33 protein-coding genes and 1 tRNA gene (1 of these 34 only partly in view) are annotated in these 41885 nt (G+C 64.8%); 12 read left to right on the top strand and 22 right to left on the bottom strand.

Going from position 1 to position 41885, the window contains the following annotated elements; genetic code table 11:
• The 7 genes from LRX75_RS23445 to LRX75_RS19305 form a co-directional block, all read right to left on the bottom strand.
• Window positions 1-139 (bottom strand): helix-turn-helix domain-containing protein (locus LRX75_RS23445; protein WP_420851161.1); only part of this gene is annotated, 139 nt, incomplete at its 3' end.
• Between the two features lie 141 nt (window positions 140-280).
• Entirely contained in the window at window positions 281-574 is a 294-nt protein-coding gene (locus LRX75_RS19330; protein ID WP_231816280.1) for a type II toxin-antitoxin system RelE/ParE family toxin, read from the bottom strand.
• A gap of 51 nt (window positions 575-625) precedes the next feature.
• Window positions 626-2446, bottom strand: a complete 1821-nt coding sequence (gene edd, locus LRX75_RS19325) for a phosphogluconate dehydratase (protein WP_231816279.1) — start codon at window positions 2444-2446, stop codon at window positions 626-628.
• 122 nt (window positions 2447-2568) lie between these two features.
• Window positions 2569-3267 (bottom strand): 6-phosphogluconolactonase, encoded by a 699-nt coding sequence (pgl, locus tag LRX75_RS19320; RefSeq protein WP_231816278.1) that lies wholly within the window; start codon window positions 3265-3267, stop codon window positions 2569-2571.
• 3 nt (window positions 3268-3270) lie between these two features.
• On the bottom strand, window positions 3271-4746 hold the full coding sequence (gene zwf / locus LRX75_RS19315) for a glucose-6-phosphate dehydrogenase (protein WP_231816277.1): 1476 nt from the start codon (window positions 4744-4746) through the stop codon (window positions 3271-3273).
• Window positions 4747-4838: 92 nt separating this feature from the next.
• Complete coding sequence (locus LRX75_RS19310) at window positions 4839-6137, bottom strand: NAD(P)/FAD-dependent oxidoreductase (RefSeq protein ID WP_231816276.1); 1299 nt, start codon at window positions 6135-6137, stop codon at window positions 4839-4841.
• A gap of 8 nt (window positions 6138-6145) precedes the next feature.
• Window positions 6146-7582: a glutamine synthetase family protein gene (locus tag LRX75_RS19305; RefSeq protein ID WP_113149125.1), complete on the bottom strand. Its 1437-nt coding sequence runs from the start codon at window positions 7580-7582 to the stop codon at window positions 6146-6148.
• 135 nt (window positions 7583-7717) lie between these two features.
• Here LRX75_RS19305 and LRX75_RS19300 point away from each other — a divergent pair, with 135 nt between their 5' ends.
• The 3 genes from LRX75_RS19300 (at window position 7718) to LRX75_RS19290 (ending at window position 12252) form a co-directional block, all read left to right on the top strand.
• Window positions 7718-8902, top strand: coding sequence for a BaiN/RdsA family NAD(P)/FAD-dependent oxidoreductase (locus tag LRX75_RS19300; RefSeq protein ID WP_231816275.1), 1185 nt, complete (start codon window positions 7718-7720; stop codon window positions 8900-8902).
• A gap of 198 nt (window positions 8903-9100) precedes the next feature.
• Window positions 9101-9253, top strand: coding sequence for a hypothetical protein (locus LRX75_RS19295; RefSeq protein WP_231816274.1), 153 nt, complete (start codon window positions 9101-9103; stop codon window positions 9251-9253).
• Between the two features lie 473 nt (window positions 9254-9726).
• Window positions 9727-12252: a methyl-accepting chemotaxis protein gene (locus LRX75_RS19290; protein WP_231816273.1), complete on the top strand. Its 2526-nt coding sequence runs from the start codon at window positions 9727-9729 to the stop codon at window positions 12250-12252.
• 32 nt (window positions 12253-12284) lie between these two features.
• Here LRX75_RS19290 and LRX75_RS19285 read toward each other — a convergent pair whose 3' ends face one another.
• Window positions 12285-13370 carry a helix-turn-helix transcriptional regulator gene (locus LRX75_RS19285; RefSeq protein ID WP_231816272.1) on the bottom strand — a complete coding sequence of 362 codons (1086 nt, stop codon included), beginning with the start codon at window positions 13368-13370 and terminating at the stop codon, window positions 12285-12287.
• Between the two features lie 188 nt (window positions 13371-13558).
• Here LRX75_RS19285 and LRX75_RS19280 point away from each other — a divergent pair, with 188 nt between their 5' ends.
• Window positions 13559-13870 (top strand): hypothetical protein, encoded by a 312-nt coding sequence (locus LRX75_RS19280; protein WP_231816271.1) that lies wholly within the window; start codon window positions 13559-13561, stop codon window positions 13868-13870.
• 461 nt (window positions 13871-14331) lie between these two features.
• Here the strand turns inward: LRX75_RS19280 and LRX75_RS19275 are convergent, their stop codons facing one another.
• The 5 genes from LRX75_RS19275 to LRX75_RS19255 form a co-directional block, all read right to left on the bottom strand.
• The gene (locus LRX75_RS19275; protein ID WP_231816270.1) at window positions 14332-15150 is read right to left on the bottom strand and encodes an ABC transporter permease; all 819 of its coding nucleotides are present in this window, start codon (window positions 15148-15150) and stop codon (window positions 14332-14334) included.
• Between the two features lies 1 nt (window position 15151).
• Window positions 15152-16063 carry an ABC transporter permease subunit gene (locus LRX75_RS19270; protein ID WP_231816269.1) on the bottom strand — a complete coding sequence of 304 codons (912 nt, stop codon included), beginning with the start codon at window positions 16061-16063 and terminating at the stop codon, window positions 15152-15154.
• Window positions 16064-16068: 5 nt separating this feature from the next.
• Window positions 16069-17211, bottom strand: a complete 1143-nt coding sequence (locus LRX75_RS19265) for an ABC transporter ATP-binding protein (protein ID WP_231816268.1) — start codon at window positions 17209-17211, stop codon at window positions 16069-16071.
• A gap of 111 nt (window positions 17212-17322) precedes the next feature.
• Complete coding sequence (locus LRX75_RS19260) at window positions 17323-18417, bottom strand: polyamine ABC transporter substrate-binding protein (RefSeq protein WP_231816267.1); 1095 nt, start codon at window positions 18415-18417, stop codon at window positions 17323-17325.
• 146 nt (window positions 18418-18563) lie between these two features.
• Window positions 18564-19973 (bottom strand): helix-turn-helix domain-containing protein, encoded by a 1410-nt coding sequence (locus LRX75_RS19255; RefSeq protein ID WP_231816266.1) that lies wholly within the window; start codon window positions 19971-19973, stop codon window positions 18564-18566.
• A gap of 215 nt (window positions 19974-20188) precedes the next feature.
• On the opposite strand from LRX75_RS19255, the gene LRX75_RS19250 reads away from it, so the two are divergent.
• From LRX75_RS19250 to LRX75_RS19240, 3 genes are all read left to right on the top strand, one after another.
• Window positions 20189-20437, top strand: a complete 249-nt coding sequence (locus LRX75_RS19250) for a hypothetical protein (protein ID WP_231816265.1) — start codon at window positions 20189-20191, stop codon at window positions 20435-20437.
• Window positions 20438-20508: 71 nt separating this feature from the next.
• Window positions 20509-20748, top strand: a complete 240-nt coding sequence (locus LRX75_RS19245; RefSeq protein WP_062595051.1) for an SMc00767 family acetate metabolism repressor — start codon at window positions 20509-20511, stop codon at window positions 20746-20748.
• Window positions 20749-20947: 199 nt separating this feature from the next.
• The gene (locus LRX75_RS19240) at window positions 20948-22900 is read left to right on the top strand and encodes an acetoacetate--CoA ligase (protein ID WP_231816289.1); all 1953 of its coding nucleotides are present in this window, start codon (window positions 20948-20950) and stop codon (window positions 22898-22900) included.
• Between the two features lie 310 nt (window positions 22901-23210).
• Here the strand turns inward: LRX75_RS19240 and LRX75_RS19235 are convergent, their stop codons facing one another.
• Window positions 23211-27260, bottom strand: a complete 4050-nt coding sequence (locus LRX75_RS19235) for a sensor histidine kinase (protein WP_231816264.1) — start codon at window positions 27258-27260, stop codon at window positions 23211-23213.
• Window positions 27261-27517: 257 nt separating this feature from the next.
• Here LRX75_RS19235 and LRX75_RS19230 point away from each other — a divergent pair, with 257 nt between their 5' ends.
• Window positions 27518-27955, top strand: coding sequence for a phasin (locus tag LRX75_RS19230; RefSeq protein ID WP_231816263.1), 438 nt, complete (start codon window positions 27518-27520; stop codon window positions 27953-27955).
• A 136-nt stretch (window positions 27956-28091) separates the two neighbouring features.
• Window positions 28092-28168 (top strand) — tRNA-His (locus tag LRX75_RS19225).
• A 295-nt stretch (window positions 28169-28463) separates the two neighbouring features.
• Here LRX75_RS19225 and LRX75_RS19220 read toward each other — a convergent pair.
• Both LRX75_RS19220 and LRX75_RS19215 read right to left on the bottom strand, forming a co-directional pair.
• Complete coding sequence (locus LRX75_RS19220) at window positions 28464-30434, bottom strand: methyl-accepting chemotaxis protein (RefSeq protein WP_231816262.1); 1971 nt, start codon at window positions 30432-30434, stop codon at window positions 28464-28466.
• A gap of 355 nt (window positions 30435-30789) precedes the next feature.
• Window positions 30790-31155 carry a hypothetical protein gene (locus tag LRX75_RS19215; RefSeq protein ID WP_231816261.1) on the bottom strand — a complete coding sequence of 122 codons (366 nt, stop codon included), beginning with the start codon at window positions 31153-31155 and terminating at the stop codon, window positions 30790-30792.
• 368 nt (window positions 31156-31523) lie between these two features.
• On the opposite strand from LRX75_RS19215, the gene LRX75_RS19210 reads away from it, so the two are divergent.
• Together LRX75_RS19210 and solA are read left to right on the top strand one after the other, a co-directional pair.
• Window positions 31524-32756, top strand: a complete 1233-nt coding sequence (locus tag LRX75_RS19210; RefSeq protein ID WP_231816260.1) for a hypothetical protein — start codon at window positions 31524-31526, stop codon at window positions 32754-32756.
• Window positions 32757-32850: 94 nt separating this feature from the next.
• Complete coding sequence (gene solA, locus LRX75_RS19205; protein ID WP_231816259.1) at window positions 32851-34035, top strand: N-methyl-L-tryptophan oxidase; 1185 nt, start codon at window positions 32851-32853, stop codon at window positions 34033-34035.
• 51 nt (window positions 34036-34086) lie between these two features.
• On the opposite strand, the gene LRX75_RS19200 is transcribed toward solA, so the two are convergent.
• From LRX75_RS19200 to hutI, 5 genes are all read right to left on the bottom strand, one after another.
• Entirely contained in the window at window positions 34087-34641 is a 555-nt protein-coding gene (locus LRX75_RS19200) for a HutD/Ves family protein (protein ID WP_231816258.1), read from the bottom strand.
• Between the two features lie 62 nt (window positions 34642-34703).
• Window positions 34704-36377 carry a urocanate hydratase gene (gene hutU, locus LRX75_RS19195; RefSeq protein ID WP_231816257.1) on the bottom strand — a complete coding sequence of 558 codons (1674 nt, stop codon included), beginning with the start codon at window positions 36375-36377 and terminating at the stop codon, window positions 34704-34706.
• A gap of 12 nt (window positions 36378-36389) precedes the next feature.
• On the bottom strand, window positions 36390-37193 hold the full coding sequence (hutG, locus tag LRX75_RS19190; protein ID WP_231816256.1) for an N-formylglutamate deformylase: 804 nt from the start codon (window positions 37191-37193) through the stop codon (window positions 36390-36392).
• 1 nt (window position 37194) lies between these two features.
• Window positions 37195-38730, bottom strand: coding sequence for a histidine ammonia-lyase (gene hutH, locus LRX75_RS19185; protein ID WP_231816255.1), 1536 nt, complete (start codon window positions 38728-38730; stop codon window positions 37195-37197).
• A gap of 39 nt (window positions 38731-38769) precedes the next feature.
• Window positions 38770-40011, bottom strand: coding sequence for an imidazolonepropionase (hutI, locus tag LRX75_RS19180; RefSeq protein ID WP_231816288.1), 1242 nt, complete (start codon window positions 40009-40011; stop codon window positions 38770-38772).
• A gap of 144 nt (window positions 40012-40155) precedes the next feature.
• Here hutI and LRX75_RS19175 point away from each other — a divergent pair, with 144 nt between their 5' ends.
• Window positions 40156-41526 (top strand): formimidoylglutamate deiminase, encoded by a 1371-nt coding sequence (locus LRX75_RS19175; RefSeq protein ID WP_231816287.1) that lies wholly within the window; start codon window positions 40156-40158, stop codon window positions 41524-41526.
• 297 nt (window positions 41527-41823) lie between these two features.
• Here LRX75_RS19175 and LRX75_RS19170 read toward each other — a convergent pair whose 3' ends face one another.
• Window positions 41824-41885 carry the 3' end of a LysR family transcriptional regulator gene (locus LRX75_RS19170; RefSeq protein WP_231816254.1) on the bottom strand. It continues 820 nt past the right edge of the window, so the window shows 62 of its 882 coding nt (coding positions 821-882); its start codon lies beyond the right edge, outside the window; the stop codon is at window positions 41824-41826.

The following is a 41885-nucleotide window of genomic DNA, read 5'->3' as shown; positions in this document are numbered from 1 at the left end:
CCGCCCGCAACTTCTGCCCAAGCCGCACCGCACTCGCAGCCGACACATCGAACCGTCGCGCAACAGATCGAACCGATTCACCCTGCACGACAGCCGCCGCAATCCGGCTGCGCAAATCCAACGAAAGTGACTTCGGCATTGCTGAAAGCCTCCCGCTAAAATCCATACGGAATCAGAAAACAACACAAAATGCCAGCCCCCGATTCCGTTACCCGCAGACAGACTCTAGCAAATGTTTCATCCCTCATGGGTCGAGTCCCTTGACCAGATCGCGATAGCGCTACGTCGCGAGGTCCAGATCTGTCTGGCCTGTCTTCTGCGGCTTTTTCTGGAAACGATGTAGCACGTAAACCGCATCGGCAAACCGAGCGACATAGATGACACGGAAAGCACCGGATTCATCCCTCACACGGATTTCCTGGACGCCCTTGCCGATGGATGGCATGGGCTTCCAGTGGGAGGGCGGTTGGGCGTTCTGCACCTTTTCAAGTTGATAGCCAGCTTCACGCCCGACCGCTTCCGGGAAGGCCCGCAGATCTCGGAGACTGTTGCCGCAAAACGTGAGAACCTTCATTCGTCAAATATACAAGGCACCGTATATTCGCGAAAGCTGCATCAGTGCAAATCAATGAAAAAACACGCTCGCCCCGTGTTCGGCAGCCCCCGTCATCGCCCGGAATGGTGCGAACAGTTCGCGGCCCATGCCGAATTCGTTGCCGGACAGGTCGGCTTCTGCCGGTTCGCGCGCATCCAATTCTGCGTCCGACACAAGCACGTTGATCTCGCCGGTCGTGGCATCCAGCCGGATGATATCACCTTCGCGGATCTTGGAGATCGGGCCGCCGTCCTTGGCCTCTGGGGTCATGTGGATGGCGGAGGGGACTTTGCCGGATGCGCCGGACATGCGCCCGTCGGTGATGAGGGCGACCATCTGGCCGCGATCCTGCAGGATGCCGAGCACGGTCGTCAGCTTGTGCAGTTCCGGCATGCCGTTCGCCTTGGGGCCCTGGAAGCGCACGACGGCGACGAAATTGCCCTCGAGCTTGCCCTCCTTGAAGGCGTCGTTGAGGCTTGCCTGATCGTGGAAGATCTTTGCCGGCGCCTCGATGATGTGGCGCTCCGGCTTGACGGCCGAGATCTTGATGACGGCCTTGCCGAGATTGCCGGTGAGCATCTTGAGGCCGCCCGTCGTCTGGAAGGGCTTGTCGATGGTGGCGAGCACCTTCGGGTCGTGGCTGACATCGGGCGCGCGCTCGCGGGCAACCGTGCCGTTCTCGCCGAGCTTCACGTCGATCGCATAGGCCTGGAGCCCATGGCCGAAGACGGTGCGCACGTCCTCGTGGATCATGCCGGTCTTCAAGAGCTGGCCGATGAGATAGCCGATCCCGCCGGCGGCGTGGAAATGGTTCACGTCCGCAAGGCCGTTGGGGTAGACACGGGCCAGCAGCGGGATGATGTCGGAAAGCTCCGAAATATCCTGCCAGGTGAGCATGATGCCGGCGGCGCGCGCCATGGCGACGAGATGCATCGTGTGGTTGGTCGAGCCGCCCGTCGCATGCAGGCCGATGACGCCGTTGACGATGGAGCGCTCGTCGATCATTTCGCCGGCGGGGGTGAATTCATTGCCGAGCGCGGTGATCGCCAGCGCCCGCTTGGTCGCCTCACGCGTCAGCGCGTCGCGCAGCGGCGTGCCGGGATTGATGAAGGACGCACCGGGCATGTGAAAGCCCATGATCTCCATCACCATCTGGTTGGAATTGGCCGTGCCGTAGAAGGTGCAGGTGCCGGGACCGTGATAGGACTTGGACTCGGCGTCCAGCAGTTCGTCGCGGCCGATCTTGCCTTCGGCGTAGAGCTGGCGCACGCGGGCCTTCTCGTCGTTCGGCAGGCCGGTCGTCATCGGGCCGGCGGGAATGAAGACGGCGGGGAGGTGGCCGAAGGTCATGGCCGCGATCATCAGGCCGGGCACGATCTTGTCGCAGACGCCGAGATAGACCGTGCTGTCGAACATATTGTGCGAGAGGCCTATGCCGGCTGCCATGGCGATGAGATCCCGCGAAAACAGCGACAGTTCCATGCCGGGCTGGCCCTGGGTTACGCCATCGCACATGGCGGGCACGCCGCCGGCCACCTGGGCGATGCCACCGGCTTGCGCCGCCGCTTCGCGGATCATCGCCGGGTAGGTTTCGAACGGCTGATGCGCCGACAGCATGTCGTTGTAGGAGGTGATGATCCCGAGATTGGGCACGGTGTCTCCCGACAGCGCGACCTTCTCGGAGGGGGAACAGACGGCGAAGCCATGCGCGAGATTGCCGCAGCCGAGCACGGAGCGGTGCACGCCTTTGGCGGCGGCGTTGCGCACGCGGTGGAGATAGAGTTCGCGTGAGGGCTTGGAGCGCTCGACGATGCGGGCGGTGATGGCTGCGATGCGGGGATCGACGGTCATGGCCTATCCTTCCGGGGCCTGTCCGGCCCCTGTCTCAGATGTGGATCATCGGTGTCGGCGCGAATGAGCGCCGGGTGTGTCAAGTCGCGCGCGACGGGCCGGTGACCGGGAGGGCACGCCCGTTACGGCGCCCAGTAAATCGCGACCGGCGAGGCGGCGCGGCGCAGGATGGCGCGGATCGGCATATCCGTTTCCGGACCGTCCCCTTGCGCCGTCTCCAGCACCGTCTTCTTGGCGTTACCCTCAATATGCAGCACCAGAAGCCGTGCATCCTCGAGGCTCGTAAACGTGAAGGTCAGTCGTGGCTCGCCGGCCCCCTCCGCCTGCATGGTCATCACGCCGCGCGGTGTCTGCGGGTCGAGCGCTTCGGCAAGGCGCGATCCGCCGGGGAAGAACGAGGCCGTGTGCCCGTCGCCGCCCATGCCCAGCACCACGACGTCGAAAGGCCGGCCGATCCGGGCCGTTTCCTTTGTCGCGGCGGCGGCCGACTCCTCGGCCGTGGCCGTGGGGTAGTAGAGCGGCTGGAAGGCGGCAGCGGAGGCCGCGCCCGTCAGAAGGTTGTCGCGCACCAGCTTTTCGTTGGAACGATCGCTGTCGGGCTCGACGAACCGCTCGTCCACCAGCGTCACCGAGACCTTGGTCCAGTCGAGCGGCGTGTTCGAAAGCGCCTTGAAGAAGGCCTTGGGCGTCGACCCGCCGGACACTGCGATGGAGGCCGAATCCTCTCTGGCAATGCCGGCGGAGAGAGCGTCGGCAACGGCCGTCGCCAGGTTTTCGGCAAGCTCTGCCGAGGTCTCGAAGGAATGAAGCGCAGACGTCATGGCTCAGACCACTTCGTGCCAGGTGCGGCCGTCACGCTCGATGAGCGCGATCGCCTGACTCGGACCCCAGGTGCCGGCCGTGTAGGACTGCGGCTTCTGGCCCACTTCGTCCCAGGCCTTGAGGATCGGATCCACCCAGCGCCAGGCCGCTTCCACCTCGTCGCGGCGCATGAACAGGGTCTGGTTGTTGCGGATCACGTCGAGCAGCAGGCGCTCGTAGGCGTCGGCGCTGCGGGCGTTGAAGGATTCGGCAAAGGTCATGTCCAGCGACACGTTGCGCAGGCGCATGCCGCCCGGGCCCGGATCCTTGATCATCAGCGACTGCTTGACGCCCTCGTCCGGCTGCAGGCGGATGATCAGCTGGTTGGCCTCCACGCGGCCGGCCGCATCGTCGAAGATCGAGTGCGGGATCGGCTTGAAGGAAATGACGATCTCCGACATGCGGGTCGCCATGCGCTTGCCGGTGCGGATGTAGAAGGGCACGCCGGCCCAGCGCCAGTTGTTGATCTCGGCCTTGATGCCGACGAAGGTTTCGGTGTTGGACACGCCGCCCTCGAGCTCCTCGAGATAGCCCTTGACCGCGCCGCCGGCGGAAGCGCCGGCCTTGTACTGGCCGCGCACCGTCATCTTCTCGACATTGGCCGCGGTGATCGGCTTCAGCGCGCGCAGAACCTTCAGCTTCTCGTCGCGCACGGCTTCCGCGTTCATCGATGGCGGAACCTCCATGGCGACGAGGCAAAGCAGCTGCAGGATGTGGTTCTGCACCATGTCGCGCAGCGCACCGGCCGTGTCGTAGTAGCCCGCGCGGCTCTCAAGCCCGACGGCTTCGGCCACTGTGATCTGAATGTGGTCGATATAGGACGAATTCCACAGCGGCTCGTACAGCGTATTGGCAAAGCGCAGCGCCATCAGGTTCTGCACGGTTTCCTTGCCGAGGTAGTGGTCGATGCGGAAGATCTGTTCTTCCTTGAACACCTTGCCGATCGTGTCGTTCAGCTCCAGCGCGGAGGCGAGGTCGCGGCCGATCGGCTTTTCCACCACGATGCGGGTGGTCTTTGTGATCAGCTTGTGGTCGCGGATCTTCTCGGAAATCGCGCCGAAAATGCCGGGGGCGACGGCGAGGTAGAAGGCGCGCACGCGGTCCTTGGCCTCGTCCAGCAGCGCCTTCAGCTTGTCCCAGCCCTGGTCGGTCTTGGCATCGACGGAAATGTAGAAAAGGCGGTCGGTGAAGGTCTTGACCTCGGCCTCGTCGTACTCGCCGGCCTTCAGGTGTTCCTTCAGCGCCGCGCGGCCGAACTGGCGGTAGTCCTCGTGCGTCATCGCGGTGCGCGAGGCGCCGATGATGCGGGTCGGGTCGGTCAGCTGGCCATCGAGCTGGCGGTGATAAAGGGCAGGAAGAAGCTTCCGCTCGGCAAGATCGCCGGTGCCGCCGAAGACGACATAGTCAAAGGGTTCGACGGGAATGATCTGGCTGCTCATGGGATATCGATCTCTCTCGGGTCGGGCGTTTTATAATCTAATCGATTTAAAGGCGCTAGTGCTGCGTTGCAAAAAATGCGCCGGGGGGAGGGTCACAGCTTGTCGCGCAAAGCATACCAAGTGAGCGCGAGGAACAAAAGCGGCGATCGGAAACGCCGTCCGCCGGGAAAGGCGGGGATGCGCAGCGCCTTCAGAAGGTCGAGATCGGTGCTGCGTCCGAGCACGAGATCGGCATAGAGCTTTCCGCAATGATTGGATAGCATGACGCCATGGCCGGAGAACCCGCCGATGCTGGTCACGCCGGGCATGACCTCGCGCACGAAGGGCTGGCGCGGCATGGTGATGCCGACGGATCCCCCCCAGGCATGGGTCATTCGCACCGCGGCAAGGTCCGGATAGATCTCCGCGATCTGCCGACGGATGTGTGTGGATATGTCGCGCGGATTGTCGGCCGTATAGGCCTCGCGTCCGCCGAAGAGCAGACGCCCGTCACGCGACCGGCGAAAGTAGCGCACCACGAAACGGCTGTCGGCAACGCTCTCGCCGCCGGGCAGCACGGGCGAGGCGTCGCCCAACGGTTCGGTGGCCCCGATGAAGGAGCGGATCGGCATGACATGCGACGCGGTCACCGGCTCCAGCCTGCCGATATGGGCGTTGCAGGCGATCAGCGCCCGGTCGGCGCGGATCGTGCCGCGCGCGGTTTCCACGAGCACCTTGCCCTGGGACAGCCGGATGTCCGTCGCCTGGGTGTTCTCGAACAGCTGCGCGCCGGCAGCCTGCGCGGCGCGGGCAAGCCCCACCAGCAGCTTCATTGGCTGGATATGGCCGGTACCGCTATCGCGGATGCCGAGCACGTAGTGCCGGGAACCGAGCCGCTCCGCCGTCTCCGCTGCATCCATCATCTGCAGATGCGGATAGCCGTAATCGCGTGCCATGCTTTCGACATAGGCCCGGTACGCCCTCTCGGAGGAAGCCTTGTGCGTCACAGAGAGGTGCCCCGGCTGGTACTCCATGTCGATGGCGTGGCGTGCGGCAAAGTCGAGGAGACCGCGCTTTGCGTCCTCCGCCATGTCGAAGAGCGCTTTGGCCCGCTCCCGGCCGTACTGCTTTTCAAGCTCGTCCACCTCGGCCCGCTGGCCGGTGCCCAACTGCCCGCCATTGCGCCCGGACGCGCCGTCGCCGAAGCGGCAGGCGTCGATCAGCACGACCCGCACTCCGCCGGCGGCAAGGTTACAGGCCGCCTGGAGACCGGTGAAGCCGCCGCCGATCACGGCGACATCGGCCGTCATGTCGCCATCAAGCGCCGGATAGGCCGGCCGCTCGCCCACGGCATCCTCGTACCACGAGATGCCGGGCGAGATCGGGCTCTGCCCCTGTGCCGCGGAGGTCATGGCGGGGCTCACACGTTGAGAAGCAGATATTCCCGCTCCCAGGGGCTGATCACCTGCATGAAGGTCTCGAACTCGCCGCGCTTCACGCCGGCATAGATGGCGATGAACTCGGCCGAGAACACGTCGTGGAAGGCGGGTTCGGCTTCCAGCGCCGCAACGGCTTCCAGAAGTCCGCGCGGCAGCTCGATCGCCTTGGTGTTGACGCTGTCGTCGGCCGGTGCCGTCGGCTCCAGTGCCTGCGTCAGGCCGAGATAGCCGCAGCCGAGCGAGGCCGCGAGCGCCAGATAGGGGTTGGCGTCCGAACTCGGCAGCCGGTTTTCCACGCGCCGCGCGGCCGGTTCGGAATCCGGCACACGAAACGCCGTTGTCCGGTTGTCGTAGCCCCAGGCATTGTTGACCGGTGCCGACATATCCGGCGTCAGCCGGCGATAGGAGTTCACGTAGGGCGCCATCATCGACAGCGCCTTCGGGATATAGTGCTGCATGCCGCCGATGAAGTGGAAGAACTCCTTGGAGGGCGAGCCGTCCGCGTTGGAAAACAGGTTGCGGCCGGTGTTCACTTCCACGATCGACTGGTGGATGTGCATGGCCGAGCCCGCCTGGCTCTGCATGGGCTTCGCCATGAAGGTCGCATAGATCCCGTGCTTCAGCGCGGCTTCGCGGATCGTGCGCTTGAACAGGAACACCTGGTCGGCCAGCTCGATCGGATCGCCATGCCGCAGGTTGATCTCCAACTGCGCCGGACCTTCCTCGTGGATCAGTGTATCGATCTCGAGACCCTGTTTTTCGGAGAAGTGGTAGATGTCGTCGATCAGCTCGTCGAACTCGTTGACGCCGGCGATCGAATAGGCCTGCCCACCCTGGATCGAGCGGCCCGAACGGCCCTTCGGCGGATGCAGCGGATAATCGGGATCGTCGTTCTTGGCGACGAGGTAGAATTCGATCTCGGGCGCGACGACCGGCTTCCAGCCCTTCAGCCTGTAGAGTTCCAGCACGTGTTTCAGCACGTTGCGCGGCGTATAGGGCACGTTTTCGCCCTTGGATCCGGCGATGTCGCAGATCACCTGCGCGGTCGGGTCTGTCTCCCAGGGAACGATGGAGAGCGTGGAGAGATCCGGCACGAGCTTGATGTCGCTGTCGCGGCTGTCATAGCGGAAGTCGCCCGTCTCCTCCGGGTACTCGCCCGAAATCGTGTGCCGGTAGATGGCGGAGGGCAAGGCGAGGGAGGTGTTGGAGGTGAATTTCGAAGAGGGCATCATCTTGCCGCGGGGAACGCCCGCAATGTCGGGGGTGATGCACTCCACGTCTTCGATGCCCCGAACCTTCAGCCAGTCGGCGGCTTCCTTCCAGGTCTTCACCCCGCGCGGCGCCTGAAGGGCGGACGGGATCTTGTTGCTTTTGGCGGATTTCGTCGTCGTGTTCGCGATCGTTTTCTTCGCAGGCATAAATCACCGGGGTTCTTTCGGATATTGCTTATCATAGACGGTGTTTGACGATTGGCCAGCTTGCCAGACGCGAAAATGCTGGCGATCCGATGCCGTTGACGTTATCGGGGCCTTTCTGACCAGAGGAGACGCGACGTGGCAAAGAGCTTCGACGTGGTGATCATCGGCGCGGGTGCGGCGGGAATGATGTGCGCGGCGGAAGCCGGCCGCCGGGGCCGCAGCGTGCTCGTGCTCGATCATGCGAAAGCGCCGGGCGAAAAGATCCGCATCTCCGGCGGTGGTCGCTGCAATTTCACCAACCTCCACACGGCGCCTGCCAACTTCCTCTCGCAGAACCCGCATTTCGCCAAATCCGCACTCGCCCGCTACACGCCGCGCGATTTCGTCGCCCTCGTCGAGCGGTACGGTATCGCCTGGCACGAGAAGACGCTGGGCCAGCTCTTCTGCGACGATACCGCCCGCGACATCGTCCGCATGCTGCTGGAGGAGATGAAGGCGGTCGGCGTCGTGCTCCGGCTGGGAACCGAGATTTCGGGCGTCGACGCTTCGGCCACCGGCTTTCGCGTCGCGCTCGCCGAGGAGACCATCGACGCCCGCACGCTGGTGATCGCGACCGGCGGCAAGTCGATCCCGAAGATGGGCGCCACCGGCTTTGCCTACCGCATCGCCGAGCAGTTCGGCCTGGGACTGGTCGAAACGCGTCCGGGTCTCGTGCCGCTGACGGTGGCCGATGCGGCGAAAGAGAGCCTCGGCGCCCTTGCGGGCCTCGCTGTCGATGTGCGCGCCGGCTGCGGCAAAACGACGTTCGACGAGGCCATGCTCTTCACCCACCGGGGCCTGAGCGGTCCGGCGATCCTGCAGATCTCGTCCTACTGGCGCGAGGGCGAGGAGATCCGGGTGGCTTTCGAGCCGGGTGTCGATCTCGGCGCCCTGCTGAAGGCGGCCCGCCGCACACAGGGCCGGCAGGCCGTGCAGACCGTGCTCGGCGAGCACCTGCCCAAGCGCCTTGCCCAGCATCTGGCCATCGAGGCGGCGCTCCTCGATCGCTCGCTGGCCGACCTCTCCGACAAGGCGATCGACCGGCTGGTGGGGCTCGTGTCCGGCTGGTCGCTGAAGCCCGCGGGATCGGAAGGCTACCGCACGGCGGAGGTGACGCTCGGCGGCGTGGATACCCGCCATCTCGATTCCCGCACCATGATGGCGAAGGCCGTGCCGGGCCTGTTCTTCATCGGGGAATGCGTTGATGTGACCGGCTGGCTCGGCGGCTATAATTTCCAGTGGGCCTGGGCCTCCGGCTTCTCCTGCGGGCAGGCTGTCTGACCCGCGCCACGCGCGGTGATGCCGAAAGCGTGAAGGCGCTTCAGGCCTTGTTAACGAAACTGTCCGACCCTACCTGTCGAATGGGAACGGATGGTCCCCCGGCTGCACGGTTCTCGCATTTTTAACGGGTGCGACAGAATGTGGCTGGTGGATCGTCTCAACCGGGTCTATTCTCTTCGGACGGAAGGACATGATATCATGAACCAGCATAGCCGACGCAATGCCCGTGCCATCGCCATCGCAAAGGCCGATGATAGCCGCACCCGGAAAATCCTGGCGCTGACCTACACCGCAGCCGCCTTCCTGACGGCCGCTGCCGTTATCGGCCTCTCGACCCTCGGATCGTTCTGAGCGGTCGCAGACCGGCACATGCGCTTCCGGCTGCATCGAAGGCTGCAGCCCGATACCTTGCGCGAATGACAGCGCGCACTTCGGCCGCTCGTCCCAAGGACGCGGCTTGCCCGCCGGCCACCCATCTCTCCCCTGCAAGCGCCCTTCAGGGCCGTTTCTCGCCACCGTGCCGACCGTCATGATGGTCGCAGAATGACGCGCACCTGTTCTGCCATGTTCAGATGGCAGGCGCATGACGATGTCTCCCGCCGCTTACACGAAATTAACGCCTCTCGTCCAAGCTGCAACCATTGAGGAGCAGGCTTGGACGACGCGCCCGGAGGGCTGCGGCGTCTTGCAATGATTGCGAAGCGGCTGGCGGTCTCCCCGCATTCTCTTCAGACCATGATGACGGCCTGACATGAAGCGCACCGAAGCGGCCGATGACGGCTCGGGGGGAGGCGGATGTAGGCCCTGCAAGCCAGGACGCGCCCATGTTCATCGACAAGATCCTTGCCCGCTTCAAGATCCAGACGAAGGTCCTCTTCTTCATTCTGCCCTTTGTCGTCAGCATCTGCGCCGTGGGCCTGACGGGGCTCTATGCATCCGGCCTGCTGCAGGGGCGCATGGAAATCTCCAACAGCGTGCTCCAGTCGCTGTCCGGCTTCCGCGACGTCTATGCCGGCATGAATGCCTTTCTGACCGACGCGAGCGAAAAGACGCGCGACGACGTCGTTCTCAAGATCACCAGCCAGGAAGCCGTGCTCAACGCGACGCGCGCCCAGATGGAAAACAGCGAGGGCGCCAGCCAGCTCGACAGCGCCATCGCCGGCACCGCGAAGATCCGCGAGCGCGTCGGAGAACTCTGGAAGCTGCACGAGGCGGAGGTCGCGCTGCGCACCTCCATCACCAAGAGCATCCGTCTTCTCCTCTCCACACAGGGCAAGCTCATCGAGGAGGCGACGTCCGTCGAACAGCGCGTGCGCGACGACGAGACCAAGGCGAAATCGCTCCTGCGCGAAGCCGAGCGTCTGACCGCCTCCAGCGATATCCTCACGGGCCTCACCTCCGATTTCGCCCGCGCGCCGACACCCGAAGCCAAGATCGCAGTGGCGCGCGACGGCCAGGCCGCGCTGGATCATGTTCTCGCCCAGATCGGCACGGCCCTGCCGGCCAGCCAGAAGGCCGTGGCCGACACGTTCAAGGCGACGATCGGCGAGATCCGCACGCTGGCCAACAATGGCGACCTCAGCGACGAGAACGCCAAGGCGATCGGCCGGCTGGTCGCGCGCTTCCGCCAGGCGAGCATCCAGTTCCAGACGGCGGCAACCGCGACGATGCGCAATGCGACGGCGACCTTCGGCAAGCTCGATGCGCCCCTGATCAAGGCCAACAAGATCCTCGAAAACGCACGCGCCATCGTGAACGCCGTCTCCGGAATCCGGCTTGCCGCCAGCAGCTTCCTCGAAACCTCCCAGCAGACGGACCAGGCGCGGCTTGCCCGCGAGGTCAACGTGCTTAATCAGGAGGTCCTGAATATCGCCTACACGGCGCCCGAAATGCCGTTCTTCTCGGGCCTTGCGGCCACCGTCCAGCCGGTCGCCGGCAAGATCAAGTCGGACAGCATGTCGCTGATCGGCGTCAGCGCGGGTCGGCATAAGGAGTTCGCCGACGCCGCAGCCGATATCGACCAGATCTGGCAACAGCTCGTCGGCTTTGCCGAGGAACAGAAGACCAATGCGGCGATCGAGCGCGAAAAGGCCAACCAGGTCTCCGTCTTCGCGACGGGCGGCGGTGTCGTCATCGCTCTTCTCGCCGGTCTCGCACTGGTTCTCACGCTGAAGGGTCCGATCGGCCAGATCACGGCCGCCATGCGCCGGCTGGCCGAAGGCGCGCTCGACACGCGCATCGACGGCGACGCCCGGAAGGACGAGATCGGCGACATGGCCCGCGCGCTCGGCGTCTTCAAGGAGAACGCCTTGTCGAAGGTGCGCATCGAGGCGGAAAGCGAGGAACAGCGGCTGCAGGCCGATGCCGAGCGCAGCCGCAACGATGCGGAGAAGCGATCGATGGACAGCCAGATCGATTTCGCGGTGAGCCAGCTCGCCGCCGGCCTCGGGCGGCTTGCCCAGGGGGATCTGTCGCAGCAGATCGAAACGCCGTTCAACGGCCGCCTCGAACAGCTGCGTGTGGATTTCAACGGCTCGCTCATTCGCCTGCAGGACACGCTCCTGCAGATCCGCAACAATGCCGTGCTGATCCAGCGCAGCGGCAACGATATGCACGCTTCGGCCGACAGCCTGTCGCGCCGCACCGAGGCGCAGGCCGCCTCGCTCGAGGAAACCGCCGCCGCCGTCGATCAGATCACGGTCACGGTGCGCTCCTCGGCCGAGCGCGCGCACGAAGCCAACGTCGCCGTGTCGCACACCAAGAAGAGCGCGGACGGCTCGGGCGTCGTCGTCACCAATGCCATCTCGGCCATGAGCCGCATCGAGGAGGCTTCGCGCCAGATCGAGCAGATCATCGAGGTCATCGACGAGATCGCCTTCCAGACCAACCTTCTCGCGCTCAATGCCGGCATCGAGGCGGCGCGGGCTGGCGAGGCGGGCAAGGGCTTTGCCGTGGTCGCGCAGGAGGTGCGCGAACTCGCCCAGCGCTCGGCCGGTGCCGCCCGCGAGATCAAGGGCCTGATCAACAAGTCCACGCTCGAGGTGACCGCCGGTTCGCAGGCGGTGAAGGAGACCGGCGCGGTGCTCGCCTCCATCAGCCAGCAGATCGTCGCAGTCAGCCAGCACGTCGACATGATCGCCACCGCCAGCCGCGACCAGGCCTCCGCGCTTCACGAGGTCAACGGCTCCGTCAACCAGATGGACCAGATGACCCAGCAGAACGCCACCATGGTCGACGAAGCCACGACGGCGAGCCGCGCCCTGGCAGAGCAGGCCGACACGCTCATGCAACTGGTCGAACAGTTCCGCCTGGAGCCCGCGGCCGGTCAGCGCATGGGCCGGGCTGCTTGAAGCATTGCAGCCACCGAGGGCGCGCTGCAGGCTCAGTCGGGAGCGCCAATGGTCTGTATGCTGCTTAAGGCAGACACAAAATCGCGCTGACTTCTCATTCCGCTTTTTGCCAGAATGGATTTTACGTGAGTGCGTATGGTCTCCACGCTCAGTTCTGCCGCGTCCGCTATTTCAGCAATCACAAAACCACGCGCGAGTTTCTCGGCAATGTGGGATTCTGCCGGGGAAAGGTCGAACATGCCCTGGATGAGTTGGGCGGTTGGTGTCTGGTTCTGGCCCACGGGCGTAATGAGCAGAAAATAGGCGGCACGCAGGAAGATTTCGCGAGCGACGCCGACGATCGGGACGAAATGCAGAATGGCCGGCGGTGTCTGATCCGTGGCCCGAAGGGGATAGGATCGCCCCGACTTTCCATCGCGATTGCGGCCGATAGAACGGTAGAATTGCTCCGCTGTCGCGTTGGCGAAACATAGCCTATCGGCTGCCCCGATTTGTATGCCCGAAGCAAATCTCTCGAAGAGCGAATTGGTACCGAGAAGTCGCCCGTCCGACCGAATCGTCGCTGCCGGAATGCTGGCGATTTTCAGCGCCTGGAGTGCGGCGTCGATCTTCGCGAATTCAAGGCGATTGGCGAGCACGGCAGCCCGGGATAAATGCGGACGAAGCAAATCGAGAAATTGCAATTCGGTCCGCGAGACGGGCCCGGCATCCCTGCGTTTGTCGATCGATATGCCGATCGTCACGCCACCAGGGCTCTTCACTGTCGTTCCAGCAGCATAGCCGAATCCACGAGGCCAAAGAAAGTCTCGATAGATAGATTGCCGGCTCATCCACGCTTCGTCGAGATGATCCGCGTCGCTCATGAAGCCACTGTGCGGGATGTTCACGAGAGCCTCTGTCCGCGGATTGTTGAAAGCCCATCCCTCATTGAAAAATGCGGTGTAGAGATCCAGCACCCCGTCAGAGGCAATCCATGGAAGCTTGGCGTCGCTGACATTGGCAAGCAATGCCCCCTCGGCACCGATCGCACATGAGATCCTGTCGAGAAGCGCCGGCCATGTCTCCGGGAGAAAGGCGGCCTGATAGATATCGTCCTCGAAAGACTTGGGATCCAGCATGGCACACAGGTCCGAACACGTTCATCCAAAGTTTTGCATCGCAGGATGAACTTGGCAACAGCGGCGTCGCTGCCGGCTGTCGAAATGTTCCCATGGATCCCCTCAACTCACCCATATGGGTGAGGACGCCTTGCGCATCCTATGGTGCCTGTTCTCCGGCCCGATAGGTGGTCGTTTGGAGATGTTACATGAACAAGGCAATCATTCTTCTGGCATTGGTGTTTGCAGGATCGCCTGCGTCTGCTGCGGAGGAAAGGGCGGCGACAAAGGCGGAGATCGAAAAGATTGCGGTGGGAAAAACGGTCAACGGCCGCATGACGTACGGTAAGGACGGAAGCTACGCCTACGCCGGTGGAGGCAAAGGCAAATACACGATCTCTGCCGGCAAGATCTGCGTGAAGTTCACCGGCGGCGGCAGCCGCTGCGACCGTATCGTGACCGACGGCAAGACATACACGCTCATCAATCAGAAGGGGGAGCGTTATCCCTATGGGCGCTGACAGCCAGCCTGTATCGCGTTCGATCTAATGTCAGAGCGGCAGTGGCCAGTTTGCCATAGAGCCGGTCATTACCCGCGCCGTTAATGCATGTCGTCTGACAGTGTGCGGCGGTTAAGAATATGGCATGCGTCACATCAAAGACTTGAAGCCCGTCGCGTAAATCTCTTTTCAAGCGACGGGCCTTCAACGAACCCTTGAGGAGAAGCAATGCGAACGATGACGAGAAGACGATCGCACGGGTTCGCCGAGACGATGCCGAGGGCGACAGCGTGGGCTTGCCCCCGATCGTCGGAGCGCTAACGGAAGCTGGGCTCGAAGGATGCGCGGTCGAACATCGGTGGGCGACTGCGATCTGTTGACCTGCAATCCATGTCGCGCTTGTTCCAGACGGGGAAAAAAGGGTGTCGGCCTGCATCGGCAGTCATCGCGCACATACCGAATATTGTCCATGCCATCAAAACTCACCCCGCAGCAAACGCCGCCCGCTCGTCCCGTTCCCGCTGGATCTGCTGGCGTCGGGAGACCAGGGAGACGATGACGACGCCGGTGGCGACGATGCCGATGAGGATGGTGCAGGCGGCGTTGATCTCGGGCGTGACGCCGAGGCGCACCTGGCTGTAGATCTTCATCGGCAGGGTGGTCGCGCCGGGGCCCGAGGTGAAGCTGGAGATGACGAGGTCATCCAGCGAGAGCGTGAAGGCGAGCACCCAGCCGGAGAAGACGGCCGGCGCAATCACCGGCAGCGTCACCTGAAAGAAGGTCGCTGTGGGCGTTGCGCCGAGGTCGAGCGCGGCCTCCTCGATCGACCGGTCGAAGCTTGCCAGCCGCGACTGGATGACGACCGCGACGAAGCACATGGTGAAGGTGATATGGGCGATCGTCAGCGTCCAGAAGCCGCGATCGAAGCCGATGGCGACGAAGAGCAGCAGCATCGACAGGCCGGTGATCACCTCGGGCATGACGAGCGGCGCATAGATCATGCCGGAAAACAGCACCCGGCCGTGAAAGCGCTGGTATCGCGTCATGGCGAGCGCCGCGAGCGTGCCGAGCACGGTGGCGATCGTGGCCGAGAGCAGGCCGACGCGCACCGTCACCCAGGCGGCATCCATCAAGGCCTCGTTGCGGAAGAGCTGCCCGTACCACTGGGTCGAGAAGCCGGCCCAGACGGTCACGAGCTTGGAGGCGTTGAAGGAGAAAATGACGAGCAGCACGATCGGCAGGTAGAGAAAGGCGAAGCCGATGACGATCGAGGCGATGTTGAAGCGGGACCAGCGGTTCATTCTATCGGCCCTCGCGATCGAGGCGCGACTGCGCGTTCTGGAAGAACATGATCGGCACGACGAGGATCATCAGCAGGATCGCGGCGACGGCCGAGGAGACGGGCCAGTCCCGGTTGGCGTTGAACTCGTTCCAGAGCGTCTTGCCGATCATCAGCGTTTCCGAACCACCGAGGAGATCGGGAATGACGAACTCGCCGACGGCAGGAATGAAGACCAGCAGGCAGCCGGCGATGACGCCCGGCAGCGACAGCGGAAAGGTGATGCGCCAGAAGGCCGAGATCGGCGTGCAGCCGAGGTCCTGCGCGGCTTCCGTCAGGCTGTGATCCATCTTCTCCAGTGCCGAATAGAGCGGCAGCACCATGAAGGGCAGGTAGGAATAGACGATGCCGATATAGATCGCGGTGTTGGTGTTGAGGATGATCAGCGGCTCGCTGATGAGGCCAGTGGACAGGAGAAGCTGGTTCAGCAGGCCTTCCGGCTTCAGAATGGCGATCCAGGCATAGACGCGGATAAGGAAGCTCGTCCAGAAGGGCAGAATCACCAGCATCAGGAGCGTCGGCCGCAGTGTCGTGGGCGCCTTCGCCATGCTGTAGGCGATGGGGTAGGCGATGAGCAGCGTCAGCGCGGTCGAGATCAGCGCGATGGTGAGGCTGGAGAGATAGGCGTTCGTGTAGAGCGCGTCTTCGGTCAGCCAGACATAGTTGTCGAAGGAGAACGTGCGAACATTGTCGATGAAGCCCGAAATGCCGTCCGCCCAGGCGAAGACGGGAAGATAGGGCGGCATGGCGACGGCGGTTTCCGACAGCGAGATCCGCAGCACGATGACGAAGGGAATGAGGAAGAAGACCAGCAGCCACGCATAGGGGATGATGATCACGAGACGGTTGACGATGGCGGGGAGCAGCCTGTTCATCGGCGTCAATCCTTCAGCACGACGCCGGCATCCCGGTCGAACGAGATCCAGACCTTCTGGTCGTAGCCGAGCGGGTCCTCGACGGCGCGCACCGCATTCAGCGATGATGCCTTGACGACTTTGCCGCTGTTCAGCTTGACGTGATAGACGGTCATGTCGCCGAGATAGGCGATATCCCAGAGCTCGCCCTCCGCCGCGTTGACGGGGCTTCCGGCCGGCATCTGCCGCCCGACGCGGATCTTTTCCGGGCGGATGGCAAAGCCGGCTTTTGCGCCCTCGCTCGGATGCTCGCTGCTGGCCGCCTCGATCGCGAAACCCGCATCTGCCTCGATGCGGATCTCGGAGGCCTGCGCCCGCGAGACCGTACCGTCGAAGATGTTCACGTCGCCGATGAAGTCGGCCACGAAGCGGGAGTTGGGCGCCTCGTAGATCTCGGCGGGCGTCGCCACCTGGATGACCTTGCCATGCGCCATCACGGCGATGCGGTCGGCCATGGTCATCGCCTCTTCCTGGTCGTGCGTCACGACCACGAAGGTGAGGCCCAGATCCTGTTGCAGGTCCATCAGCTCGAACTGGGTCTCCTCGCGCAGCTTCTTGTCGAGCGCGCCGAGCGGTTCGTCGAGCAGCAGCACCTTCGGCTGCTTGGCAAGCGACCGGGCCAGCGCCACGCGCTGCCGCTGACCGCCGGAAAGCTGATGCGGTTTGCGCTTGGCGAACGGTTCCATCTTCACGAGCTTCAGCATCTGCGTCACCCGCTCGGCAATCGCCGGTTTCGGCATGCCGTCCTGCTTCAGCCCGAAGGCGATGTTGGCCTCCACCGTCATATGCGGAAACAGGGCATAGGACTGGAACATCATGTTGACGGGGCGGCGATAGGGCGGGATGCCCTCAAGGTTCTGCCCGTCGAGAATGATCTCGCCCGAGGTCGGCTGTTCGAAACCCGCGAGCATCCGCAACAGCGTCGATTTTCCGCAGCCGGACGCGCCGAGCAGCGCATGGAACTCGCGTGTGTAGATATCGAGCGAGAGATCGTCCACCGCGACGAAATCGCCGAAGCGCTTGGTGACGTTGCGAAAGGAGATGAAGGGCTTGGACGAGGGATCCGTCCAGGGGGAAAAGGAGCGGCGAATGCTGCCAAGAGACTTCATGGTGATGCCTGGGTTCAAGAGGGCGTCAAGCGGCGGGGCATGAGGTTTCATCTGTCCCGGCCGTCAAAAAAATGCCCGGTTTTTTCAAACCGGGCAAAGTCACTGGCGACATTACTGGCCTGTCGTGATCTTGGTCCACAACCGGGTCACGAGGCGTTGCTCCTTGGGCCCGAGCGGCGCGATGGTGAACAGCTTTGCCATCACGTCTTCCGGCGGATAGATCGCCGGGTCGTCGATCACATCCTTGTCGATGAAGGCCTGCGACGCCTTGTTGCCATTGGCGTAGTAGACGTAGTTCGTCGCCTTGGCGACGATCTCCGGCTTCATCATGAAGTTGATGAATTCGTGCGCCTCCGCCACATGCTTCGCATCGGCCGGGATGCCGAAGACGTCGAATGTCAGCTGTGCGCCCTGATCCGGGATCGAGAAATTGACCTCGACGCCGGCTTTCGCCTCCGCAGCGCGGTCGCGCGCCTGGAAAACGTCGCCGGAATAGCCGATCGCCGCGCAGATATCGCCGTTTGCCAGCGCGTTGATGTATTCCGACGAATGGAATTTCCGCACATAGGGCCGAATGGCGAGCAGGACCTCCTCGGCCTTGTCGAGATCGTCCTTGGCGGTGCTTCTCGGGTCAAGTCCCAGATAAACGAGGACGGAGGGAATGACGTCGGTCGGGCTGTCGAGCATGTAGATGCCGCAATCCTTCAGCTTGGCGGCATTTTCCGGCTTGAACAGCGCGTCCCAGTTGGGCTTCGCGTCGGTGCCGAGCGCGGCCTTGACCTTCTCGACATTATAGCCGATCCCGGTCGTGCCCCACATGTAGTCGACGCTGTATTCGTTGCCGGGATCGAACACCGCGACGCCCTTGGTGATCACGTCCCACATGTTGGAGAGATTGGGAAGCTTGGACTTGTCGAGCTTCTGGTAGACGCCGGCGGCGATCTGACGCTGGAGAAAATACGCGGACGGAACGACCACGTCGTACCCGCTGCCGCCGGCCAGGAGCTTGGTCTCGAGAACCTCGTTGGAATCGTAGACGTCGTAGACGACCTTGATGCCGGTTTCCTTGGTGAATTGCTCGAGGATGCTGGCATCGATGTAGTCGGACCAGTTGTAGACATTGACGACGCGCTCCTGCGCGCTCGCAAACCCCGCGGATCCGGCCAGGATGAGGCCGGTAACCAGGCTGACGATCTTCAACGACATGCTATTCCCCTTTTATTGTTCGCAACCTGGGTCGCGCTAACGAAAGGTTAAGCAGCTTTCCGTCGAAGCTCAAGGCCTTTCGCACCCGCGAAGGGCGCCCGCGCCGGACATCCACGGGAACCGCCGCCGACAGCCTCCGTCATTGGCTACTGGAAGTCGAAAACGCTCAGTCCGGCGACCATTTCATCGAGCCCGAGGGGGCGGGTCACCGGCGGTTCGGCGCGCGCAAGGCAGCCCTGCCGTTCGCAGAGACGGCAGGCCGTACCTGCGGCCAGCGGCGGCGCGGGCACGGCGGCATAGACCGTCTCGCCCGCCTGTCCGGCCTCGCAGCCGAGCAGAAGCGCGGTGCGCCGCACGCGTTCGGCAAAGCCCGAGCGCGGCCCGTCCGTCGTGCGGGCGACGAGGAGAAAGCTGGCGCCACCGGGCATTTCCGCGCGCTCCACCAGGATCTGCCCCGGCTGGGCGAAGGTCGCGTGCAGGCTCAGCTTCACGCATCCGCCGCCGAAGGTCCGATGCGGAAAACCCGTCGCGCCGCGTGCGCGCAGCCGGTTTCCGGCATGGTCGATTTCCAGAAGGAAGAAGGGCGGTCCGAGCGCGCCGCCGCGTTGCAACGTCACCATGCGGCTGGCCGCCTGCTCGAAGCTCACCCGCATGCGCACCCGTACGAGATCGATATCGAACTGCACGCGCCGACAGATGTCGAGAAAGGTGCCGTAAGGCATCATCAGCGCCAGTGCGGCATAACGGGCCAGCTCGAACCGGGCGATGCGCCGCGCCTCGCCGGAGGTAAGCGGCAGGGCCGAAAGCTCTTCGGCCAGCGCCTCGGGCATGGCGAAATGCGCAGCCTCCATGGCGATTTCGCAGAGCTGGTCCTCGGACGACAGGCGCTCGGACAGGAAGAGGCGCAGCGAATGCCGATCGAACCGGCGCCGCAGATCCGGCATGACGTGGATCGGCAGGGTGCGCACCGCCAGCCCGTGGTCGCGGCGCAGCCAGTCCTTCAGCGCCGTCTGCAGGTCGTCTCCGGGTGCCAGCCGCTGGTGGAACGCTTCGGCGGCGGCATCGAGCCGCGCAAAATGATAGGGCCGGGTCTCGAAGATCTCGCGCACCTCGTCCATCGGCAGGCGGGCGCCGCTGAGGGCTGCGGCCTGATCCTGACCGGACAGCAGGCTCGTCAGATCCTTCAGCCGGGAACCCTGCTCCTTGTAGGCCCGGTAGAGCTTGATCAGTCCCATCGCCGCATTCGGCGCCGCGTCCGCGATCTCGATCAGCTCCTGGTCGCCCGGCAGCTCTCCCGACAGCAGCGGATCGGCGAACACGGCGCGCAGCTCGCCCAGACTGTCGGAGGCCTGCCCGCGCAGTTCCGCAAGGTCGATCTGATAGACGGCGGCCAGCTTCAGGAGCAGCTGCACCGTCAGCGGGCGCTGGTTGCGTTCGATCAGGTTGAGATAGGACGGCGAGATGCCCAGTGCCTCCGCCATGGCCGTCTGCGTCAGCGACAGCCCGTTGCGGATACGGCGGACACGCGGTCCGGCAAAGATCTTGTTCTCGCTCATGACAAAATTTACACCGCGCACGATGTTTCTGGCTGTGACTATTTTTACAATATTACAGGTCCGTGATGTAAAAGACAAGACAGCATAACCTCTTTCACCTCCACAATACCATGAAACTATTGGCGAAAAATTACGCTGTCCGGTACATGTCCCTGCAGGGATCACGGGAATGCCAACAGGCCTTACCCCCGTGGTCGATGCGAGAGGAGGATCTCATGACGAAATTTGACACGACGATATCATCCGCTTTGGTTCAAGGCTTTGACAAGATCGTGGGACGGATTCCGGTGGACGATGTGGCGCGCCTTCGTGGCTCCGTCGCCGATCGCTCGACACTGGCAAGGAACGGCGCGAACCGCCTCTGGAAGCAACTCCGTGAAGACGCCTCCTTCACGGCCCCGGAAGCCCTGTCCGGCAATCCGGCATGCCAGGTGGTTCGCGCCCGCCTTCACCGCGGCGGCTAGATGTCGGAAGCCCCGCACCATTCTCGATTTACAGCATTCCAATTCACGATCTCCAGGAAAGGACGACCACAATGACGATCCAGACCCGCGTCAAGGAACGCGCAGACGAACAGGCTTCCAGCATGACCACCGACCAGCAGGCCGCGATCCGCATGGTCGCCAACGACCTGCACCGCCTGAACCACACCATCATGAAGGCCGTCGAGGCAGGCGTTTCGGTCGAGCTCGTCCGCTCCGCCCGCCATCACGCCGGCGAAGGCAACTGGGGGGACCTGATGATCCCTGTCATCGTTACCCAGGGCCGTGGCTGATCCCCGCCCCCGGCTGTGATCGAAGGCCCGGCAAGACCTCTGCCGGGCCTTCGTCATGCCGTCCGGTCCTCTCGCACGTTCGGGTGCGAGCGGCAGGAAGCGGCCGGCGGCGGCGTGAAATCGGCAGGGCTGCACCAAGGTCCGTTTACCCCGCGCGACGACGTGTTATAGATCGGGTGCCGCGTATGAGGGAGACATGATGCAATCCGACCAGCCGCTCTGGACACCGTCGCAAGCCTCCATCGATGCGCAACCGCTGACGGCCCTCATGGCACTCTGCAGCCAGCGGCACCGCGTGCACTTTGCCGATGTCGATGCGTTTCACGCATGGTCGGTCGCCGACCGCGCCGCTTTCTGGAGCGACCTGTGGGACTTTTGCGGCATCGTGGGCGACAAGGGCGCGCGCGCACTGGTCGATGACGGTCATATGACCGAGGCCCGCTTCTTCCCCGATGCCAGCCTCAACTTCGCCGAAAACCTCCTGCGGAAAACCGGCGGCGGCGATGCCATCGTCTTCCGCGGCGAAGACAAGGTCTCGTCCCGCCTCTCTTGGGATGCGCTGTCCGCACTCGTGTCGCGCCTGCAGCAGGCGCTGTCCGCGCTCGGGATCGGGGAGGGCGACCGGGTCGCCGCCATGATGCCGAATCTGCCGGAGACCGTGGCCCTGATGCTGGCGACGGCCTCGCTCGGCGCCATCTGGTCGTCCTGCTCTCCCGATTTCGGCGAGCAGGGGGTGCTCGACCGTTTCGGCCAGATTTCCCCGAAACTCTTCGTCGCCTGCGACGGCTACTGGTACAATGGCAAGCGTCAGGACGTGGCGGAGAAGGTCAAGGCCGTGTCCGGGCGGCTCGGGATTCCCGTGCTCGTCATTCCCTATGCGGGAGAGGCCGATGCGCTGGCCTCCGCGCTTCCCGATGGCCGCACGCTGCCCGATTTCATCGCGCCGTTCGAGGCGCGGGCGCTGTCATTTCGCCGGCTACCGTTTTCCCATCCGCTGTATATCCTGTTTTCCTCGGGCACCACGGGCGTGCCGAAATGCATCGTGCATTCGGCCGGGGGAACGCTGGTCCAGCACCTGAAGGAGCATGCCCTGCATTGCGGGCTGAGGGACGGCGACCGGCTGTTCTACTTCACCACCTGCGGATGGATGATGTGGAACTGGCTCGCCACCGGCCTCGCCTCAGGCGTCACGCTGTGCCTTTACGACGGCTCGCCCTTCTATCCCGATGGCACGGTCCTGTTCGATTTCGCGCAGGCCGAACGCTTTACCGTGTTCGGCACGTCGGCGAAATATATCGACGCCGTCAGAAAGTCCGGGCTGACGCCGAAGGAGACGCACGATCTTTCGACCCTCCGCGTCATCACATCGACCGGCTCGCCTTTGTCGCCGGAAGGCTTCACCTTCGTCTACGAGGGCATCAAGTCCGATATCCAGCTCGCCTCCATTTCGGGCGGCACCGATATCGTCTCGTGCTTCGTGCTCGGCAATCCGCTGAAGCCCGTCTGGCGCGGCGAGATCCAGGGGCCGGGGCTGGCGCTCGCCATGGATGTCTGGGACGACGAGGGCCGCCCGATCAAGAGCGAGAAGGGTGAGCTGGTCTGCACCAAGGCGTTTCCGAGCATGCCGATCCTGTTCTGGAACGACCCGGACGGCGCGCGCTACCGTGCCGCCTATTTCGAGCGCTTCGACAATGTCTGGTGCCACGGCGATTTTGCGGAATGGACCGCGCATGGCGGCTTCGTCATCCACGGCCGTTCGGATGCGACGCTCAACCCCGGCGGCGTCCGCATCGGCACGGCGGAGATCTATAACCAGGTCGAGCAGATGGAGGAGGTCACGGAAGCCCTCTGCATCGGGCAGGACTGGGACGACGACGTGCGCGTCGTTCTGTTCGTGCGCCTTGCCGGCGGCGTCTCGCTCGATGACGATCTGGCCAAGGCGATCCGTGCGCGCATCCGCACCGGCGCCTCCCCCCGCCACGTTCCCGCAAAGATCATCGCCGTCGCCGACATTCCGCGCACGAAGTCCGGCAAGATCGTCGAGCTTGCCGTTCGCGACGTGGTGCATGGACGGCCGGTGAAGAACAAGGAAGCGCTGGCCAATCCGGAAGCGCTGGATCTCTATGCCGATCTTGAGGATCTCAAGGCCTGATATCCCGGCCTCGATGACGGAGATCGTCAGCCGTGGCTCGATCGAATTTCACACTGCGTCAGTGCATTCTTTCGTCCGAAAGCCTGCCGTAGAGGTTGCATCGCGACTTTCAACGACAAGATTGCAGGGAGCGGTTGTTAAGTCTTCCTTATCGTCCGCAGCGGCATGATCGGGCTCTCGCAGGTCCATGACGGGCCTTGCGCCGGCCAAGCCGGAGCTGCGACATGATGTCGATTGTATGTGTTCGAAAGCATTTACCTTGAGGCAGCCCATGGCTGCCTCCCTTTCGAGCCCCGGCATTCGCGACCAGTCAGTTGGCCAGAACCCGTTGCGACGGGAAGGTGATTTCCACCAGCGTTCCTTCATTCGGTGCCGAGTTGATGGCAAACAGCGCGCGGTTGGCTTCCGCCATCGCCTTCGTCAGCGGCAGACCCAGCCCCGTACCCTCGCCCCGCATGCGCGTGCCGGTGGTCACCTGCCGGAAGGGCTTCATGGCCTGTTCCAGTTCTGTCCGGGTCATGCCGATGCCGGTGTCCCGGATGCGCAGCATCACGCTGCCATTGGTTTCGTAAGCCGTGGACACCACGATCTGTCCGCCGGACGGCGTGAAGCGAATGGCATTGGCGAGGATGTTGAGCGCGATCTGCTTGATCGACCGGTTGTCGGCGACGACGCTGGGAACGGAGGTCGACAGCGAGGTGCGGATGATGACGCGTTGCGCGTTGGCCTGCGGCTGAACCAGCGAAACGGCCTCCGAGACCGCCTCGTTGATCTCGACGGCCGCAAATTCCAGCTCCATCTCGCCGGCTTCGATCTTCGATATGTCGAGGAGATCGTTGACGATATCCAGCACATGGCGACCGGACCGGCCGATGTCGCTTGCATATTCGATATAGCGGGCGCTGCCGATCGGCCCGAAATGTTCGCTCGCCATCATGTCGGAGAAGCCGATAATGGCATTGAGCGGTGTGCGGATCTCGTGGCTGACGCGCGCCAGGAAATCGGTCTTGTGCGCATTCGCCGTCTCCGCCGCGCGCTTGGCGCTGCGCAGCTCCTCCTCCGTGCGCTTCCACTGCGTGATATCGCGAATGACGGCGCAATAGCCGCTGGAGGAGGAGAGGCGACCCATGGTCATGAACAGCGGAATGAACCCGCCGGAGGCCTCCCGTCCGATCACCTCGCGTCCGTCGTTGAGCACGCTGGCAACGCCGTGGCCGGCAAGGCCCGCGAGGTAATCCATGACGGCACGCTGGCTCTCATGGGCGAAGAGTGTGGCAAAAGGCTTACCGATGACATCGGAATCATTGTAGTTGAACAGAGCGTTGGCGGAGCGGTTCAGCGACCGGATGTCGCCGTCGGAGCCCATCACCACGACGCCGTCCGTTGCCGTCTCCAGGATCGCGCGCAGCTCTTCGGTTTCGATCCGGAGGGCGTCCACCCGCGCCTCGGCCGCGGCAATCGCGGCGTCATCGGTCACTGCCGGCGAACCGGACTCGACCGTCTCGGCGGCATCCGCAGCGCTTTCGGCGATCTCCGCGACGCCTTCGCCATCGGGCTGCCCGTCGTCCGCGACGGGTGCGGCATCGGCGGGCGACGTCTCGACCAGAGCCAGCGACATCATCAGCGCCACGCCCTTGTCGTCAAAGGGAATGGCCTGCAGCCGCGCGGTCACGGGCAGCAGCCGGCCGTCATTGCGGATCATCATCATCGCGCCCGGGGGGACGTCGAGAATGCCTTCGTCTTCGCCGACGAACAAAGCGTCGATCCCGCCCTCCACGCGCAGATCCTGCAGCGTTTGGTAGCCGGTCAGGTCGAGAAAGGCGGCATTGGCGTGATAAAGCTCGTCGCCGCTGTGGATCAGCACCGCGCTGTCGAGCCGATCGATCATGGCCGGGCTCAGCACCTCATCCCGGTCGCCAGCGCCATTGTCGTTCTCGACGATGGCGTTCTGCACAGGCTCGCTGGCCTGCGCCGCGTTCTCCGGTGCGCCAACCGGCTCCGACAGACCTTCGGCGGCAAGCGCGTCGGCCTCGACCGCCGACGTCTCGTCCGTGACAGCGTCGTCCGCAGCTGGCGTCGCGGCGGGGGCATCCGCGACCGTCTCACCGGGCAGGAGATCGGCGCGCGCGCCCTCGTCGTCCTGCACGGGTTCGGATGTCGCGACAGCCTCGTCGCTCTGCGCCATGCCGTCCTGCGATGCCTCGACCTGATCCGGCGTGCCGGCAGCGGCCTCGTCCGTGTTCCGGTCCTCGGCGGTCGCATCGCTTCGGCCGAGCTCTGCTTCTGCCGCTCCGTCCGCGGCGGCCTCGTCGCCTTCGATCGGCGGCGCCACCGGCTCGGTGCGCTTGCCGAAGGTCGTCGTCAGCTGCCGGGCGATCTCGCGAAAGGCGGCCTGTTCGCTGCGCGTCAGCGTTTCGGTGCTTGTGGGGCGGGCATCGTCGATCGGGACGATCTTGTCCGAATGCCGCCGCGCGGGCGTCTCCACCAGCTTCAGCGCCGGACGCTCGCCCATGAACGGGTCGCGCGGAAGCCCATCCGCGAGGGGAGTGAGATCATCGTCAACCACATCGGGTGCGTCCGCCACGTCCGACAAGGAGAGGTCCTCATCCGCCGCAACGAAGAACGCGCCGTCGTCCTCGATCGTCTCGCGCGGTGCATCGCCTGCGTTCGTTGCGTCCGGCAGGGCAGGGGTCTCGTCCCTGACGTCGCCGGACACCGCTGCGTCCTGCGGCGCCGGCTCTGCCTCATCCTCAAGGCTCGGCAGATCGGCAAGGTTGAGCCCGCGCGCCGCCGGGTCCGAAACCGCATCGGACACTCGCACAATGCCGAAGCCGCGGAAGCCGTCGAATTCCCGGTTGCGCGAATAGGTCGGCAAGGCGGCGAGATCGACCGGAACGCACAGCGCCTCGCCCTCGACCGGCCACAGCACCGTCTTGCCCGACCATGTGTCGCGCCGGTTCAACAGCTCGACGATGGTGCCATCGGGATCGAGCGCGAAGCGCGCGGCGAGATCCGCAAAGCTCTGCCCCAGAACATCGGCAGCCTGCGGGCCGACCGCCAGCGCGAATTCGCGCGAAATCTCGCTGAAACGCCCGTCCGCCCCGATCTTCCAGACGAAGCGGATCGACCGCATCGCCGGGTCGAAGGCGAAAGCGGCGGGTTCTGCAAGGGCGACATCGTCACCGCCCTCGGACCCCGTTGCGGCCGGTACCTCATTCGACGCAGCGACCGCTTCGTCGGCCGCCTGCGGTAAACCTTCCTCTTTGTCACCAGCCGACGAAACGTCGTCATCGGCAAGGCCGCTGCTGTCGTCCGCGTTCAGGTCCGCGACCTCGTCGGCAACAGGCGAAACCTCCGCAGGCTCTTCCGCCACCGGAGCATCCTCGACCGGGTCCAGCGCCTCGTCGCCCGGGGCAGCCAGGACGCTGTCCTCGCCGTCCTGCGCGTCGTCGCCTGACGAACCATCCGCCGCGGCATCCACGCTCTCGATCGGCGCGACACCATCGGCCGCGACCTCTTCGGCCTCCACATGGCTGTCGCGTGCCTCGACATCGGCGGTATCGACCGCGTCCAGCACGTCCAGATCGGCGGCTTCGGCGCTCGCCGGCGGCTCCGCAACAGCGGCCGAGGCCGCCGCGTCCACCGGCACGTTAAAGTCGCTGGTCGCATCCATATGGCCGAGGATCGTCTCCACCGCGAAAAGCAGGTGAAGCGCCGGCTCGGCCGAAACCTTGCCGATGGCGGCCGGCAGCGTTCCCTTGCCTGTCGGCACGGGACGCTTCAGCAGCCAGTCGCTATCCCGGCCCACGGCGTCGACCAGCGACAACAGCGTCTGCTGCGTCATGCCGAGCGCCTGGAACTGCGGCGACGCGGCAAGCACCACCCCCTGGCCGTCGAGCACCGCCATATGCGTATCCGGATCGTCGAAGCCGGAAATCATCCGCGCGGCCGTTTCCGCCACCGGCACGGTCTGGCCGGCACGTGACGGCGCAAGGCGCGGCGCGGTGAAGAGGATCGCCCGTTCGCCGGCGCGCACGTCGATCAGCGCGAGCGCCGCCGTCACGGTCACGCTCCGGAAGCCGGCCGACATGCGCATGAGAAAGCTGCGCGTGTCGCCGGCTTCGCGCAGCTGGCGCGCGGTCGATTGCAGCTGGCGGAAGGCGACGCTGGCGGTGCCCGGACCCCCGTCCAGAAAGTCGTAGATCGAGCCCAGCCCGAAGAGCGCCGCACCCTCGCCGTTCGACCAGAGCACACGCGAAAGGTCGGGCGCAAACAGAATGGCCGCATCGCCACGCGCGAAGTGATCCCGAACACGTTCATGAACGGCAATGTCGATGAAGGGGTAGGATTTCACGGGCATTCTTCTATCCGGCTCTGGCGGAGGTCTCGGGTCTCCGGATGCGTTAATAGACTATTAATATCCGCGACCCCCGGAAGGGTCCAGCTTGAGCATCGTTTTCGCAGTGAAAACCGCCCTCTTTCCTAACGCAAGGTTAATGTAACGAAACGACACATGGTGCAGTGCAAAAATATGTTGCACTGCACCATAAATCTGTGTAGAAGGCATTCGGAACCCGAAATCCGCTGCTACGAGCCGCCGCCAGACAGGACACTCCGATGACTCAGGACATCTTCTCCATTTCGACGTTCGACCCCAACAAGGTGACGGAAACCTTCCGTGACTTTGCGGAAAAAGGCGCAACCCAGTCGCGCGAAGCCTATGCCAAGATGAAGACAGCCGCCGAAGAGGCCGGCAAGACGATCGAAGCCACGGTCGAGAGCGCCCAGTCCGGCACGGTCGAACTGAGCCTGAAGGCGATCGACGCGCTGCGCACCAATGCGGAAACATCGCTGTCGCACATGGAAGCGCTGATCGCCTGCAAATCCCTGTCGGAGGTCTTCGAACTTCAGACGGCCTTCATCCGCAAGCAGGCCGAGCTTGCCATGGAACAGGCCCGCACCATGCAGGAAACCACCCGCAAGGTCGCCGAAAACCTGGTCAAGCCAACCAAGGACGCCGCCGAAAAGGCCCTGTCCAGCATCCCCCGCGCCTGACCCTGCCGCCTGAAAAGGCCCTCACATCCGGAACCGGACGGGAAACCGCCCGGTTTTTTGGCCGAAAGTCGAAGTTCGGACTTGCCAAACCGAACCCATGGCCGTAATGACGCGGCCAAGCGACATGCTTGTTCGTGCGGTTGTAGCTCAGTTGGTTAGAGCGCAGGTTTGTGGCACCTGAGGTCGGAGGTTCGAGACCCCCCAACCGTACCATTTTTCCACAATGCGATGAAAACAGCGGATCATGCAGCGTTATGCGCTGGATCGCGCTCGATCGCGATTATGCCCTCGCACAGACTCCACTCGGAATTTTCCACAGGCACTTAGCGTCGATCGGTTGCATGGAGCGGTCCGCGTCTTCGTGGCTGCGTCCGAGCCCCGGTCAGGGTCTTTCCTCGGTTTTATCCGCAGGCGCACCCCCAAAACATCCCGCACACCACCAACGGAAAACGCCACCCGCGAACTCTCGCGGGTGGCGTTTTTGTGCGTTCGTTCCGTTCAGATGGGATCAGAAGTCTTCCCAGGTCTGCTGCACGGCGGCATTGCCGGAGAAGGAGCGGGCGATCTGGGCGGTCATCTTGCGGGCAGGGGAGGCTGCCGGGCGGTGGGTGGCGTTGGCGGCGGCGACGGGGGGCGTGGTCCGTGCCGAGGCGCGGTTGGCATCACCGAACTGGAAGCGGCTGATGAGGTCGCGCAGGCGTTCGGCTTCGCCGGCGAGGGCCGCGCTCGCGGCATTGCTTTCTTCCACCATGGCGGCGTTCTGCTGCGTCACCTGATCCATCTGGTTCACGGCCGTGTTGACCTCGGACAGCCCGACCGACTGTTCGCGGGCCGATGTCGCGATGGCGTCCATGTGCTGGTTGATGGTGACGATATAGTCCTCGATGGTCTTGAGGGCTTCGCCGGTCTGGCTGACGAGCTTGACGCCGCTCTGCACCTCGACCGAGGAGTTGCGGATCAGATCCTTGATCTCCTTGGCGGCCTTGGCCGAGCGCTGGGCGAGTTCACGCACTTCCTGGGCGACCACGGCGAAACCCTTGCCGGCTTCGCCGGCACGTGCCGCTTCCACGCCGGCGTTCAGCGCCAGCAGGTTGGTCTGGAAGGCGATCTCGTCGATGACGCCGATGATGTTGGCGACCTGATCGGACGACTGCTCGATCTTCTGCATGGCATCGACCGCATCGGCGACGACCTTGCCGGACTGGCCGGCGCTGGCATTGGCCTGCACGGCGATCGACCGGGCTTCCTCGGCGCGCTTGGACGAGTTGGTCACATTGGCGGTGATCTCGTCGAGGGCGGCTGCGGTTTCCTCGAGCGAGGCCGCCTGCTGTTCCGTCCGGCGCGAGAGGTCGTCGGCGCTCTGGCTGATCTCGCGGGTTCCCGTGTCGATCTGCGTCGTCGCCTGGGCGACGGAGAGAAGCGTGGCAGAGAGCTGGCCGATCGCACCGTTCAGGTCGTGGCGCAGCGCCTCGAAGTCCGGTGCGAAAGCCTGGTCGAGCTGGAAGCCGAGATCGCCGGAAGCCAGACGGCGCAGGCCTGTGGCGAGGCCCGATGTCGCCTGCTGCATGCGCTCGCGGGCGGCGGCTTCAGCTTCGGCCGTCAGGCGCGTCCGCTCGGCTTCGGCATGGGCACGGGCGGCTTCCGCCTCCTGCTCGAGCCGCTTGTTGCTGATGGCGGACTGACGGAACACCTCGACCGCGCCGGCCATGTCGCCGATTTCGTCCTTCCGGTCGGTATTGCCGGGATCGATGTCGGTCTGACCGGCAGCCAGCTGGCGCATGGCCTGCGTCATCACGCGGATCGGACGGCCGACGCTGCGCACGAGAACGGCCGCGGAAGCGATGAGGATAAGGATGATCGCGCTGTTGATGGCGAGGGAGACCGTGCGGGCCTGCGCGACCATGTCTTTCAGCGATGCCTTCGCATCGGCCGTGATCTCGGTGGCGTCCTTCACCGCGTCGTTGATGAGCTTGCTGGCGGTTTCCGCGACCTTGGTGTTGTCGGCGGCGGTGTTGGCGACGGCAGCCGCCATTTCCTCGAGCGTCAGCTTGCGACCGCCGACCTTCTGGAAGGCCGCGAGCACATCGACCGAGCGCTTTTCCGAAATCGTCTCGTAATCCGTCAGCCGCGCGGCGATCTGTTTCAGCGTATCGCGCTCCGGCGCGACCTGGATGGGCTTCTGCATCCCGGCCATGCCGTTGTCGTAATAGGCCCGGACGTCGGTCGTCGCCTTCTGGGTCTCGGCCTCGCTGGTGACGAGGCGAAGACCGCGCGAGGCGAACCGCATGTTGCTCAGGGCGAGCTTCGCGTTGACGACGCCGTCGAGAACGATCTGTTCGCGCTCGAGGATGGCATTGGCTTCCGCCGTCTTCGCATCGCTGATCATCTGGTTGGAAATGATGCCGACGACAAGCAGGATACTGATCCCGGACGTGATCATCAGCTTGGTGCCGACCTTGGCATTCTGGAAAAAGGACATGGGCTCTCTCAACGCGTGTTGGGGGGCAAAACGGGGACATGCCAGTGTGATCCGGAGCCGATACCGCGCAGATACGCCCGATCGACGTGGGAGGCCGACGGTACGAGCGATGCGTCATATGCTGGGATGGATCGTGCGGGCATCATGCCTGCAACCGACCAGTGTAGTTTTAATACGGTAGTCTAAAGAAAGTTTGAATTTTGAACGACTAATATATGGTGTGTGCAACTCTTTATCGCCGGCGTGCAAGGGCGGGCGGATATTTGGGGTAGGTCCGAAGGACGGCGCCCGCGTGCAAACGCGCAGACGGGCGGGGGTGTTTCACCCCGCCCGTCCTGTTGCGAAGCGATCGAGATCAGCGGATGCAGGGATATTCGCAGACATAGCCGGGGCGTGCCGGGCCACGACGGTCGTCGTCGCGATCGCGGCGATCCCCATCGCCGGCGTCCCGGTCGGCCTGCTCGCGGCGCACGCGACGGTCGTCGCTGTAGCGGTCGCGCCGGTCGTCCCGCGCACGGTCGTACCGGTTGTCGCGGTCGTAGCGCGCACGGCGGTCGCGGTCGGTGTAGACAGGCACGCGATAGACGTCGGGTCGCGATTCCCGGATGTAGACGCCGCTGGCCGAATAGCGGGGTCCGCTGTCGTAGCGGGCACCGTCATCGACGCAGCCGGCAAGAAGGGCGGTGGAAGAGAGAAGAAGAACCGACAGGACGGCACGCATGGGGGTCAACCTTTCAAGGTGGCAATCTGCAAAACGGCAAGCGCCGGAACCGACGAGACGTCGCCGCCGGTGCGCCCGAAGAGACGCGGCAGAGAAATGTCGTCATGCTATCTGCGCTCTCGAACATGAACGGCAGCCGAACATCGCCCTCTCGGGACGCGGCAGGATTGCCAAACACTCCGGGCTGATGCATGGAGCGTTCGAACACGAATATGCGTCAGCCCTTGGAAAGAACAAGTCCGGCGGCAGGGATGCGCGGTGCCGCCGATCGGGCCGCGCGCCGGATCGGGTCGATCTTGGCGCGCATTCCGGCAGACGGGAAAACCGGGCCGGGAAGAACCGGGCGGAACAGCCATGAAAGGACGTCCATGACAGATGGCGACGCCTCGATCGTCCGCAAGCGGATCGTCCTGCATTTTCCGGGCTTCGAGCCTCTGGATGCCCATGCGCATCTAGCGCGTTTCGCGCGGGCCGCGGTGCAGAGCACGCATGTCTGGGGCCTCTATTTTCATGTCGGTCCGCTGCTGGAAACCACGGAGGTCCCCGCTTTCGATGTCACGGCCACCGGCCAAGGCCACCACACGGAAAGCCGCGTCCACATCTTCGACCATCATCGGCTGGTGGCGCTGCTGACGGACAAGCCGCTCCACCGCCGCCTCATCGCCGGGTATGCGAGCGCTCTGCAGGTGGTCCGCCACGGCGGGCTCACCGGCTACTTCCGCCATGCCTGGCGCTTCGGCCTCTTCTTCCTCTTCCCGTTCCTGCTGGTCGCGCTCGCGGTCCTCGCCTCGATCGGCGCCGCCGTCGCACCGCTTCTCCTCGGTCTGCCGGGCTGGAACCTTCTCTGGAGCGCCCCGGCCGCGGTGGCGCTCTTCCGCTTCGTGCTGATTCCCCAGGCCGAACGCTTCCACACCCTGCACCTTTTTGCCGATTGGGAACTCGCCGTCGCCATGGCGTCGCTCGATCGGCCCGAGGTCGATCTCTGGCTGGAAACGGCGATCGAGGCCGCGCGCAAGGTTCTCGTCACGGCCCGGGATACCGGCTGCGACGAGGTGCTCGTGACGTCCCACAGCATGGGCTCCACCATCGCCGCCCATGTCATAGGCGCGCTTCTGGAGCGCGAGCCGGAGCTGATGCGGGGGCGCCGCATCGTGTTCGTCACGCTGGGCGGGGCCATCCTGCAATGCGCGCTGCTGCGCCCGGCGACCATCCTGCGCGCCCGCGTCGGGCGTCTGGCGCACGCAAGCGGGATCGACTGGCTGGAAGTCCAGTGCCTGACGGACTCCATCCATTTCTACAAGGCGCCCGTCGTGGCCTTGTGCGGCCATCCGGATGCACCGCCGGCGCGCATATTGATGATCCGGCTGAAGCACATTCTGTCTGCGGAGCGTTACAAGCGCATCAAGCTCGATTTCCTGCGCGTGCACCGGCAATATGTGCTGGGTCCGGACCGGAAATCCTCGTTCGATTTCACCCTCATGACCTCGGGCCCCTTGCCGGCCTTCGACTTCGCGACGTTTTCGCAAGCATCGATGCCGGAAATCCCGGTCATCGACAAACCCGGTTCCGAAGATCCGGCCGTCGTCGGGCAGGCTCGGTAAGCGCGGGCCATTTCTCTCTCGCGCATCGCGGTAGGATATGGTTTATCCCGTCTGCAGGCGCCGGAGACGGCCCCGATGTTGAGAAGGATGCACCATGACCGCCCGCTTCGATGTCGCCATTCTCGGTCTCGGTGCCATGGGCAGCGCGGCGGCGGCGCATCTGGCCGCCCGTGGCGTGTCGGTCATCGGCTTCGATGCTCACTATCCCGCTCACGGGCTCGGCTCGTCCCATGGCGACAGCCGCCTCATTCGCCTCGGCTATTTCGAAGATCCGTCCTATGTGCCGCTGCTGCAGCGCGCCTATGCCAACTGGCGGGCGATGGAAAGCCGGCTGCGCGAGGACATCCTGACCATCACCGGCGTGCTGCAGATCGGCTTGCCGGACAGCAAGATCGTCAGCGGCACCCGCAAGAGCAGCGAGATGCACGGGCTGGCGTCGGAGACGATCGACGCGAAGGCCCTGCGCCTGCGTCATCCCGCCTTCGCCATCGATGACGACGAGATCGCCGTGCTCGATCCGCAGGGCGGCTATCTCCGGCCGGAAGCCGCCGTCATGGGCTATGTGAAGCTCGCCGCGACCGACGGTGCGGCGCTGCATTTCGGAGAGAAGGTCACCGCGATCCACCGTGAGGCCGATGGCATCGCGATCGAAACCGCCACCAGCCGGTACAGTGCCTGCAAGGTCATCGTCGCCACCGGCTCCTGGATCGCGGACCTCGTGCCCGATCTCGCCGGCAAGGCCGTGCCCATCAAGCAGGTGGTGGCCTGGTACCAGCCGACGGACGGCTTCATCGCCACCCCGCAGCGCATGCCGGCCTTCATCCGCGACGAGGGCGAGGAAGGGTCCTATTTCGGCTTCCCGGCCATCGGCGTCGATGGGATCAAGGTCGGGCGTCACGCGCATTTCATGGAGCCGATCGACCCGCATGCGCCCAATCCGCCGGTCAACACGCGCGATACGGACCTGCTCGATGCCTTCGTCCGCCACCGCCTGCCGACGGCCGCCGGCATGCGGGTGCGCGCGACGACCTGCCGCTACACCATGCTGCCGAGCGAGGATTTCCTGATCGATCTGCTGCCGTCCGACCCGCGCATCGTCGTCGCCTCACCCTGTTCCGGCCACGGTTTCAAGTTCACGAGCGTCGTCGGCGAAATCCTGGCCGATCTCGCGCTGGAGGGCGGCACGCGGCTGCCGATCGACGCGTTTTCGTTTGCCGCCATGGATCGTTTCATCACCGCAAAGGGCGCGAGCGCGGATCTCGAAAATCCGACTCTCTAGGGACCAAGCTCGGCGCGCGAAACGGGAGGGCGTGGAGCGGAGTGTCGCTGCTTAAACTGCATCGATCCGGATGAGATAGACGGTTACCGGCTCATCGGCCCGAACCTTGACGTCGCCGTCCAGCCGCATGGCATCGAGACGGGCGAGCCGCACAGGACCCACCTGGACATCGCCGAGCGATAGCAGCATCAGCGTCCCGCCCTGCCGTTTCACCTCCGTTGTCCCGTCGACCATGCGCCGTTCGACCGCATGCGCGAAGGCTCCGCGGCGGGTCATGATGTTGAGATCGGTGATCGCGCCATCCACCAGTGTCGCCTCTGTCGCGGCGTCGGCAGGAAACGCATGCGGCGCATCGTCCGCCGTGAGCGTCACTGGTGCGCGGCCTGATATGTCGAGCACCATGCCGTGACCGTCGAGGATCGACAGCGTCCGGTCCACGCCCGGAAAGACGGAGAACGGGCCGTCCGTCTGGACCGAGGCCATGCTGATCCGCCAGCCGAACGTCTCTATGGAAGCATCCGCCGGAAAGACGGCGATCTCCACCGTCTCGCCGCCGCCGTTCTTCCACGGCATGCGGCGGTGGTCGCTGTTGCGAAGGACCGTCATGCTTATCTCCGACAGATGGAACCGGGAGCTGCGGCAGGCGCGAACGCCTGCCGTTTCCGCTGTCAGTTGCCGAGAATTCCCGGCAGGCGCAGGCCCTTGTCGCGGGCGCAATTGAGCGCGATGTCGTAGCCGGCGTCCGCATGGCGCATGACGCCGGTCGCCGGGTCGTTCCACAACACGCGTTCGATGCGGCGGTCGGCATCCTCGGAGCCGTCGCAGCAGATGACGACGCCCGAATGCTGGGAGAAGCCCATGCCGACGCCGCCGCCGTGATGCAGCGATACCCAGGTCGCGCCCGAGGCGGTGTTGAGCAGCGCGTTGAGCAGCGGCCAGTCCGACACGGCGTCGGAGCCGTCCTTCATGGCTTCGGTCTCGCGGTTCGGCGAGGCGACGGAGCCGCTGTCGAGATGGTCGCGGCCGATCACGATCGGTGCTGCGAGCTCGCCGGTGCGCACCATCTCGTTGAAGGCGAGGCCCAACCGGTGGCGATCGCCCAGGCCCACCCAGCAAATGCGCGCCGGCAGGCCCTGGAAGGCGATCCGTTCGCCGGCCATGTCCAGCCAGTTGTGCAGGTGCTTGTTGTCGGGCAGCAGTTCCTTCACCTTCGCGTCGGTCTTGCGGATGTCCTCCGGATCGCCGGAGAGCGCCGCCCAGCGGAACGGGCCGATACCGCGGCAGAAGAGCGGGCGGATATAGGCCGGCACGAAGCCCGGGAAGTCGAAGGCGTTCTCCAGCCCCTCGTCCTTGGCGACCTGACGGATATTGTTGCCGTAGTCGAAGGTGGGAATGCCGGCCTGCTGGAAGGCGAGCATGGCTTCCACATGATCGCGCATCGAGGCGCGGGCGGCCTTTTCCACGGCCTTCGGGTCGCTTTCGCGCTTCTGGCGCCATTCGGCCATCGTCCAGCCCTTCGGCAGGTAGCCATTGATCGGATCGTGCGCCGAGGTCTGGTCGGTGACCATGTCGGGCCGGATACCGCGGCGAACCATTTCGGGGAAGATGTCGGCGGCATTGCCGAGCAGGCCGACGGATTTCGCCTCGCCGGCGGCCGTCCAGCGTTCGATCATCTCCATCGCCTCGTCCAGCGTTTCCGCCCGCGCATCGACATAGCGGGTGCGGATGCGGAAATCGATGCTGTCGGGGTTGCACTCGACCGCAAGGCAGCAGGCGCCGGCCATGACGGCGGCGAGCGGTTGCGCGCCGCCCATGCCGCCAAGCCCGCCCGTGAGCACCCAGCGGCCGGTGAGGTTGCCGTCGTAATGCTGCCGCCCGGCCTCCACGAAGGTTTCGTAGGTGCCCTGCACGATGCCCTGGCTGCCGATATAGATCCACGATCCCGCGGTCATCTGGCCGTACATGGCCAGGCCCTTCTTATCGAGCTCGTTGAAGTGATCCCATGTCGCCCAGTGCGGAACGAGGTTGGAGTTGGCGATGAGCACGCGCGGCGCGTCCTTGTGGGTGCGGAAGATGCCGACCGGCTTGCCGGACTGCACCATCAGCGTCTCGTCTTCCTCCAGATCGCGCAGCGAGGCGACGATCCTGTCGAAATCCGCCCAGGTGCGCGCTGCCCGGCCGATACCGCCATAGACCACCAGCTCGTGCGGGTTCTCCGCGACCTCGGGGTCGAGATTGTTCATCAGCATGCGCAGCGGCGCTTCGGTCATCCAGGATTTCGCGGTCAGCTCGGTGCCGCGGGCAGCACGGATCTCGCGAATATTGTGGCGCGGATTGGTCATCGGTTTCCCCTTTTATGAGTGTGCGAGCGTGGGCGCGATCGTCGCGATGCGCTCGAGAATGTCCTTGAGATGGCGACGAAGCGGCTCGGCCTTGGCCGGATCATAGGCGAAGGGCGGCGCTTCTGTCGCCAGGTGCGTGGATTGCGCCAGCTCCATTTGAATGGCGTGCACGCCCTCGCCGGGTCGTCCGTAGTGCCGCGTGGTCCACCCGCCCTTGAAGCGGCCGTTGAGCACGCTGTCATGGCCGGCGGCTGCGGCGGCGACGGTCACGGCTGCCGCCTCGATCTCGGGCGCGCAGGTCCGGCCATTGTCCGTACCGATGTTGAAGTCCGGCAGCTTGCCCTCGAACAGGAAGGGAATGTGCGAGCGGATCGAATGGCAATCGTAGAGAATGGCGACACCATGCAGCGCCTTTACCCGCGCGATCGCGGCGGCAAGCGCGGCATGATAAGGCTGGTGGAAGGCCTGCAGACGCGCCGAAATGTCTCCGGCCGTCGGCGCGGCACCTTGCCTCCAGATCGGCACGCCGTCGAAATCCGTCTCCGGCACCAGCCCCGTGGTGTTCTGCCCGGGATAGAGGCTGCCACCCTCCGGATCGCGGTTGGCGTCGATCACATAGCGGTGGAAGGTGGCGCGCACGGTGGTCGCATCTGCCAGCAGCCCGTCATAGAGCGTGTGGATATGCCAGTCCGTGTCGGCAAGGATACGGCCATTGTCGTTCAGCCGCTCGGCGATGTCGGGCGGCACGTCCGTCCCCGTATGCGGGAAGGCGAGGATGACGGGGGAGGTGCCTTGCCGGATTTCGAAAACCGCCATGTCAGACCTCCAGAACCGGCAGGATGCCGGGGTTAACCGCTGCGGTCAGCCGGCCATCGGCGACGATGTCGCGCGCGGCCTTGAGGTCGGTCGCCATGTAGCGGTCGGTCTCGAGCGTCGGCACCACGGTGCGGATGGCGGCGATGACGTTGGACAGCTCCGGGCTCGACACCAGCGGCGCGCGAAAATCGATGCCCTGCGCCGCCGTCAGCGCCTCGATGCCGATGATGGAGAAGAGGTTTTCGGTCATCTGCAGGAGCCGCCGCGCTCCGTGGCAGGCCATGGAGACGTGGTCTTCCTGATTGGCCGAGGTCGGCGTCGAATCGACCGAGGCCGGGTGCGACATCTGCTTGTTCTCGCTCATCAGCGCGGCCGACGTCACCTCGGCGATCATCAGCCCGGAGTTCAGCCCCGGCGTTTTCGCAAGGAAGGCGGGCAGGCCATAGGAGAGGGCGGGATCGACCAGAAGCGCGATGCGCCGCTGGGCGATGGCCCCGATCTCGCAGACCGCCAGCGCGATCTGGTCGGCGGCGAACGCCACGGGCTCGGCATGGAAATTGCCGCCGGAGACGACGGAATTGTCGGAGAGCACCAGCGGATTGTCGGTCACCGCATTGGCTTCGATCTCCAGCGTGCAGGCGACGGAGCGCAACAGGTCGAGGCAGGCGCCGTCCACCTGCGGCTGGCAGCGGATGCAATAGGGGTCCTGCACGCGCTCGTCGCCTTCCATATGGCTCTCGCGGATCACCGAGCCCGCAAGCAGCCCGCGAAGGGCGGCCGCCGCATCGATCTGGCCGCGATGGCCGCGCAGGGTGTGGATATCGGGATGGAACGGGGCGGAGGATCCCATGGCCGCATCGGTCGAGAGCGCGCCGGTCACCAGCGCGGCTTGCGCGGCGCGATGCGCGCGGAAGAGACCGGCCAGCGCCAGCGCTGTCGAAACCTGCGTGCCGTTGATCAGTGCCAGCCCCTCCTTGGCCGCGAGAATGACGGGGGCGAGACCTGCCCGCTCCAGCGCGGTGCGCCCGTCGAGCCGTGCGCCCTCGAAGAAGGCTTCGCCTTCGCCCATCATGACGGCCGCCATGTGGGCGAGCGGCGCGAGATCGCCGGATGCGCCGACGGAGCCTTTTTCCGGAATGACGGGAATGACGCCCCGTTCCAGCATGGCCTCGATCAGCCGCACCAGCGCCAGCCGCACGCCGGAGGCGCCGCGGCCGAGCGAGACGAGCTTCAGCGCCATGATCAGCCGGACGATGTTGTCGGCCAGCGGTTCGCCGACGCCGCAGCAATGCGACAGGATGAGGTTGCGCTGGAGCGTCGCGACATCGGCGGCGTCGATGCGGATGCTCGCCAGTTTCCCGAAGCCGGTGTTGATGCCGTAGACCGGCGCATTGCCGCCGGCGATCTCGGCAATGCGCGCCGCGGCCTTGTCGATGCCGGCGTCGAAGGCGGGATCGAGCCGGGCGGGCTCGCCGGTCCAGTAGAGCGTTTCGAGGGTGGAAAGGGGCACGGAGCCCGGCTGCAGAACAAGCGTCATGGCGAAGTCCTAAGAGTCTGGCGGGCCTGGCCCGCGCGATCAGTGTCCGTTGCGGATGCGGGCATGGAGCGGGTTGAACCCCATGCGGTAGACGAGTTCGGCGGGGCGGGCCACCGACCAGATGGCGAGATCGGCCCGCTTGCCGGCCTGCAGCGTTCCCACCTCGTCGACGAGGCCGAGCGCGCGGGCGGCCTCCCGCGTCACCCCGGCAAGGCACTCGGTCACGGTCATGCCGAAGAGGGTCGCGGCCATGTTCATGGTGAGAAGCAGAGAGGTCAGCGGCGATGTGCCGGGATTGTTGTCGGTGGCGATGGCCATCGACACGCCGGCCTGCCGGAAGAGGTCGATCGGCGGCTTCTTCGTTTCGCGGATGAAGTAGAAAGCGCCGGGAAGGATGACGGCGACGGTGCCGCTCGCCGCCATCGCCTGCGCGCCTTCCGCATCGGTATATTCCAGATGATCGGCCGACAGCGCGCCATATTCGGCGGCAAGGGCCGCACCCTGCAGGTTGGAGAGCTGGTCGGCATGCAGCTTCACGGGCAGCCCATGGGCTTTCGCCGCATCGAACACGCGCCGCATCTCGGTGGGCGAAAAGGCGATGCCCTCGCAGAACCCGTCCACCGCGTCCGCAAGGCCTTCCGCGGCAAGCGCGGGCAGCATCTCGTCGGCCACCTTGGCGATATAGCCCGTGCTGTCGCCCTTGAACTCCGGCGGCAGCGCATGGGCGCCGAGAAAGGTCGTGCGCACGGTGACGTCGCGCAGTTCGCCGAGCCGGCGCGCGGCGCGCAGTGTCTTGCGTTCATGAAGAAGGTCGAGCCCGTAGCCGGACTTGATCTCGACGGTCGTCACACCCTCGGCCATCAACGCATCGAGGCGGGGAAGAGACTGCGCGACGAGGTCGTCTTCGCTTGCCGCCCGCAGCGACCGCACGGAGGACACGATGCCGCCGCCGGCGCGCGCGACCTCTTCGTAGGTCGCACCGGCCAGCCGCATCTCGAATTCGTTCGCCCGGTCGCCGGCATGGACGAGGTGCGTGTGGCAATCGATCAGTCCCGGCGTGATCAGCCGCCCGCCGCAATCGACCACACGTCCGGCGGCCTCGCGCGGAAAGGGAAGATCCGCTTCCGGCCCGGCATAGACGATCCGGCCATCCGAAACGGCGATCGCACCCTGTTCGACGAGGCCGAGGTCCGGCAGGGCGGGGTCGAGCGTGGCGAGCCGGGCGTTGAGCCAGAGCGTGTCGCAGGCCGAGGCGCCCGACGCCGCCGATGGGGACTTCATGGAAGACATCGCTTTTCCCGCCTTTCCTTCGCTCGTCATTATGTATATACAAATGAAAACGGAGCGCAAGCCTCATTCTGAAGCTGCGGCGCGGCCGGGATCGGGAGCAGGACGATGGAAAGCCAGGCAGGGACGGGACAGGCAATGGCGGCGCAGGCGGGCGGAAAGACGGACACGATCTTCGCGGCATCGGCGCTCCTTCCGGACGGCTGGCACGACAATATCCGGATCTCGCTTGCCAATGGGCGCATCGCATCCGTCGAGGCCGATGCGCAGCCTCGGGCCGGCGAGGAACGTCATGCCGTGGTCGTTCCCGGCATGCCGAACCTGCACAGCCACGCCTTCCAGCGCGGCATGGCGGGGCTCGCCGAAGTGCGCGGCCCCGGTGCCGACAGCTTCTGGAGCTGGCGCACCGTCATGTATCGCTTCGCCCTGACGATGACGCCCCAGCAGGTGGAGGCGGTGGCGGCCCAGCTCTACATGGAAATGCTCGAACAGGGATTTTCCCGCGTCGGCGAGTTTCACTATCTGCATCACGCGATCGACGGCGGACCCTATGCCGATATCGCCGAGATGGCGGTCCGCATCGCCGCTGCCGCATCCGAAACCGGGATCGGCCTGACGCTTCTGCCGGTGTTCTATGCCCATTCGACCTTCGGCGGAGCCGCGCCCAGCGATGGCCAGCGGCGTTTCATCAATACGCCGGACAGCTTCGCCCGCCTGCTCGAAGGGTGCCGTGCGGCCGTGGACGGCTTGCCGGCGTCCCGTGTCGGCGTCGCCCCGCACAGCCTGCGGGCGGCAACGCCGCAGGAGATCGCCGCAGTGGTCGCGATGGCCGGGGAGGGGCCGATCCATATTCACGTTGCCGAGCAGGTGAAGGAGGTCGAGGACTGCCTCGCCTGGTCCGGCGCCCGCCCGGTCGAATGGCTTCTCGATCATGTCGGTCTCGACGCACGCTGGTGCCTCATCCATGCCACACACATGACCGAGGACGAGACGGTGCGCATGGCAAAGAGCGGCGCCATTGCCGGGCTCTGCCCGATCACCGAGGCCAATCTTGGCGACGGCACCTTCAACGCCACGGTCTTCGGTGCGTCCGGCGGCCGCTTCGGCATCGGCTCGGACAGCAACATCCTGATCGGCCTGCCCGACGAGCTGCGCCAGCTCGAATATTCCCAGCGCCTGCTGCACCGGTCGCGCAACGTCATGGCATCGGCCGGGCAATCGACGGGACGGGCCCTGTTCGATGCTGCGGGGGCCGGGGGTGCCGTCGCGCTTGGCACGACCTCTCCGCTCGGTCTGGTTGCGGGGGCTCCGGCCGATGTCGTGTCGCTGTCCGCGCCCGACAGCGGCGCACGCCACGATGCCGTGCTCGATGCCTGGCTGTTTGCCAACGGCACCCGGCCCGACAGCGTCTGGGTCGCCGGCGAGCGGCAGGTGACGTCAGGGCGCCACCACGCGCGCGACCGCATCTCGGATCGTTTCCGGCGTGTGATGAGCGAACTTTCGGCATGAGGGCATGACATCCGTGACTCATACCCCCATAAGTCACATCCTCGCGTTCACGCCGTATTAACCTTTCACGCGGCGCGGCATGCCGGACGGCGGTCCGATTAAGATCCCGTTTACGTTTCCGCCGCTATGGTTACCATGTTCGATGCAGAACCGAGGCGCATGACGCGCAGCTCGAGAACAATGTTGGATGACGTGCATGATGTGCGCAGTTCGTCTGGCAATTCCGGCCGGCAAGGCCGGAATTGCCAGGATGTCCGAAGACGCGACGCACCGCATGATCCGCTGATGCGGGATCGCTCAGACGAAAATCGCATGCTCCGCAGCGACGAGCTCCTGCAGGAAATCGGCTACCGTCCGCA

The organism is Rhizobium quercicola, assembly GCF_021168455.1.
Classification (GTDB): Bacteria; Pseudomonadota; Alphaproteobacteria; order Rhizobiales; family Rhizobiaceae; genus Ferranicluibacter; species Ferranicluibacter quercicola.
Note: the sequence above shows the minus strand (reverse complement) of the source record. Positions and strands in the feature narration are given on the sequence as shown.

Bases quoted from the DNA above. Each gene is read 5' to 3' on its own strand.
- LRX75_RS19330 (WP_231816280.1), bottom strand. From the start codon at position 574: ATGAAGGTTCTCACGTTTTGCGGCAACAGTCTCCGAGATCTGCGGGCC.
- edd (WP_231816279.1), bottom strand. From the start codon at position 2,446: ATGACCGTCGATCCCCGCATCGCAGCCATCACCGCCCGCATCGTCGAG.
- pgl (WP_231816278.1), bottom strand. From the start codon at position 3,267: ATGACGTCTGCGCTTCATTCCTTCGAGACCTCGGCAGAGCTTGCCGAA.
- zwf (WP_231816277.1), bottom strand. From the start codon at position 4,746: ATGAGCAGCCAGATCATTCCCGTCGAACCCTTTGACTATGTCGTCTTC.
- LRX75_RS19310 (WP_231816276.1), bottom strand. From the start codon at position 6,137: ATGACCTCCGCGGCACAGGGGCAGAGCCCGATCTCGCCCGGCATCTCG.
- LRX75_RS19305 (WP_113149125.1), bottom strand. From the start codon at position 7,582: ATGCCTGCGAAGAAAACGATCGCGAACACGACGACGAAATCCGCCAAA.
- LRX75_RS19295 (WP_231816274.1), top strand. From the start codon at position 9,101: ATGAACCAGCATAGCCGACGCAATGCCCGTGCCATCGCCATCGCAAAG.
- LRX75_RS19290 (WP_231816273.1), top strand. From the start codon at position 9,727: ATGTTCATCGACAAGATCCTTGCCCGCTTCAAGATCCAGACGAAGGTC.
- LRX75_RS19285 (WP_231816272.1), bottom strand. From the start codon at position 13,370: ATGCTGGATCCCAAGTCTTTCGAGGACGATATCTATCAGGCCGCCTTT.
- LRX75_RS19280 (WP_231816271.1), top strand. From the start codon at position 13,559: ATGAACAAGGCAATCATTCTTCTGGCATTGGTGTTTGCAGGATCGCCT.
- LRX75_RS19275 (WP_231816270.1), bottom strand. From the start codon at position 15,150: ATGAACCGCTGGTCCCGCTTCAACATCGCCTCGATCGTCATCGGCTTC.
- LRX75_RS19270 (WP_231816269.1), bottom strand. From the start codon at position 16,063: ATGAACAGGCTGCTCCCCGCCATCGTCAACCGTCTCGTGATCATCATC.
- LRX75_RS19265 (WP_231816268.1), bottom strand. From the start codon at position 17,211: ATGAAGTCTCTTGGCAGCATTCGCCGCTCCTTTTCCCCCTGGACGGAT.
- LRX75_RS19260 (WP_231816267.1), bottom strand. From the start codon at position 18,417: ATGTCGTTGAAGATCGTCAGCCTGGTTACCGGCCTCATCCTGGCCGGA.
- LRX75_RS19255 (WP_231816266.1), bottom strand. From the start codon at position 19,973: ATGAGCGAGAACAAGATCTTTGCCGGACCGCGTGTCCGCCGTATCCGC.
- LRX75_RS19250 (WP_231816265.1), top strand. From the start codon at position 20,189: ATGACGAAATTTGACACGACGATATCATCCGCTTTGGTTCAAGGCTTT.
- LRX75_RS19245 (WP_062595051.1), top strand. From the start codon at position 20,509: ATGACGATCCAGACCCGCGTCAAGGAACGCGCAGACGAACAGGCTTCC.
- LRX75_RS19240 (WP_231816289.1), top strand. From the start codon at position 20,948: ATGCAATCCGACCAGCCGCTCTGGACACCGTCGCAAGCCTCCATCGAT.
- LRX75_RS19235 (WP_231816264.1), bottom strand. From the start codon at position 27,260: ATGCCCGTGAAATCCTACCCCTTCATCGACATTGCCGTTCATGAACGT.
- LRX75_RS19230 (WP_231816263.1), top strand. From the start codon at position 27,518: ATGACTCAGGACATCTTCTCCATTTCGACGTTCGACCCCAACAAGGTG.
- LRX75_RS19220 (WP_231816262.1), bottom strand. From the start codon at position 30,434: ATGTCCTTTTTCCAGAATGCCAAGGTCGGCACCAAGCTGATGATCACG.
- LRX75_RS19215 (WP_231816261.1), bottom strand. From the start codon at position 31,155: ATGCGTGCCGTCCTGTCGGTTCTTCTTCTCTCTTCCACCGCCCTTCTT.
- LRX75_RS19210 (WP_231816260.1), top strand. From the start codon at position 31,524: ATGACAGATGGCGACGCCTCGATCGTCCGCAAGCGGATCGTCCTGCAT.
- solA (WP_231816259.1), top strand. From the start codon at position 32,851: ATGACCGCCCGCTTCGATGTCGCCATTCTCGGTCTCGGTGCCATGGGC.
- LRX75_RS19200 (WP_231816258.1), bottom strand. From the start codon at position 34,641: ATGACGGTCCTTCGCAACAGCGACCACCGCCGCATGCCGTGGAAGAAC.
- hutU (WP_231816257.1), bottom strand. From the start codon at position 36,377: ATGACCAATCCGCGCCACAATATTCGCGAGATCCGTGCTGCCCGCGGC.
- hutG (WP_231816256.1), bottom strand. From the start codon at position 37,193: ATGGCGGTTTTCGAAATCCGGCAAGGCACCTCCCCCGTCATCCTCGCC.
- hutH (WP_231816255.1), bottom strand. From the start codon at position 38,730: ATGACGCTTGTTCTGCAGCCGGGCTCCGTGCCCCTTTCCACCCTCGAA.
- hutI (WP_231816288.1), bottom strand. From the start codon at position 40,011: ATGAAGTCCCCATCGGCGGCGTCGGGCGCCTCGGCCTGCGACACGCTC.
- LRX75_RS19175 (WP_231816287.1), top strand. From the start codon at position 40,156: ATGGCGGCGCAGGCGGGCGGAAAGACGGACACGATCTTCGCGGCATCG.